Annotated in this window: 53 protein-coding genes and 2 pseudogenes (1 of these 55 only partly in view); 26 read left to right on the top strand and 29 right to left on the bottom strand. The window is 71.4% G+C overall.

Features of this window, described 5'->3' with window-relative positions; genetic code table 11:
• The first annotated feature begins 187 nt into the window (after positions 1-187).
• Entirely contained in the window at positions 188-658 is a 471-nt protein-coding gene (locus G569_RS0126395) for a hypothetical protein (RefSeq protein ID WP_157592324.1), read from the top strand.
• 386 nt (positions 659-1,044) lie between these two features.
• On the opposite strand, the gene G569_RS66465 is transcribed toward G569_RS0126395, so the two are convergent.
• From G569_RS66465 to G569_RS0126420, 5 genes and pseudogenes are all read right to left on the bottom strand, one after another.
• Positions 1,045-1,305, bottom strand: a complete 261-nt coding sequence (locus G569_RS66465) for a transposase (protein ID WP_084285593.1) — start codon at positions 1,303-1,305, stop codon at positions 1,045-1,047.
• A 22-nt stretch (positions 1,306-1,327) separates the two neighbouring features.
• Positions 1,328-1,711: pseudogene (locus G569_RS61505) on the bottom strand (transposase); the annotation flags it as partial.
• Positions 1,712-1,725: 14 nt separating this feature from the next.
• Positions 1,726-2,013, bottom strand: coding sequence for an IS110 family transposase (locus G569_RS61510; protein ID WP_084285596.1), 288 nt, complete (start codon positions 2,011-2,013; stop codon positions 1,726-1,728).
• Positions 2,014-2,306: 293 nt separating this feature from the next.
• Positions 2,307-3,488: an IS256 family transposase gene (locus G569_RS0126415; protein ID WP_028065668.1), complete on the bottom strand. Its 1,182-nt coding sequence runs from the start codon at positions 3,486-3,488 to the stop codon at positions 2,307-2,309.
• Positions 3,489-3,786: 298 nt separating this feature from the next.
• Positions 3,787-4,245: a hypothetical protein gene (locus tag G569_RS0126420; RefSeq protein ID WP_157592325.1), complete on the bottom strand. Its 459-nt coding sequence runs from the start codon at positions 4,243-4,245 to the stop codon at positions 3,787-3,789.
• Positions 4,246-4,409: 164 nt separating this feature from the next.
• Here G569_RS0126420 and G569_RS58945 point away from each other — a divergent pair, with 164 nt between their 5' ends.
• Positions 4,410-5,204 carry a hypothetical protein gene (locus G569_RS58945; protein WP_169542246.1) on the top strand — a complete coding sequence of 265 codons (795 nt, stop codon included), beginning with the start codon at positions 4,410-4,412 and terminating at the stop codon, positions 5,202-5,204.
• 69 nt (positions 5,205-5,273) lie between these two features.
• Here G569_RS58945 and G569_RS51700 read toward each other — a convergent pair whose 3' ends face one another.
• Entirely contained in the window at positions 5,274-5,648 is a 375-nt protein-coding gene (locus G569_RS51700) for an Hsp20/alpha crystallin family protein (RefSeq protein WP_211233085.1), read from the bottom strand.
• Between the two features lie 135 nt (positions 5,649-5,783).
• On the opposite strand from G569_RS51700, the gene G569_RS0126435 reads away from it, so the two are divergent.
• Entirely contained in the window at positions 5,784-6,746 is a 963-nt protein-coding gene (locus tag G569_RS0126435; RefSeq protein ID WP_028065670.1) for a sigma-70 family RNA polymerase sigma factor, read from the top strand.
• Positions 6,747-7,050: 304 nt separating this feature from the next.
• Here G569_RS0126435 and G569_RS0126440 read toward each other — a convergent pair whose 3' ends face one another.
• Positions 7,051-7,557 carry a hypothetical protein gene (locus G569_RS0126440; protein WP_157592327.1) on the bottom strand — a complete coding sequence of 169 codons (507 nt, stop codon included), beginning with the start codon at positions 7,555-7,557 and terminating at the stop codon, positions 7,051-7,053.
• Between the two features lie 144 nt (positions 7,558-7,701).
• Here G569_RS0126440 and G569_RS61515 point away from each other — a divergent pair, with 144 nt between their 5' ends.
• Positions 7,702-9,900 carry a diguanylate cyclase domain-containing protein gene (locus G569_RS61515; protein WP_084285597.1) on the top strand — a complete coding sequence of 733 codons (2,199 nt, stop codon included), beginning with the start codon at positions 7,702-7,704 and terminating at the stop codon, positions 9,898-9,900.
• A gap of 1,071 nt (positions 9,901-10,971) precedes the next feature.
• Entirely contained in the window at positions 10,972-13,140 is a 2,169-nt protein-coding gene (locus G569_RS0126460) for an LVIVD repeat-containing protein (RefSeq protein WP_157592328.1), read from the top strand.
• Between the two features lie 45 nt (positions 13,141-13,185).
• On the opposite strand, the gene G569_RS0126465 is transcribed toward G569_RS0126460, so the two are convergent.
• Positions 13,186-13,977 carry an ABC transporter permease gene (locus G569_RS0126465; protein ID WP_028065674.1) on the bottom strand — a complete coding sequence of 264 codons (792 nt, stop codon included), beginning with the start codon at positions 13,975-13,977 and terminating at the stop codon, positions 13,186-13,188.
• A complete protein-coding gene (locus tag G569_RS0126470; RefSeq protein ID WP_028065675.1) occupies positions 13,974-14,822 on the bottom strand; it encodes an ATP-binding cassette domain-containing protein in 849 nt (282 codons plus the stop codon). Before G569_RS0126470 ends, G569_RS0126465 begins: the two co-directional genes overlap by 4 nt.
• Before the next feature lie 85 nt (positions 14,823-14,907).
• Here G569_RS0126470 and G569_RS0126475 point away from each other — a divergent pair, with 85 nt between their 5' ends.
• Positions 14,908-15,831: a putative sugar O-methyltransferase gene (locus tag G569_RS0126475; protein WP_028065676.1), complete on the top strand. Its 924-nt coding sequence runs from the start codon at positions 14,908-14,910 to the stop codon at positions 15,829-15,831.
• A 3-nt stretch (positions 15,832-15,834) separates the two neighbouring features.
• Here the strand turns inward: G569_RS0126475 and G569_RS0126480 are convergent, their stop codons facing one another.
• From G569_RS0126480 to G569_RS0126515, 8 genes are all read right to left on the bottom strand, one after another.
• Entirely contained in the window at positions 15,835-17,223 is a 1,389-nt protein-coding gene (locus G569_RS0126480; RefSeq protein ID WP_028065677.1) for an HYR domain-containing protein, read from the bottom strand.
• A 158-nt stretch (positions 17,224-17,381) separates the two neighbouring features.
• A complete protein-coding gene (locus G569_RS0126485) occupies positions 17,382-18,767 on the bottom strand; it encodes an HYR domain-containing protein (RefSeq protein ID WP_028065678.1) in 1,386 nt (461 codons plus the stop codon).
• A gap of 55 nt (positions 18,768-18,822) precedes the next feature.
• On the bottom strand, positions 18,823-19,491 hold the full coding sequence (locus G569_RS0126490; RefSeq protein ID WP_211233086.1) for a Crp/Fnr family transcriptional regulator: 669 nt from the start codon (positions 19,489-19,491) through the stop codon (positions 18,823-18,825).
• Entirely contained in the window at positions 19,488-20,987 is a 1,500-nt protein-coding gene (locus G569_RS51715; RefSeq protein ID WP_053227008.1) for an FAD-binding oxidoreductase, read from the bottom strand. The genes G569_RS0126490 and G569_RS51715 overlap by 4 nt, the downstream gene beginning before the upstream one ends.
• A complete protein-coding gene (locus G569_RS0126500; RefSeq protein ID WP_028065680.1) occupies positions 20,968-21,783 on the bottom strand; it encodes a hypothetical protein in 816 nt (271 codons plus the stop codon). The genes G569_RS51715 and G569_RS0126500 overlap by 20 nt, the downstream gene beginning before the upstream one ends.
• Entirely contained in the window at positions 21,780-23,018 is a 1,239-nt protein-coding gene (locus tag G569_RS0126505) for a ferritin-like domain-containing protein (protein WP_028065681.1), read from the bottom strand. Before G569_RS0126505 ends, G569_RS0126500 begins: the two co-directional genes overlap by 4 nt.
• Complete coding sequence (locus G569_RS0126510) at positions 23,015-26,260, bottom strand: adenylate/guanylate cyclase domain-containing protein (protein WP_028065682.1); 3,246 nt, start codon at positions 26,258-26,260, stop codon at positions 23,015-23,017. The genes G569_RS0126505 and G569_RS0126510 overlap by 4 nt, the downstream gene beginning before the upstream one ends.
• Positions 26,261-26,313: 53 nt before the next feature.
• Positions 26,314-26,571: a hypothetical protein gene (locus G569_RS0126515; RefSeq protein WP_028065683.1), complete on the bottom strand. Its 258-nt coding sequence runs from the start codon at positions 26,569-26,571 to the stop codon at positions 26,314-26,316.
• 121 nt (positions 26,572-26,692) lie between these two features.
• On the opposite strand from G569_RS0126515, the gene G569_RS0126520 reads away from it, so the two are divergent.
• Positions 26,693-27,148 (top strand): hypothetical protein, encoded by a 456-nt coding sequence (locus G569_RS0126520; protein ID WP_028065684.1) that lies wholly within the window; start codon positions 26,693-26,695, stop codon positions 27,146-27,148.
• On the opposite strand, the gene G569_RS0126525 is transcribed toward G569_RS0126520, so the two are convergent.
• The 7 genes from G569_RS0126525 to G569_RS0126560 all read right to left on the bottom strand — a co-directional run bounded on the left by G569_RS0126525 (position 27,143) and on the right by G569_RS0126560 (position 33,723).
• Positions 27,143-27,601 (bottom strand): hypothetical protein, encoded by a 459-nt coding sequence (locus tag G569_RS0126525; protein ID WP_028065685.1) that lies wholly within the window; start codon positions 27,599-27,601, stop codon positions 27,143-27,145. The genes G569_RS0126520 and G569_RS0126525 overlap by 6 nt on opposite strands.
• Positions 27,602-27,838: 237 nt before the next feature.
• Entirely contained in the window at positions 27,839-28,486 is a 648-nt protein-coding gene (locus tag G569_RS0126535) for a response regulator transcription factor (protein WP_028065686.1), read from the bottom strand.
• Positions 28,474-29,508, bottom strand: a complete 1,035-nt coding sequence (locus G569_RS58950; protein WP_053227009.1) for a sensor histidine kinase — start codon at positions 29,506-29,508, stop codon at positions 28,474-28,476. Before G569_RS58950 ends, G569_RS0126535 begins: the two co-directional genes overlap by 13 nt.
• 48 nt (positions 29,509-29,556) lie before the next feature.
• A complete protein-coding gene (locus G569_RS0126545) occupies positions 29,557-29,901 on the bottom strand; it encodes a response regulator (protein ID WP_028065687.1) in 345 nt (114 codons plus the stop codon).
• Positions 29,902-29,983: 82 nt separating this feature from the next.
• Positions 29,984-31,909 carry a CARDB domain-containing protein gene (locus tag G569_RS66085; protein ID WP_169542248.1) on the bottom strand — a complete coding sequence of 642 codons (1,926 nt, stop codon included), beginning with the start codon at positions 31,907-31,909 and terminating at the stop codon, positions 29,984-29,986.
• 123 nt (positions 31,910-32,032) lie between these two features.
• Complete coding sequence (locus G569_RS0126555; RefSeq protein ID WP_028065688.1) at positions 32,033-32,695, bottom strand: response regulator; 663 nt, start codon at positions 32,693-32,695, stop codon at positions 32,033-32,035.
• The gene (locus G569_RS0126560) at positions 32,695-33,723 is read right to left on the bottom strand and encodes a sensor histidine kinase (RefSeq protein ID WP_169542249.1); all 1,029 of its coding nucleotides are present in this window, start codon (positions 33,721-33,723) and stop codon (positions 32,695-32,697) included. The genes G569_RS0126555 and G569_RS0126560 overlap by 1 nt, the downstream gene beginning before the upstream one ends.
• 244 nt (positions 33,724-33,967) lie before the next feature.
• Between G569_RS0126560 and G569_RS0126565 the strand changes: the two genes are divergently transcribed.
• The 4 genes from G569_RS0126565 to G569_RS58955 all read left to right on the top strand — a co-directional run bounded on the left by G569_RS0126565 (position 33,968) and on the right by G569_RS58955 (position 36,508).
• On the top strand, positions 33,968-34,657 hold the full coding sequence (locus G569_RS0126565; protein WP_028065690.1) for a sensor histidine kinase: 690 nt from the start codon (positions 33,968-33,970) through the stop codon (positions 34,655-34,657).
• Between the two features lie 66 nt (positions 34,658-34,723).
• A complete protein-coding gene (locus tag G569_RS63015; protein WP_157592330.1) occupies positions 34,724-34,861 on the top strand; it encodes a hypothetical protein in 138 nt (45 codons plus the stop codon).
• Positions 34,862-34,892: 31 nt separating this feature from the next.
• On the top strand, positions 34,893-35,474 hold the full coding sequence (locus G569_RS0126575; RefSeq protein ID WP_053227011.1) for an RNA polymerase sigma factor: 582 nt from the start codon (positions 34,893-34,895) through the stop codon (positions 35,472-35,474).
• Between the two features lie 92 nt (positions 35,475-35,566).
• Positions 35,567-36,508 (top strand): calcium-binding protein, encoded by a 942-nt coding sequence (locus G569_RS58955; protein WP_028065692.1) that lies wholly within the window; start codon positions 35,567-35,569, stop codon positions 36,506-36,508.
• 5 nt (positions 36,509-36,513) lie between these two features.
• Here the strand turns inward: G569_RS58955 and G569_RS0126585 are convergent, their stop codons facing one another.
• Positions 36,514-37,032 (bottom strand): TetR/AcrR family transcriptional regulator, encoded by a 519-nt coding sequence (locus G569_RS0126585; protein WP_028065693.1) that lies wholly within the window; start codon positions 37,030-37,032, stop codon positions 36,514-36,516.
• 69 nt (positions 37,033-37,101) lie between these two features.
• Here G569_RS0126585 and G569_RS66470 point away from each other — a divergent pair.
• The 6 genes and pseudogenes from G569_RS66470 to G569_RS58960 all read left to right on the top strand — a co-directional run bounded on the left by G569_RS66470 (position 37,102) and on the right by G569_RS58960 (position 45,076).
• Positions 37,102-38,536 (top strand): annotated as a pseudogene (locus tag G569_RS66470) (purine-cytosine permease family protein).
• 56 nt (positions 38,537-38,592) lie between these two features.
• On the top strand, positions 38,593-39,504 hold the full coding sequence (gene speB, locus G569_RS66475) for an agmatinase (protein ID WP_371683490.1): 912 nt from the start codon (positions 38,593-38,595) through the stop codon (positions 39,502-39,504).
• Between the two features lie 36 nt (positions 39,505-39,540).
• Positions 39,541-40,437 (top strand): DNA glycosylase AlkZ-like family protein, encoded by an 897-nt coding sequence (locus tag G569_RS0126600; protein WP_245602562.1) that lies wholly within the window; start codon positions 39,541-39,543, stop codon positions 40,435-40,437.
• Positions 40,438-40,567: 130 nt separating this feature from the next.
• Complete coding sequence (locus G569_RS0126605) at positions 40,568-41,020, top strand: glycoside hydrolase family 18 protein (protein ID WP_028065696.1); 453 nt, start codon at positions 40,568-40,570, stop codon at positions 41,018-41,020.
• Between the two features lie 17 nt (positions 41,021-41,037).
• A complete protein-coding gene (locus G569_RS0126610; RefSeq protein ID WP_028065697.1) occupies positions 41,038-41,550 on the top strand; it encodes a P-loop NTPase family protein in 513 nt (170 codons plus the stop codon).
• Positions 41,543-45,076 carry a serine/threonine-protein kinase gene (locus tag G569_RS58960; protein ID WP_084285603.1) on the top strand — a complete coding sequence of 1,178 codons (3,534 nt, stop codon included), beginning with the start codon at positions 41,543-41,545 and terminating at the stop codon, positions 45,074-45,076. The genes G569_RS0126610 and G569_RS58960 overlap by 8 nt, the downstream gene beginning before the upstream one ends.
• Here the strand turns inward: G569_RS58960 and G569_RS51745 are convergent.
• A complete protein-coding gene (locus tag G569_RS51745; protein ID WP_053227013.1) occupies positions 45,030-46,562 on the bottom strand; it encodes an amidohydrolase in 1,533 nt (510 codons plus the stop codon). The genes G569_RS58960 and G569_RS51745 overlap by 47 nt on opposite strands.
• A complete protein-coding gene (locus tag G569_RS51750) occupies positions 46,552-47,997 on the bottom strand; it encodes an APC family permease (protein ID WP_211233088.1) in 1,446 nt (481 codons plus the stop codon). The genes G569_RS51745 and G569_RS51750 overlap by 11 nt, the downstream gene beginning before the upstream one ends.
• A gap of 70 nt (positions 47,998-48,067) precedes the next feature.
• On the opposite strand from G569_RS51750, the gene G569_RS51755 reads away from it, so the two are divergent.
• Entirely contained in the window at positions 48,068-48,691 is a 624-nt protein-coding gene (locus G569_RS51755; protein ID WP_037499321.1) for a TetR family transcriptional regulator, read from the top strand.
• Here the strand turns inward: G569_RS51755 and G569_RS0126635 are convergent.
• Positions 48,663-50,234 carry a hypothetical protein gene (locus tag G569_RS0126635; RefSeq protein WP_028065698.1) on the bottom strand — a complete coding sequence of 524 codons (1,572 nt, stop codon included), beginning with the start codon at positions 50,232-50,234 and terminating at the stop codon, positions 48,663-48,665. The two genes, G569_RS51755 and G569_RS0126635, sit on opposite strands and share 29 nt — an antisense overlap.
• Entirely contained in the window at positions 50,231-51,793 is a 1,563-nt protein-coding gene (locus G569_RS0126640) for a hypothetical protein (protein ID WP_157592332.1), read from the bottom strand. The genes G569_RS0126635 and G569_RS0126640 overlap by 4 nt, the downstream gene beginning before the upstream one ends.
• Before the next feature lie 83 nt (positions 51,794-51,876).
• On the opposite strand from G569_RS0126640, the gene G569_RS0126645 reads away from it, so the two are divergent.
• From G569_RS0126645 to G569_RS0126680, 8 genes are all read left to right on the top strand, one after another.
• Positions 51,877-52,503: a hypothetical protein gene (locus tag G569_RS0126645; RefSeq protein ID WP_028065700.1), complete on the top strand. Its 627-nt coding sequence runs from the start codon at positions 51,877-51,879 to the stop codon at positions 52,501-52,503.
• 13 nt (positions 52,504-52,516) lie between these two features.
• The gene (locus G569_RS0126650) at positions 52,517-53,587 is read left to right on the top strand and encodes a hypothetical protein (protein WP_028065701.1); all 1,071 of its coding nucleotides are present in this window, start codon (positions 52,517-52,519) and stop codon (positions 53,585-53,587) included.
• A gap of 12 nt (positions 53,588-53,599) precedes the next feature.
• On the top strand, positions 53,600-54,616 hold the full coding sequence (locus G569_RS0126655) for an alpha/beta hydrolase (RefSeq protein ID WP_028065702.1): 1,017 nt from the start codon (positions 53,600-53,602) through the stop codon (positions 54,614-54,616).
• On the top strand, positions 54,613-55,350 hold the full coding sequence (locus G569_RS0126660; RefSeq protein WP_028065703.1) for an esterase family protein: 738 nt from the start codon (positions 54,613-54,615) through the stop codon (positions 55,348-55,350). Before G569_RS0126655 ends, G569_RS0126660 begins: the two co-directional genes overlap by 4 nt.
• On the top strand, positions 55,347-56,600 hold the full coding sequence (locus G569_RS51760; protein ID WP_157592334.1) for an ATP-grasp domain-containing protein: 1,254 nt from the start codon (positions 55,347-55,349) through the stop codon (positions 56,598-56,600). Before G569_RS0126660 ends, G569_RS51760 begins: the two co-directional genes overlap by 4 nt.
• A gap of 71 nt (positions 56,601-56,671) precedes the next feature.
• Positions 56,672-56,974, top strand: a complete 303-nt coding sequence (locus G569_RS0126670) for an urease subunit gamma (RefSeq protein ID WP_028065704.1) — start codon at positions 56,672-56,674, stop codon at positions 56,972-56,974.
• Positions 56,974-57,231, top strand: coding sequence for an urease subunit beta (ureB, locus tag G569_RS51765; protein WP_084285604.1), 258 nt, complete (start codon positions 56,974-56,976; stop codon positions 57,229-57,231). The genes G569_RS0126670 and ureB overlap by 1 nt, the downstream gene beginning before the upstream one ends.
• Positions 57,228-57,384, top strand: partial view of an urease subunit alpha gene (locus G569_RS0126680; protein WP_028065705.1) — the start only. 1,517 nt of this gene lie beyond the right edge of the window; only the first 157 of its 1,674 coding nucleotides appear in the window; its start codon is at positions 57,228-57,230; the stop codon falls past the right edge of the window. The genes ureB and G569_RS0126680 overlap by 4 nt, the downstream gene beginning before the upstream one ends.

Genomic DNA, 57,384 nt, shown 5'->3' on the forward strand with positions numbered 1-57,384 from the left:
GCCTCCCGGACAGAGCTTCGCCGGCTACGCCGGCTCAGAGCCCTCCCCAACAGAGATCAAAGAACTGTCAACACCCCGACGGGGTCCTCGCCACTTCCCGGCCGGTGGCCCGCGGAAAGGCGTCGTCTACGTCGCCCACCCGCGGCGAGCTGGCATTTACTACCCCTTCGCTCGATTTCATGGGCGCGTGTTCGAGGACCGCGCCAATGAACTTCTTCAGGTGCTTCTCGATGTCGGGGCCAAAAAGATCGAGATACGGATGAGCGGACGTAACCAGGGTGACTTCAGCCTCAAGGGCGCGGTGCCGTACGGCGACGTTTCGGTCACCGCAGACGGTGGCGCGCGAAGCAATCGCTCCGGAACCCTCACCGCCAAGATCGAAGCACCGGGACGAAGCGTCTCGATCTTCGATGAGGCTGCGACGCCGCTGCACTGGTACCCACACGAAGCAAGCTGGCAAGCGCTCGTAGAGCGGCGACTCAGGAGCGGGGTCACACACGACAAGTTCGAGCTCACCGACTCCGATGTGTACGGCGTGGACGCCAAACTGGCGATTGCGGTCAAGAAGAACAAGCTCTCGCTCGGCGGAAGCTTCAACGCGTCTCAATCCACGTCGTGGATGTGGACGGTCGACTACCCGCCAGCATCGACCGCGTGACTTTGCTCGTCGCCTCCTACACCATGTCGACGCCAGATGGACTGGGCTTAGTTTCAGCGCCTGCGAACTGGCCTTAAGGCGCTTCGCCGCCGAGTGCTGCAGACCTCGGCGTCTACTCGTCGGGCGCGCCGCCGGCGAGCTCCCATTCCTCAATCGCGTCGAGCCGGTGGCGGTAGTAGCGCCCGAGCCGCACAACGGGCACGGCGCCAGTCAAGTCCCAGGACGTGGTGTAGGAGATCGTCGGTGAACTGATCGGCTGCTCAGGCCGCTTGGAGCTCTGGCATCTCCTCCTCATGGGTGGGTGAGGCGTCTGATCCAGCGATGACGAGAGAGATCGACTCAGCCGAGAGGTAGCCGCGGCCGACCAACCATTCGACTCTCCTATGTCAAGAGGTCGGGTCGGGGAGCGCGGTTTCGGCCCAGGCGTGGAGGCGGCGGTAGACGGTGTTGGCGAGGTGTCGCTTGAGGGCTCGGCGGGCTTCTCGCGTCGTCTTGCCTTCAGCGCGTTTGCGGTTGAGGTAGGCGCGGGCGTCGGGGTGGACTCGGGCTTGGACGACGGCGATCCGGTGCAGCGCGGCGTTCATCTGGCGGTTGCCGCCGCGATGCAGGCGGTGGCGTTCGGCGGTCTGGCCGGAGCCGCATGGGATCGGCGCGGCGCCCGCAGAAGCGCGCGAAGGCGGCGGGGCTCTTGTAGCGGCGAACGTCGCCGGCGTGCGCGATCACCGCGGCCGCGACAGCCGGTCCCGCGCCAGGGAGATCGGCGACCGGGTTGCCGTGTTCGTTGAGCAGCCGGCCGAGATCGTTCTCGAGTGCTGTGATGCGGATGTTGAGTTGATCGATCTCGCGTGCGAGCTCGCGGATGCAATGGGCGGCGGCTTCGTTGGCCAGCCCGTCGCCGAACGAGATCCGCTTCAGGCGCCGCAATGCCTTCTGGCGATGGATGTGAGCGACCTTGGCTTCGGCTTCGGGATCGAGCTGCGTCCAGATCGCGCGCAGGCGCTGGATGGCCTGGGTGCGATCAGCGACCGACTGGCGGCGAAACGTCTCCAGCAAAGCGATCGCGCGGATCAGCTCGGGCTCCAGCGCGGCCCCGAGCTGGTCGCGTTTGCGCAGGCGACGTGGGCGATCGCCAGGGCGTCGCCGGGGTCGCTCTTGCCGGGTCCGGAGGTGTGGCGATCGCGGTGCGTCCGCCAGGCGGGGACGTTGAGCACCTCGTGCCCGGCGGCCGACAAGGCCGCGCACAGCGGCCGCCCGTAGCCAGCAGCGTTCTCGACGCCGATCACCGCTTCAGCCGCCTCGTGTTCGGCCAGCCAGCCGCGCAGGCGCTGGATCCCGTCGCGGCTGTTCGGGAGCACAGCGTGCCGATCTCGCCCCCGCGCGCGTCGAGCAACGCTGCGGTGTGGGTGTGTTGTGAATGTCGATGCCGACGATCAACGCGGTGACCTCCTGGCCGGGATATAGCCTGCGAGGCCGGGCCGGCGCGGGACGCCTCTGTGTCGGTGCAGCCGCAGCGGCGCGAGCACTCCTATCAAGTCACCGTCGCCGGCCCGCCCACGCTCCCAGCCGCCGACAAGTCGAAGTGCAGGCCATCCGCTCCACGGAGCAGGCCACGCCCACCCCCTAGAACTCGGGCAATCATCTCTGCGAGTCAGGCGACCAGGAACACGGGGAGCCTCATCGCCCTATCGGACGACACCGCGAATCCTGAGACACAGTCGTTCTGCTCGATGCAGACCATCCCCGCGAGCCGGATCAGCGATCGGTCGTCGGGGAAGATGCCGACGACGTCGGTGCGCCGGCCGATTTCCTTGTTGAAGCGCTCGAGCGGATTCGTGGAGCGCAGCTTGCGCCAGTGCGCCGCGGGGAAGGCGTAGAAGGCCAAGATCTCGGTCTCGGCGTCTTCGAGCATCGAGGCGATCCGGCCGAGGCGCCCATCGAGGTGGGCGACCGCTTCAGAGAGCCGGTCGCGCGCTTCGGCCAAGGACTCGGCGGCGAAGATCGGGCGGATCAACGCGCAAAGCAGGCCGTGTTGGTCCTTGCGGGCGTGCCCGAAGCAGTCCCTGAGGAAATGGACCGTGCAGCGCTGCCAGGCGCAGCCGAGGACCTTCGCGATCGCGGCCTTCAGGCCGGCGTGTGCGTCGGAGACGGCGGGCTGGACGCCGACCAGCCCGCGCTTGACCAGTCCGCGCAGGAAGGCCGTCCAGAACGCGTCGGTCTCGGCCTCGCCGACGTCGATGGACAGGATCTCGCGCCGCCCGGTCTCGTGTACGCCGTGCGCGATGATCAGGGCCTTGTTGACCACGCGGCCGCCGTCGCGGACCTTCTCGATCTTGGCATCGAGAAACAGGTACGGGTAGCGGCCTTCCAGGGGCCGGGTGCGGAACGCGTCGACGTGCTCGTCCAGCGCGCAGCAGACGCGGCTGACCTCGCTCCTTGAGATCCGCAGCCCGAGGCTCTCCACCAGCTGGTCGACCCGGCGCGTCGAGACGCCGCAGACATAGGCCTGTTGCACCACGGCCAGCAACGCCTGCTCAGAACGCTTGCGCGGCTCCAAGAAGCTCGGGAAGTAGCTGCCCTGCCGGATCTTGGGGATCTGCAACTCGATCTCACCCGCGCGCGTGTCCCAACGCCGCGGGCGATACCCGTTGCGATGCGTCGCACGGTCATCCGGCCGGCGCTCGCCGAGCTCGGCACCAACCAGCTCTGAGACCTCGACTTCCATCATCTCCCGCGCCACCGCCTTGACGGCCTCGCGGATCACGTCAGCGTGCTCATCCAGCAACACCTGCTTGACGACCTCCTCGATCGTCATCCTGTCGGCACCGGCCACGCGGCACCCCCTTGCTTGTCGAACCCTGAAGAAGTCCGACGATCATCGGCGCCGCGTCGGCCGGAACCACTCCGTTCCGTCCGACGTCGACCTACACCACGCTACGGGACGTGACCCGGCCGACCGGCACTGAGATGAACCCAGCGAGCGGCGCAACTTGAACCGCAACTGACGCTCTACCGACGAGGGCGTTCCTTTCGACTTCGTCTCAACCCAGAAAACGAACCGCGAAATGCGGGGCGACTCCGCGCGAGCAGCTCGCGGTTCGCGCCGAGCCCGATCCATGTATTCGCGACGGTCAGCCAGCGCCGTACGGCAGGACCCCACCAATCGTCTTCAGCGCCGGGTGGTCCTGGCCTTCGCAGGCCTTCCGGATAAGTGAGATGATGCCGGTTTCCGTGAGTTGTTCGAGGTAACCTTGGTCCTGGAGTTCGTTGGCCGTCGCCATCTGGACGTCCGGCGAGGCGTCGAGGAACGCCTGGCAATTCGCCTGGGTGCCGAGCGGCTTCGCCGCGCCCTTCGCGCCCTCGGGAAGAGAGCGCCCGGAGACCGCGAGTCTGAGGTTCCCCCTCGGGTTGACGCTGCACTTGGAGTCGACGTCCGCCTGGCTCACCGGCGAGTAGGAAACGCTCATCTCCTGCGCGACCTTTTGAGCGGCGGCCATCTGCTGATCACGGGAGGCGTTCACATAGTCGACGCATGACGAGTCGCCGGTCAGGCCGCCCCCGCACGCGGCCAGTGCGATCGCGGCGCCCATCACGAGCATGACGCTAATCCATCTCATTGAGGAGTCCCTTCCACAGGAGGCGCGGCAGATTAACCGAGTGCGGCGACGCCAGTCAAGCATCGTGAGCAACAAGCCTGGCCGACGATGCGGCACGGGACTTGATCGGAGACGCTGACGGCCAGATCACCGATTCCGTGGCCACCGTCGCGGCCGGGAAGGTGACGTTCACCGTGACCAACGACGGGGCAGTTACACACGAGTACATCGTGCTCAAGACCTCGCAACCGGCCGCGCAGCTGCCGGTCAGCGGCGGCCGCGCGAGCGAGGCTGGACACGTCAGCGAGATCGGCGATCTGCCCGTCGGCAAGACGAAGACGGTGACGCTCGATCTCAAGCCGGGGCACTACTCGATCATCTGCAACCCGCCGGGGCACTACCTCGGCGGCATGCACGCCGACCTGACGGTCAGTGACGTCCGCACGGAGCGTCACCGCTCGCTCTGGGTTCTAGCGGGTGAGAACGACGGATTCCATCGAACATCGCGACACCACGGAACGATCCGCCGGCGGACGCCGACCACGCGACCGTCCTTGCGCACGACGAACATGCCGAATCCGAGCTTGCGGCTCGCACTGGCGGTATCCGACGGCCGGCGTTCAAGGCACGCGCTGCGTCTCGACGCTTCCGGCTCTCAGCAGCCCGGCGTCCGGCTGATCAGGCCGCTGCTGCCGTCATCACAATCCCGCAGCGCGCACGTGCCGCCCAGCGGCGGCTCCGACCTCGGAGAATCGACGTCGCCGGTCAAATTTGCTGGTTTCCGGATGTACTGCTTCTCGACGAACTGGTACCTCGAGCAGCCGCTGCCGAAGGAGACATCAGCCGGCGAGGCGAGGAGCAAGACGTCGCATGAACGCTCGCTGCTCCTGCATAGCCAGCCGGGTTCGCCGCTCCATTCCATGGCGGCGGTTGTAGTTCCTTGTTGCTTGTGACGCTTGTTCCGCCCAACGATGCACATCGGCACTGCGTCGAAGCTCGATGTCGAGGCGCGCGCTGTTCGGCTACGCCGCGGTCGTCTCGAGGGTCGCTCGCTCGTTGCCCGACGCGATGCTGATCGTCTTGCGCTTCGCGCGCTCGGACTTCGGGACGATCAGGGACAGCACGCCGTTGTCCAGGCTCGCCGCTACGCCGTCCACGTCGACGCTGTCGGGCATCTTGATGCGGCGCGCGAAGCTGCCGTAGGGGCGCTCGCCGTGCACGATCCCCGAGCCCTCGGGCAGCGACGGGCGCTGGCGTTCGCCGCCGAGCACGAGGTACCCGTCGACCACCTCGATGGTGAGGTCTTCGGCCGTCAGCCCGGGGACGTCGAAGGTCAACAGCACGTCGCTCTCGCCAACGGCCACGTCGACTTTCGGCGCGTACGCAGCCTCAGTCAACGGGCTCGCCAAAGGAGCGAACTGATCGCGGATCAAGAACATCGAAAACACCTCCGTCGAACGCGAGTTTGCTGCCAACGGCACGTTAGATATGCCGCGCCCAGGCCGCTGTCAACCCCTTCGTATGCTCATCGCGTGACCGATCTCCAAGCACGTGACGAGGCCGTGCAGCTTGGCTCCGAGGTCGAGGCCGGCCGACGCCTGGATACCCATCTCGCCCGCCGTCTCGGCCGCCGCGAGCCCGATCAGCGCCCCGATGCCACCGCCTCGCTGCAGGCGCTTGCCGCGACACCCGAGCCCTCCGTCGACGTGGTACGGCAGCTGGTCGAGCGAGCCCAGACTGGTGACTCGGCCGCTCGCGCCGCGGTGATTCAGGCGTACCTGCCGGCGCTATCGGCGATGGCCTCCATGTACCGGACGAGCCAGATCGGGCGTCAGGAACTGCTCCAGGAAGGCGTCGTCGGACTCCTGCGCGCGCTCGAGCGCTTCGATCCCGACCGGGGCGCGGCCTTCTGGAGCTACGCGAGCTTCTGGGTACGTCAGGCGATGCAACACCTCGTCGCCGAGCTCACCCGACCGGTCGTGCTCTCCGATCGGGCACTCCGCAACCTCTCGCGTCTCAAGCAACTGCACCACGAGACGCTTCAGTCCAGCGGCCGCGCACCGACGCGTTTGGAACTGGCGGAGCGCAGCGGCCTCGAACCCGCCCACATCGACGACCTCGTCGCCGCTGAGGCCGGCCGCTCGCTCGACGAGCCGGTCCTGGGTGTCGACGGAGAGCTCGGTTCCTTCGGCGATCTCGTCGTCGACCCGCTGGCCGAAGACGACTACGAACGGGTGCTCGGCGCGGTCGAGATCGAGGCTCTCCACAGCCTCCTGTCCGGTCTGTCCGAGCGCGAGCGCAGCGTGCTCGCCCTGCGCTATGGGCTCGACGGCGACGAGCTCTCGCTCCGCCAGGTGGGCGAACGGCTCGGGCTCAGCGGCGAGCGCGTGCGCCAGCTCGAGCGCCGCGCCCTCGCCAAACTCGGCGCGGCCCTAGGCGCAGACCCCACTCCCACTGACCTCCACCGCAGCGAAGATGCCACCGGCGCGGCTTAGACGCCTGTGCGCAATGTCGATCGCGTCCCGCACCGCCGGGAGCTCACGCGACATCCGCCACAGTCCCCCGACCATCAAAGCGTGTGGAGCCGGGACCGTTGACCCTCTTCGAAGGCGGTGGGTAGCGCGACGGCACACCCCGATCATCGGCCCCGGCTCCACCGAAAGTGAGCCGCATTCTTGATATTTCGATCGTCCGTTCACCTGAGTAGATAGGACGCTGATCGCGATCGTCAACCCCTACGAAAATGAATTTCGTCCTTCAGTTCGATCGACATCTCCACTCGCCGAGCCAGCCGAGCCGTCAGTCGATGGCCTCTCGGCCGAGGTCAATGCGAAACGCTTCGTAGTACGCCTCGTAGATGAGATCGGACTCGCGCGACCGCTGATGCCGGAGCGCCGTCAGCACCCAGGCGAGACGCTGCCGGATATCCGCGAAGTCCACCACGGCGCTCTCTGACCCTTCGAACTCACGCCGCAACGCGTCGATGCTCTGCTGTATCTGGCGGTATTGCGTGCGCAGACCCCGAACGCGATTGCGGAGCCGAGGCTGGTTGAACGCGATATCAGAGAGCAACCCGTCGGGCTGGTCAGCATTCTTGGCCTCCGCCTCAGTGACCTCGCCGAGGACAGCCAAGGCGGCAAGCACGGTCTCATGCCATCGCGCCTCACGTGAGGGTGCCGCGGCCCCGAGAGCATCTTCCAGCGCATGCATCGCGAGCAGCGTCCGATCCTGATCGACACGACGACGATCGATCTGCTCACGCTGAGCCGGCGTGAAGCCCTCGGACCCGTGATCGTCTGCAGCCATCGCTCGTCTCTCCTTTCCGCCAGAGTGAATGAGCAGCCGTTCGACGGTGAGTTATAAAGCGTCTCGACGGTGCCGGGACGCGGCGCTCGTTCTGCAAGTGACAGCCGTGCTCCAGGTTGTTGGAGCCCGGCCGATCATCGAGATATGCGTGTTGACAGTGGGGAGATCGCGGGTGTCGTCATCGCTGACGCGACGAAGGCGGGGTTCCCGCTGACGTACGTCAGTCCCGGGTTTGAGGAGATGACGGGTTACAGCGCGAACGACATGGTAGGTCGTAGTTGTTCGGTGCTTCAGGGGCCCGAGACCGATTCGCGCGCGATCGACGCGCTGCGCCAGGCGGTCCGGGCGGGCCGTGAGGCCTACGTCACGCTGCTGAACTACCGCGCCGACGGGACGCCGTTCTGGAACGAGGTCGCGCTCGCCCCGCAGCGCGACGCCGACGGCAAGCTCGTCCAGTACCTCGGCGTGCAGAAGGACGTCACAGCCCGGCGCGAGGCCGACGCCCTGATCCATCAACTCGCGTACTTCGACAGCCTCACCGGGGTCGCCAACCGCGCCGCGCTGCACACCGAGCTGCAATCCGCGCTGCGCCAGGCGCACGGCGAGGGCAGCGAGCTGGCGCTGTTGTTCGTCGACCTCGACGACTTCAAGCGCATCAACGACAGCCACGGTCACATGGTCGGCGACCAGCTCCTGAGGGCGGTCGCGGATCGTCTGCGAACGATCGTGCGTCCGCAGGATCTCGTCGCCCGCCCGGGCGGGGACGAGTTCACGCTGCTGATCCGCAACGTGGCCACCGACGTCGCGACCGTCGCGACCGAGCTGGCCGGTCGCGTGATCACGGCGCTGCACGAGCCGTTGGACGTCGACGGCGTCCCGCTCGAGGTCCGGGCAAGCGTTGGGGTCAGCGCCTACCCGCGCGACGCGATGACCGCCGAGGATCTGCTACGTCACGCCGACGCGGCGATGTACGTCGCCAAGGGCGGCGGCAAGGACAACTTCCACATCTACCGCTCCCGCGCCAAGGGGACCGGCGTGCGTCCCGACGACGGATTCGACCCGCACAGCGCGGTGGACGAGCTCGACCGCATTCTCGCCGAGCGCGACCTGACCGCGGCCTTCCAACCGATCGTCGAGATCGTCAGCGGCGACCTCGTCGCCTACGAAGCGCTCGCTCGCGGCCCGGAAGGCTCGGTCCTCCAACGTCCCGACCGCCTGTTCGCGACCGCCGCGGCCGCCGGCCGTGTAGGGGAGCTCGACTGGCTCTGCCGCGCCGTCGCGGTCCGTGCAGCCTTCGAAGCCCGCCTGGGCCGCACGGCAACCCTGTTCCTCAACTGCGAGCCCAGCGCGATCGGCGCGCCCTGCCCCGAAGAACATCGAGCGGTGTGGGAGCGCGCCGAGCGCGAGCTCGACCTCATGCTGGAGATCACCGAGCGCGCCGTCACCGACCGCCCGGCCGAGCTGGTCCGCGTGGTCGAGGAGCATCGTGCCGCGGGCCGCGGGATCGCGCTTGACGACCTCGGCGCCGATGTACGCTCGCTGGCGCTGTTGCCGCTCGTCGCCCCTGACGTCATCAAGCTCGACCTCAGCCTCGTCCAGGACCGCCCCTCGACCGACCAGGCCGCGATCGTCAGCGCAGTCGCCGCCGAGCACGAGCGCACCGGCGCCAGGGTGCTCGCCGAGGGCATCGAGAACGAGCAGCACCTCGCCGTCGCCCGCACCCTCGGGGCCACGCTCGGACAGGGCTGGCACTGGGGCCGCCCCGGCCCGCTACACCCGCAGCTCGGCGGCATGCGGCTGCGTCGCCGGCCGCACAGCGCGCGCCGGCCCGGTCGCACGCCGTTCGAGATCGTCACGGCCGATCGCTCGACCGCCCACGCGACCAAGCGCCTGCTGCTCCCGATGAGCCATCATCTCGAGCACCGCGCACTGCGGATCGGCGAGGGCGCGGTGATCCTCTCGGCGTTCCAGGACGCCAAGCACTTCACCCCCAAGACGGTCCGGCGCTACGAGACGCTGGTGCGCGGCGCGAGCCTCGTCGGCGCCCTCGGCGTCGGCCTCGGCGAGGAGCCGATTCCCGGCGTCCGCGGCGCGCAGATCGAGGCCGACGACCCGCTGGCCGGCGAGTGGAGCGTCGTCGTCCTCGGCCCGCACTTCGCCGGCGCGCTCGTCGCCATGGATCTCGGCGACACCGGCCCGGACCGCGAACGCCGCTTCGAGTTCGCCATCGTCTACGACCGCGGACTCGTCATCGCCGCCGCCCAGACGCTCCTCCGCCGCCTCGCGCCCGCTTCCTCGTCACCCAAACCACGCGAGGCGAGCACGACCGCTGTCGCAGTTTGATCGCCAGGACGCCTCGGGCGACGCTCGGCTCAGCCGTTGCGGGTGTACCGGCGAAGCGGCGAGTCCACCCAGGTCAGGTCTAGAGACACTCGGCACTCGCCGAGAGCACGTATTGGGGCGTGCCATTCCGCGGTGTCCCTGGAATGCGCCTGGGACTTGACCGTGGCGCTGAGTGGCCGGAAGGCCGCGAACGGAGACCGGGCGGCCACCCGGTCTTTCGCGTTCAGCAGCAAGCGCGCGGGCGGACCGCGGCACCGCGGAAATTCAGGGCCGCAGGCGCGACTAAGCTAGCCCCGCTCGAGCCGGGCCAGGCCGCGCTCCGATCCGGGTTGCTTGTCCCTTGCTGTTTGCAGCCGGTTCGACGGATGGGCGGTCGCGGGCTCGAACCGGGGACCTCCTGCTCGTGAGTAGCGGGCCCGCGCTCGGCGTCCGTTGCGTCTACTGCGCCGTCGCCCGCGCAGCCTGCAGATTGCCCCAGGCCGGGTTTGACGGAGGTCCTTGCTCCGTCAGACCCGGTCCGGCGCAAAAGCGGTCGGACCGCGGGACGCCGCTTCACTGGTACGTGACCACTAAGCAACATCTTCGCCACTCTAGGCAGAGCGTGGTCTGCCTTCAGGCCCGCAACTGGCGTTATGGCCCGCTGATCGGGTACAGCTCGACGTACGTTCATATGTGGCCACACCGGTGACGGTGCGGCGGAGTGGTCGGAAGACCGCAATGGAAGACCGGGCTGTCACCCGGTCTTTCGTGTTCTGCGGGGTCCGATTGCCGGGCGGACCGCGGCATCGCAGGCGCTCGTCGACGGGCGCCGATCGGTTCCCCAAGAGTTCGGCCGAGGACGCCGAACGACGATCGGCGAAACGCCAGACGGCCCGCCGGGAGCGGGCCGATTTCCCCGAAAGTTTCCCCGCGGCCACTACCGAGGGGCCGTTCTCCCTCTGGTAGAGCCGTGTAGGCCGGATACGCGCTCCCACCCTGTGCAGAGACCTGCACGCCCGGCGCGCTATCGCTGCACATGAGAACTTGATTAGGTGATCCTCAAGGGATGAGTTCTACATGAGAGGGATGTAGATGAGGCAGCGGTTCAAGGGTGCGGTGGCTTCGGCCGGCGCGGTGGCGGCGTTGGCGCTGATGGCGCCCGCGTCGGCGGTGGCGCATCCGTGCGCGAGCGCGAACGCGAAGGCGACGGCGGCGAGCAGCTTCCTGTCGGTCAACAGCGCGATGTGGGTCGGCATGCGGCCGGTGCACGTGGAACACGAGTGCGATGGCGAGGGCGGCCCGTTCACGTCGACGGCGGCGAAGGCGGCGGCCGCGGGGGTGGCGATCGCCGCCGACCCGACGTTCGAGCAGGTCGTGAGCGAGTACGAGTACTCGCCGAACATGACGCCGCTCGGCTACTCGCCGAACGTGATCCCGTACCTGCCGGCTCCGTACAACTCGGATCTGGCGTTCCAGGGCGACTACGCGTACATGGGCACCAACGACGGCTTCGTCGTGATCGACATCGAGGACCCGGCGAAGCCGAAGCAGGTCCATCTCAACAAGAGCTGCACCACCTCGCAGGGCGACATGGTCGTGTACGGAAAGATCCTCGTGCGCTCGTGGGACTCGCCGGTCAGCGCCAATGGCGCGGCGACGCAGTCCTGCGGCGGCCAGCTGGTCGGCCAGGGCTTCGAGGGCATCCACATCTTCGACATCACCGACCCGGCCAACCCGGTGTTCGTCCGCGGGCTGCGGTTCTCCACCCAGGACGTGCCGCGCCAGGGCTGCGGCTCGCACACCGCGACGGCGGTGCCCGCACCTGACCGCGACGCGCTGTACATCTACAACGGCGGCTCGTCCGGCACGTGCACGTGGATGGACGTCCTGAAGATCAAGATCTCCGATCCGACCCAGGCCTCGTACGTCAAGCAGGCGCCGGCCGGCCGCCAGTGCCATGACAACACGGTGTTCCTCAACGGCGCCGAGAGCTATGCGTCGTGCGCCGGCGGCAACGGCATCACGATGTTCAAATTCGACGCCACCATCGACCCGACGCTGCCGGGCGGGATCGAGAACCCGGTGCAGCTGTGGTCGCGCTCGCTCGGCGTCGGGACGGGCCATTCGGCCGCGTTCGGCTATGACGGCAAGACGGTCGCGTTCGGTCACGAGCCGGGCGGCGGCGTCGCGCCGAACTGCCAGACCACGAGCTCGACGCTGAACAAGTCGCTGTTCTTCCTCAACGTCGCGACCGGCGAGACGATCTCGACGGTCGTGATGCCGCGGGCGCAGAACAACACCGAGAACTGCACCTGGCACAACTTCAACACCGTGCCGACCAAGGGCGGCAACTACATCGTCTCCGGCAACTACCAGGCCGGCATCAACGTGATCGACTTCACGCAGCCCGCTGCGCCGAAGGTCATCGCGTACGCCGACCCGAAGCCGCTGCCGCACACGACGACCTACGGCGGGGACGGCTATCCGGACGGCGGCGACTGGTCCACCTACTGGTACAACGGCGAGATCTACGAGGCCGACATCTATCGCGGGCTCGTCGTGTGGGATCTCGACAACACGTTCACGGACCGCGCGAACACCGTCGCGTACTCGAACCCGCAGACGCAGATCGGCGCGATCGCCGCCGACAACGCCGCCCCGACGGTCACGTCGACGAACGCGGGCGCCGGCTACGTGCTGGGCTCCGCCGTCCCGGCCGCGTTCTCGTGCGCGGATGACGGCCTCGGCGTCGAGTCGTGCACCGCGAGCGTGACGAATCTCGACACGTCGAAGATCGGTCCAGCGTCCTACACGGTCACCGCGCTCGACAAGGCCGGGAACGAGACGGTCAAGACCGTCGAGTACGTGGTCAACGCCACGGCCGTCACCGGCAGCGCGGGCGGCACGGTCGCGGCGACGCTGGCGCTGACGATGGGCGCTCCGGCGCAGTTCGGCGCGTTCACGCCGGGGCTGGCGAAGACGTACACGGCGTCCACCTCGGCCACGGTCATCTCGACCGGCGGCGACGCGACGCTGAGCGTCGCCGACCCGAGCGCGACGAACACCGGCCGCCTGGTCAACGGCACGTTCGCGCTGCCGCAGCCGATCGGCGGCCTCGGCGTGGTCAAGACGTACACCGGCCCGGTCTCCAACGATCAGCCGACGATCACGTTCACGCAGGCGATCGGCGCGACCGACGCGCTGCGCACGGGCACGTACAGCAAGACGCTGACGTTCACCCTCTCCAGCACCACGCCGTAGAGCATCCAGCCGAGGCCCGGGGCGAGCGCTCCCGGGCCTCGGTCCTCACAGGCTGCGCGGCGCGCGGGCGTAGAGGCGCAGCGACCAGGCATAGCCGCCGACGGTGATCGCCGCGCACCACGCGAGGGCGGCGATCCAGTCGTTCCCGATCGGGGTGCCGAGCAGCAGGCCGCGGAGGGTCTCGTTGATCGGGGTGAAGGGCTGGTGCTCGGCGAACCAGGCGAGCCCCGCGGGCATCGAGTCGGTCGGGACGAAGCCGCTGCCGAGGAACGGGAGGAGCATCAGGATCATCGGCAGGTTGCTCGCGGTCTCGACGCTCTTGGCGACGAGGCCGAGCGCGACCGCCAGCCAGGTCAGCGCCAGGGTGAGGAACGTGATCAGGCCGGCCGCGGCGAGCCAGTCGAGGGCGGAAGCGTTCGGGCCGAAGCCGATCGCGAGCGAGACGACCAGCACCAGGACGACCGCGATCAGCGTCTGGATCATGTTCGCGATCACGTGGCCGGCGAGCACCGATCCACGCCAGACGGCCATCGTCTTGAAGCGGGCGATGATGCCCTCGGTCATGTCCATCGCGACGCCGATCGGGGTCAGCTGCGCGCCGCCGACGACGGTGAAGAGCAGGATGCCGGGCGTGAGGTAGTCGACGTAGGCGCCGCGGTCGTCGCCGGTGACGCCGGGCAGCCCAGCACCGAGCGTCCCGCCGAAGACGTAGACGAACAGCATCAGGATCACGATCGGGATGCCGGCGACGAACAGCGTCAGGCCGGGGTTGCGACGCATCCGCCGCAGGTTGCGGCGCAGCATCGTGGTGGAGTCGGAGAGGGCGTAGGCGGTCATCGATTCTCGCTCCCGGTGACGGCGAAGAAGACGTCGTCGAGGTTCGGCGTGTGGGTGGGGACCTGCAGCGTCAGCGCGCCCTCGTCGGCGTCCTGGACGTCGAGGAGGCCGCGCGCCGTGGCGAAGCTCGCCGCGTCGGCGAAGCGCAGGGTCACGTGGGTGCGGGGCAGGCGGCGCTTGAGCTCCTCCGGCGTGCCGGAGGCGACGATCTTGCCGTGGTCGAGGACCGCGATGCGGGTCGCGAGCTCGTCGGCCTCGTCGAGGTACTGGGTGGTGAGGAAGATCGTCACGCCGCTGGCGGCGAGCAGGCGGATGACGTCCCACATCGTCCGCCGGCTGCGCGGGTCCAGGCCCGTCGTCGGCTCGTCGAGGAAGATCACGCGCGGGCTGCCGACCAGCGTCATCGCCAGGTCGAGCCGGCGCTTCATGCCGCCCGAGTAGGTCACGGCGGGCTTGTCGGCCGCCTCGACGAGGTCGAACTGCTCGAGCAGCTCCTCCGCCCGCGCCACCCCCTCGGGCCGCCGAAGGTGGTGCAGGTCCGCCATCAGCATCAGGTTCTCGCGACCGGTGAGCAGCCCGTCGATGGCCGAGAACTGGCCGGTGACGCCGATCGCACCGCGCACGCCGTCGGGGTCGGTGCCCACGTCGTGCCCGTCGATACGCACCTCGCCCGCGTCGGCCGCGAGCAGCGTCGAGAGGATCTGCACCGTGGTCGTCTTGCCCGAGCCGTTGGGTCCGAGCAGCGCGAACACGCTGCCCTCCTCGACCGAGAAGCCGATGCCGTCCAGCACCGTCTGCTCGCCGAACGACTTCCGAAGTCCGTCTACAAAGATCATGCCAAGCATGGAGCCACTGTGGCACCACTTTGGCACCGCGTCAAGTGCACACGGCATCACCAGGGTGCCAAGGGGCCGTTCTAGACTCGCCCCCATGAGCACGGAGCCCTCACTTTTCTGGACTGAGCTTGCGGCCGAGCACCAGCGCGACCTCGAGCGCTTCGGGTTCGAGGGCATCAAGCGCCACCAGGCTCTGCGCTACTTCACGTTCCAGTGGGTGTGGACGCTGGCCCCGCGCGATCAGCAGATCCGCTTCCTGATGCGCAACACGAAGCCCGCGACGTGGCTCCGCAGCGCATCGGAGTCGATCGACCTGTCCGATGAAGCCTGGGAAGGGATCCCGTGGCCGAAGCGCAGTCGCTGGCTGTACGTGTGGGTCACGCGGCTCCTGGACGACTACGCCCGCCGCGCCGTGTCCTTCGACATCCGCGCGCTGCAGGAGCCGAAGGCCGGAAATCCGCTCCCGGCGTACCGCAACGGCCGGCTCATCTCGCAGGACGTCTCGAACTCGGCCCTCGAGGTCAACGCGATGATGGAGGCGCTGAACGGGCGCCAGCCGTCCTCGATCCTCGAGATCGGCGCCGGGTACGGGCGGCTCGCGTACGCGCTGCTGACGCTCTTCCCGAATGCGACGTACACGATCATCGACATCCAGCCGACCCGCTCGATCTCGCAGTGGTACCTGTCGCAGCTCTTCGATCCGGAGCGCCTGACGTTCCTGAGCCCGGAGGAGGCGAGCTCGCTCGACCCCGGCTCGTTCGACCTCGGCCTGTCCGTGTCGTCGCTGGGCGAGATGACCGAGGCGCAGATCGACGGCTATCTGCGGCTGCTGGACACCGTGGTCGCGGGCGGCGGGACGGTCTACCTCAAGCAGCTCGAGAGCTGGATCAACGCGGCGGACGGCGTCGACGCCGCGTTCGCGAAGTACGACTTCCCCGCCCGCTGGCAGCGCCGCTACTGGCGCCCGGCGCCGGTCCAGACGATGTTCCAAGAGGCCGCCTGGACCATCCCGGAGTAGTTGTCAGCGGCGTCCTGGGGTCAGACGGACGGCCGGCGTCCTGGCGACGGCCTTCCCCAGTTCGGTGGTCATGGTCAGCGCGATGGCGACGGTCACCCGCTGCCCACGCCGGAGCGACGCGAGCGCGCGCCGGGAGACCTTCAGAAAGAGCGCCGTCGGCCGGCCGGCCGCGAGCGTCGCGGTGGCGGACTTCACGTTGCGGCCGCTGAGCCGGACGCGGCCCGCTTGGTCGCAGGTCGCGGTGATCCGCACGCGGGCGCGCGCGACGCGCACCTTCCGCGACGCCAGCTTGACCGAGCATCTCGGCGCGGTGCCGACGACAACCGGGAACGAGGCGGTGCCGCGGTTCGCGAAGGAGTCGGTGGCCGCGCACGTCACCGTGGTCGTGCCGAGCGCGAACACGCTGCCCGAAGCGGGCGAGCAAGTAGGGGCGACCGGTCCGGCGACCGCGTCGACGGCGCTGGCGCTGTAGGTGACCGAGGCGCCGGCCGACGAGGTCGCCTTCGCCGTGATCTTGCCCGGGACCGTGACCGACGGCGGCGACGTGTCCTTGAGCGCGACGATGTAGTCGGGTCCGGCGGAGACCGCCGTGAACGCGCCGTTCGGCACGGAGACGTCCGTGTACGGCGTGGCCGCCCATCCCCACGACACCAGCGTCCCGTCCTGCCTGAGCGCCGCGACGGTGTTGGCGTTGGTGGCGATGGCCTTGAAGTCATTGCCGGGCGGCACCGGCGTCGAGGCCCAATCGTTATAGGTCCACGCGAGGAGGCCGCCGTCGCGCTTGAGCGCCAGGCCGCGAATCCAACCCGCGGCGACCGCGGTGTAGTCGTGGCCCGGGGCGACGATCGTGTAGTCGGGCGGGTCGGGGAGCCCGACCGTCTTCAGGCCCCAGCCCGCCAGGCTGCCGTCGCGCCTGAGCGCCACGCCGTGGCGAAGCTCGACGGAGACCGCGACGAAGTCGTTGCCGGCGGGCACCTCGGTCATGTTCCAGCCGTTCCAGCCCGTGGCGACGAGGCTGCCGTCGCGCTTGAGCGCCACGATGTTGGCGCCGTTGGTCGCGATCGCGGTGTAGTCGCTGCCCGCCGGGGCGACGGCCATCGGGTTCCCCCAGGTGACGACGCTGCCGTCGCGCTTGAGCGCCACGCTGGTGTCCTCGCCCGCAGCGACGGCGGTGAAGTCGTTGCCGGCCGGCACAGCCGTCGGCGTGAATCCCCAGGCCGCGAGGCTGCCGTCCCGCTTGAGAGCCACGGCGTGCATGCGCCCGGCGGCGACGGCAACGTAGTCGTCGCCCGCCGGCACGGCGCTCATCGCTGAGGGCGTGCCACCCCACGCGACCAGGGTCTCGGCCGACGCAGCCGAAGGAGCGCCGAGCACGCCCAGGGCTACGAGCACGGAAGCGCTGCGCGCACGAACTTGCTTGATCGTTACCAGCATCACCGCGTAAACGCGGAACTCGCCCGTGGTGTTGCGGATATCCGGCAGGATCGCCTGCGGGTGCGCGCCCGGGAGGTGTCGGCCTCCCGGACGCGCAGAGGCGAGCGGTCCTTCGCTCAGCAGGCGACGGGCTTCGTGCCCGAGGCGGTGCAGGTGTTGACGACCGGCGCCTTGCCCTTGCGGACGGCGAGGGACTTGATGGTCGTCAGCGCACCCGAGGCGGAGATCGCGATGTTGATCGTGGTGCCGCCCTTGAGGTTGGCGTGGACCAGCGTCGAGAGGCTCAGCGAGGAGCCCTTGCTGGTCAGCACGGAGCCCGAGCCGCGCAGCTTCTTCGGGCAGCTCCCGCCCTTGCAGGTGACGGTCACGGTCGCGCCCTTCGGGAGGTTCTTGACCTTGAGCTGCACGAGGCGGGTGGTCTTCTTGGAGATCGTGAAACGGAACGCGAGCACGGCGTTGATCGCCTTCGCCGCCGGCGCGGGCGTGGGCGTCCCCGAGGACGGGTTGACCGACGGCTGCGTGGACGGAGCGGTGCCGGGGAAGACGATCGCGTCGAAGGACTTGGTCGCGCTGTTGCCGGACGCGTCCGTGGCGGTGCAGGTCACAGTGGTCGTGCCGAGCGGCAGCGACGAGCCGGAGGCGGGCGCGCAGGACACGACCGGCGCCGGGTCGATCGCGTCGGTCGCGGTCGCGTCATAGGTGACCACGGCGCTGCCGGCGGCGCCGGCGGCCTGCTTGACCACCGCGGACGGGACGGTCAGCGAGGGGGCGTCATTGTCACGCGCGATCGTCACGGACTTGGTGGTGTCGCCGCCGCGCGAGGTCGCCTTGCAGGTGACGGTCTTCGCCTCGCCGGCCGCGACCGTGGTCGTCGGGCAGGGCGGGGAGAGGATCCGGGAGTCGGGGTCGGTGACGGTCCAGGAGACGTCGACAGGACCGACGTACACGCCGCCGGCGACCTGGGTCCCGGTCACGACCGGCGTGACCGTGGGCGGGGTCGAGTCGACCTCCTGCAGCTTGAGCGAGCCGCGGACCGTGGGATCGCTGTCGCCGTTGCTGCCGCTGATCCGGAAGCCGTAGACGTCGCCGGCCTTGACGTCGAACGAGGTCTGGCCCTTGTACGAGAAGCCGCCGGAGGGCGCGGTGCAGCAGTTCACCGGACCCGCGTCGACGATCGACTTGGTCCAGACGTCCGAGCCGCCGCGAGAGACGAACGCGACGAGCTTCACGCGCACGTTGAACCACGAGTGAAAGCCCGAGTAGTCATAGGCCATCGGGACCTGGCGCGCCGTCGCGGCGACGTTCGTGAAGGTCCAAGCGCCGGTGCTGACGACGCTGTAGTCGAACTGCGGGTCGGCGGCCACGCCGTTGGAGACGACCTTGGCCGAGCCCGACCCGGCGCCCGTCCACGGCGCATCCAGCTTCGCCGCATCGGCGGAGCCGGTGAACAACAGGAGGACGATGAGGAGGAGGGGGAGAGAGAGGAGGGTGCGGATCACCATGCGGCGATCCTCTGCCGATGTTCAGCCCATCACCATGTCGTTCGACATGTTCGTATCAAGCCGCACGACCGCGGAGCGCTTGGAGGTCATGCACCTCGAGCGCCCGGCGGCCGGTGGTGATCCAGCCCAGCGACCGCAGCTGACGGAGCGCCTTCGCGGTCGACTCCAGTGAGGAGCCGGTCCACCCCGCGAGGTCCTCCTGCGTGATCGGCAGCGTGATCCGCACGCCGCCGCCTTCGGCGGGATCGCCATGCGTGTCGCACAGTTCGACGAGCCGCGCGGCGACCCGCCCGAGCGTGTCGGCGGCCGCGAACTCCGCCAGGCGGCGGTCCGAGGCGCGGAGCCGGTTGGAGAGCATCGCCAGCATCGCCAGCGCGACGTCCGGGTGTGACGCGAGGTACGTCCGGAACGTCGACGCCGCGATCACCAGCAGCTCGACCGGCTCGATCGCGATCACGTCGGCCGACCGCGGCCGTCGGTCGACGAGCGCCTGCTCTCCCAGCAGCGCGCCGGGACCGCGGAACGTCAGCACCGCGTCGGTCCCGGACGCGGTCGGGACCGTCACCTTCACCCGCCCCGCCACCAGCACGAGCACGCGGTCGGCCTCGTCGCCCCGCGCCAGCAGCACGTCGGGGCGATCGGCCTCCTTGCGATGAGCGATCCGCTCGAGCTCGGCCCGATCCTCGGCGCCCAGCAGTCCGAGGAATTCGTCGGCCGAGCTCACGATCGCGGCAGCGCGGGTGTGATGCTCTGTTCGAAGCGGAAGAACCCGTCGGGGTCGTAGTGGCGCTTGATCCGCAGCAGCTCGTCGAACGCGTCGCCCCAATACTGCTCGCGGTAGTCAGGCAGGTCACGCACCGGGTAGTTCTGGTACATCTCGCCGTTCAGGAACGGCTCGACGACGCCGAAGAACCCGGCCAGCCAACTCAGCGCGGTCTCCTCGTCGCAGTCCGGCCAAGTGGGGTCCCAGAACGAGTCGACGCCGAAGTCGAAGTCGACCTCGCGGTGGATGAACGCAGAATCGCCCTGCGGATAGGACGTCGCGGCCCCGCCGTAGGGCTCCAGGTACATGATGTTGTACGGGTTCGGCGTGGTGGCGAAGTACGTCACGAGCGCCTTCCAGCCTTCCACGCCGACCGGCGTCGCGACGTACCCGCTGCGCTTGGCCTCCATCGTCGTCGGCAGCCCCGGGCCCGGAAGCACGGCCAGACAGGCGTCGTTCAACACGTTGTACGTACCCGACTGATTGCTGAACTGCGGCGACCCGACGTCCAGCAGCGGCCGTAGGGCGCGCAGCCCATCGGCGGGAGTTCCGCTGTAGAGCCCGATCATCAGCAGCCAGGGCTTGGCCACCTGTGTCACCGGATCGGTGAGCGTCGCCATCACGACCAGGTAGCCGACGTCCGCGTTGTCGGCGTTGCGCATGTAGTGGCGCTGGATCGCGTCCAGCGCCGCGGGCGCGTCCTCGAGCGTCCAGCGCAGCTCGAAGGACCACACGGACGCCAGTTCGACGAGCTTGAACGTGAACTCCAGCACGATCCCGAACTGGTTGCCGGTCCCGCCCCGCACCGCCCACCACAGATCGCGGTGGTCGTTGTCCTCGGCGGCCTCGACGATCGAGCCGTCGGCGAGCATGACCGTGACGCCGACGATGTTGTCGGAGCCGATCCCGAAACGCCGCGAAGTGAGCCCGTAGCCGCCGCCCTGCATGAAGCCGGCGACGCCGACGTCCGCGCACGTCCCCCCGGGCACGTGCAGCCCGTATGCGTCCAGCACCTCGTTGAGCAGGCCGAAGTTCGCGCCGGCCCCCACCCGCGCGGTCTTCGCCACCGGGTCGACCGCGATCCCGTTGAGCAGGCTGACGTCGATGATCATCCCGCTGCACGTCGAGAAGTTGGCGAGGCTGTGACGGCCGGAGCGCGGGACCGCCCACAGCGCCTTCTCCCGCGCCAGCTCGATGCACAGGCGAACGTCCTCGTAGACCTCGCAGAAGACGATGATCTGCGGGTACGCCGGCCAGCGCGGCGCGGCGTGCGGGGCGGCCGCGGCCGGGTAGTCGGGCATCCCGGGCAGGACGACCCAGCCGTGCAGCTTGCGGGCGAACGCCTCGACCTCGGCCTGCGTCATCCCCAGCTCGTCGAGCGCGACGGGGTCGAGCTTGGGCAGCGGGTCGGCCGGCCGCTTCGCGCGGTGCTGATGCTTACGAGCGAGCAGGGACATACGGGACGTTCAGCGCGCCTTTCATGTAGAGGCACAGCAGGTCGGGATCCCACCCGCCGAGCCAGAAGTCGATCCGCCAGGGCGCCGTCGTGTCGAGCCCGTCCACGCCCTCGACCGTCGCGTCCCCGACCATGTTGAAGCCGAACCGCTCGACGAAGTTGCGGACGAGCACCCGCCGGTCGCCCGGGTTGGCGGCGGCGAACTCGAGCTCGGCGATCCGCCCTTGGAGGTTGGTCCGCGCCACCGGGTCCTGCTCGTGCGAGAGGTCGCTCTGCAGCGTCGCCAGACGCGCCTTGACGATGCCCAGCGGGTCCCACTCGCCGGTCGCGTCGCCGACCGTCGCCGGCTCGTACTCCATGCCCTGCGCGCCTTGGGCCTCGAGCAGGGTCTGCGAGACCTGCCACAGCGGCTGCGACGGATCCGCGGGGTTCAGCGGCGCGGTCCGCTCCAACGACGCGGCGTCGCTCGCCACCCGCAGGTGGAACGGAACGATCGGCTCGAAGCCCGGCAGCGTCAGCGTCCAGTTGCGGTTCTCGATGATCGGCCCGCCGAGCAGGTCCACCGCCGCGCCGTTCAACGCGGGCACGGACGAACGGACCACCTTCACGCCCAGCTCCGGGCTGTGCGAGCGGATCGACATCCCCTCCCGCTGCTGCAGGTTCAGCACCCGGTCGAAGTCCGGCTCGCCGGCGAACGCGAACGTGTAGCCGCTGACGCCGCGCGGCTCGTCCGAGGGGTCGGGATCGGTGGGCAGGCGCAGCGAGCACCAGCCCTGGAACTCCAGGATGAGACTCACGGCGCGACCTCCGTGCCCATCGCGAGGCCGAAGTCGATCGCGATCCGCGCGAGGTTCTCGTGCATCAGGCTCAATCGCGCCCGCACCTCCTCCGGGTAGCCGTTGTCCTCGGAGAGGTCCTCCGCGGTCTCGGCCAGCGCGTCGAGCTCGCCCTGGATGACGGTCCACGCGGCCTCGCGGTGCGGGAGCAGCGTGATGTTGCGGGTGAAGCGGAACGCCGGGCCGGCGGTGTGGCCGTCGGGCCCGGTCGGCAGCAGGGTCAGCACCTCGCCGAGCGGCCGGATGACCGTGGTCATCATCGGGAAGAACGCCGCCCGCTGCAGCCCAGTCAGCTCGGCCGAGCGCTCGTCGCTGTGCGCGAAGAAGCGCATCAGCAACAGCAGCAGCGCCGCGTAGGCGTCGTCGAAGAACACGCTGACGCGACGCGTCCGCACGTTGGCGATCTGGTGCGGGTCCGGGTGGGCGGTGACGGCGCGGGCGGGATCGAAGCCCGGGTCGCGTTCGCGCTCGGCGCGGAACTCCTCGAGGATCGTCAGCACGCGCGTGAAGTGGCTCTCCATCGTGCTCCCGGGCGAGCCCTCGCCCTCGGTGACGATCTGCTCGACGACCTGCAGCGCCGTCGTGAGCCCGTCGACGGGGACGAGCTCGACGTCGTAGATCCGTGCCGTGTTCGGCAGCGAGATCCCCCGCAGCGGCACGGGGATCACGTCCGTCGTCGCCAGCTCGGCGCCCGGCGGGCCGATGAACAGTTCCTCGCCCAGCTGCGAGAACAGCGCGGCGATCTCGTCGTAGAGGCGGCCGATCGTCTGGTAGCGGCCGACATCCACGTTGGCCCCGAGCGCCGCCTGCTCGGCCGGCGTCAGCTTGTCCGGGATCTCGAAGAGCGCGAAGCGCAGCAAGGTCTCCTCGGTCAGCCGCTCGAGCTTGGACTCGACCTCGAGGTCGTAGTGGCGCGGCGAGAGCGGCATGTTCGGGCGCGTGAGCCAGGGCGCCTCGCCGATCGAGGTGAGCAGGTTGCTGACCAGCCCGAGGTGCTCCATCTCCTGGCGGGCGATCAGCATGATGCTCGCCTCCCAGCGGCGCATCAGCTCGAGCTGCTGCCAGCTCACCCCCTCGGAGACGTGGCGCTTCATCGAGAACGCCGCATACAGGTACTGGCACATCAGCGCGTGCTCGAGCTCTGCCGCCTCGGTCAACAACGCGACGAGGCGGCGCCTGTGGGTGACGTCGATCAACGTGTCGTCCTCTCGTGCAATAGGGCGTTCGCCGCCGCGACGTCGGCGGTGTCGACACCTTCCCCTATCGCACGAGTAACGCGCCGAAGCCGGCCGTCATCCTCACCCAGCTCCGCGAGCGCGATCGCGGCCCGCAGCTCGAACCCGAGATGCCCTCGCGCGGCGGCGAGCTCGGCGGCCTCGCGGACGCGCTCCATGGCGTCCTCGCGCGCTCCACCGGCCGCCAGCTCGGCCAGGCCGAGCACCCGCAACAGCTCCGGCTCGCACCAACGCTCACCGTTCTCCTCGGCCAATCGACGACCTTCGTTGACTGCTTCGATCGCGGTCTCCGGCAGGTCCGAACGCAGACACGCTTCGGCGTATTGGAAGAGCAGCCATGGGAGCAGGAGCTGGGCACCGCCCATGCGCCAGATCTCCAGGCCCCCGCGGATCTCCTCCAGGCCCGCCTCGTGCGCGCCCTGGGCGACCCGCGCCCAGCCGATGTAGACGCGCCCCTGCGCCACCCACTGCGGGAACCCTTCGATCGTCGCCTGCGCCACGCCCGCCTCGGCGAACTCGCGCGAGAGCGCGATCTCCCCCCGCTGCCCGTGGATGATCGCCGCGCCGAGCCGGACCCAGCCCTCGCTGAACGGGTGCGGGAAGCGGTCCAGGTGCTCGAGCCCCTGCTGGATCGAGTCGAGCGCCGCGTCCGGGCGCCCGAGCGCGAACTGCGCGAGCGCCGCCTGCACACGGGTGGTGGCGAACGGGTCCTTGCCGAACGCGAACGCGTGGTGGCGGTGCTGCGCCGGGTCGTAGAGCTCGGCCACGCGGTCGAGGTGCTCCAGCGCCTCCTCGAGGCGCCCGACGTAGACCAGGATGTTGCCCAGCTCGACCTCCGCCTCGAGCTCGAGGCCCGGGTCGCCGGTCGCCCGCGCGAGCTCGAGGTTCGCGCGGCCCATCTCCTCCGCCGCGGCGAACTGCCCGCTGACGATCAGGTAGGAGAGCAGGCCGGAGAGGGCGGGGAACAGCTGCGGGACGTCGCCGACGCGCGAGCCGATCTCCCGCGCCCGCTGGAAGTGCTCCTCGACCTCCGGGTCCGTCCAGCCGCGGGTCGCGGTCAGCGTCACGCCGGCGAGCACGCGCGCGGACAGCTCGAGGCCGTCGCGCTCGGGCCCGTCGGGCAGCCGCCCCGCGAGCGAGATCGCGCGGCCGAGGTGCAGGTCGGCCTCCTGGTAGGAGGAGCCCTGCAGGGCGCGCAGAGCGGCCGCGAGCCGGAAGCCGATCGCTTCGCCGAAGCGCTCCGCCGCCTCCAGATGGCCGGCGAGCACCTCGGGCTGCTCCTCCGCGAGCCTCGGGCGCTGGACGAGCAGGTCGGCGATCTTGCCGTGGAGCTCCTGGTGGCGGGCGCGCAGCAGGCTGTTGCGCGCCGCCTCGCGGATCAGGGCGTGGCGGAAGACGTACGCGTTGTCGCCGCGCTGCTCGACCAGCAGGTCGCCCGCGACGAGCGTGTCCAGCCGCGCGCGCAGCTCGTCCGGGCCGAGCCCGGTGAGGGCGCCGAGGAGGTCGGTGTCGAAGCGGCGGCCGATCGCCGCCGCGGCCTGCGCGACCTCGCGCGCGTCCGGATCGCGGTCCAGCCGCGCCATCAGGCAGCCGTAGAGCGTGGCCGGGACGACGCCCTCGATCCCGCCCTCGCCCGTGGCCACGAGCGTCCGCGTCATCTCCTCGACGAACAGGGGCACGCCGTCGGCCTGCGCGGTGATCTGGTCGACGAGCGCCGGGTCGAGCTGTGCGTCGGTGGCGCTGCGGACGAGCTCGCGCGCGTCCTCCGGGCCGAGCCGCTCGAGTGCGAGCTCGTCCGCGTGCTCGGCGATCTCGCTCTCCGAGGAGCGCGACGTGATGACGAACAGCAGTGGGACGTCCCCGGGCGCGGCGAGCAGGCGGGCGATCAGCTCGCGCGTCGACGGGTCCGCCCAGTGCAGATCCTCGACCACCAGCAGCATCGGGATGCGCAGCGCCTCGGCGGCGATCCACCCGGCGAGCGCGTCGAGCGTCATCGCGCGCCGGCGCTGCGGGCTCAGCGCCTCCGCCTCGCCACCCGGCGTCGCGATGCCGAGCAGGCCGCCGAACAGCTCGACCCGCAGCGGCCCGAGGCCGTCGTGACCGGCCAGGGCCTGCTCGACCGAGCGCCGGCGCTCGGCGGCGTCCCCGGTCAGCGCCCAGTGCTCGTGGAGCGCGTCGACGAGCGGGTGCAGCGGGGTCGCTCCCCCGTACTGGCGGCACTGCAGGTGCAGCGGCTGCAGGTCGGCGGCGAAGCGGTGGACCAGGTGGTGGATCAGCCGCGACTTGCCGATCCCCGCCTCACCGGTGAGCAGGATCGCCGCCCGTTCGCCGGAGCGGGCGCGGTCGGCGGCGGCGCCGAGCACCACGCGCTCGGGGTCGCGGTCGATCAGCGGGACCAGCCGCGCGGCGCGCTCGGCCTCGAAGCGGGCGACGTTGGCGCGGGGCGCGACGACGCGGAAGAGCTCCATCGGCTCCTCGACGCCCTTGAGCTCGTGCGGACCCCGCGACTCGAGGTCGAAGTGCCCGCCGACGAAGTCCTTGATCGCGGCCGTGACCGTGACGTCGTCCGGGGCGGAAACGCTCTCGACGCGGGCGGCGACGTTCGGGGTCTCGCCGAAGGCCTGCCAGCCCGCGATGCCGTCGTCGCCGACGACGACCGTGCCGCAGTGCACGCCGACGCGGGCCTGGATCGTCACGCCGTACTCCGCGGCGATCCGCTGGCGCACCTCGGCGAGGTCGCGCATGATCTCCCAGCCGCAGCGGACGGCGCGCAGCGCGTCGTCCTCCTCCGCGCGCGGGTAGCCGAAGTAGACCATCACGCCGTCGCCCTGCCAGCGGGCGGCGTGGCCGCCGTGGCGCTTGATCGCCGCCTCGACGCTGGCTTGGTAGGAGCGGATGACCTCGCGCAGCTGCTCGGGGTCCAGACGCCGGCTGAGCGGCGTCGAGGCCACGAGATCGCACGCCATGACCGAGACCAGGCGTCGCTCAGGCGCGCCTTCGCGTGGCGCGGCCTGCTCGACGGCGACCAGCATGCGGCCGCCTTCGTCGCGCGCGGCGCCGAGAATCTCGATCAGCTCGTCCTTGAGTGCGTCGAGATCGTCCGTCGACAGGCCGTACTGCCGCGTTATCGCGGCGTACGAGACCCTTCCCCGCCGACTGAGGACCTCGAGCGTGCCGGTGATGGCTTCCTCGAACCGGGACATCGCGAGTAGTGATACACGCTTGTCCCTCCGGGCAACACCGCGGTCACACCCGATCAGCTGCTGGTGGACAGGTACCGGCGGTCGTCAGCCGCCGCCACCCCGAGTGCCCCGACCACCAGCAGCGCAACGGCTCCGCCCGCCAGCGTGGCCGTTCCCCAGTGCGTGCTCTGCTCCTGTGCGGCGGTGTCCCGAGCGCCGCGCTCAGGACGCGCGTCCGCGGTGGCGGGAGCGAGCGAGAACGCCACGCCGCCGATCGCGATGGCGCGGGCCAGCCTGCGGAACAGCCTTTCCTGAGAGCGGTGAATGGTCACGTTCTGGAGTGTCGTTCGATTCCTGTGGTCGGACCATGTCGTTTGACATGTTCGGACCAACGCACCCGCAACCCGTAAAAGGACATGGTGGTTTGCTCGGCCGCGCCGAACCATTGGGGACATGAGCCTCTGTGTCTCCCACTGGCATCAACCGCTGATCGTCCCGCTGGCGACCGGCGTCCTGCAGCTCGGGTCCGCGACGCAGGCCGACGCCCCCTGGTCGGGTGGCGGGACGGGGTCCATCAACATCGCCTCCGACGGGGGTGTCGCGCGTCCGCGCTTCGAGTACCACGTCAATGGCGACGGCGGCATCTGGACCTTCAGCGCGGTCGCGCGCTCGGCGCGCAGGATCGACGTCGAGTGGTGCTACAGCGGCTTCCACGCGTGGTTCAACGTGCGCGTGGAGCTCGAGCGGTTCGTCCGCCGGGGCGACACGGAGATCTTCGCGGAGACGCTGACCGAGCCCGGGCGTCCGGGCTCCTCGGGCGGCTTCGCCTACACCGGTTCATCCACGTTCGACGTCTGGCCGGGGGACACCTACGGCTTCCGGATGTCGGGAAGCGATTTCGGGTCATGAAGCGCTACTGAGCGCCTGGTTGACGTCCACGGCCAGCGTGGACAGCCGTTCTCCCGCCTCGACGTAGGCCGTCTCGGCGCGCTGGGCGCCCTTGGTGTCCTCAACCTCGACCGCGTTCGCCAGCTCGCGCGCGAGCTCGGCGGTCGTCTCGAGCTGGCTCATGTAGGCGGTCATCTCGTCGCGGGCCTCGGCGGGGAGCGTGAGCCGCTGCAGCGTCCCGCGCAGGGTGTCGAACTCGACGGCGGCGCTGCGCATGTCGTTCACGTAGAGGTCGAAGTCGTCGTCGGTCTGGAGCCGGTTGGCGGCGATCCGCTGGTCGAGCACGTTCAGCCGCTGCTGGGTGGTGCCGATCGCGTCGAGCGTGACCTTGTCGTAGTCGGACGTTTCGCTGGTCGCGCAGCCGGCGGCACCGATCGCCGCGGCGATGATCAGGATCGAGATGAGAGCTCGCATGGTGAGGGTCAGGACGACCCCCGAGGACCCCCTATTCCGAGCTGACCCTTAGGTACGACCCCGGTAAAGATTGGGGTCGATACCGGGGTGGTCCCTGATGTCAAAGCACCCGTGCGGGGTGCAGTATGCGGGTCATGCTCTCGATCTCGCGAACCACGTGGATGCGAGGCCCGGTCGTGGCCAGCTGGATGGCCTCCGCCGAGCTCTCGCTCACCCACGACCCGGAGGCGGCACCCGTCATGCGGCTCGCAGGTAGGCGACCACGGCGAGCACCCGGCGGTGGTCCTGATCGGTCGTCGGCAGGTCCAGCTTGGAGAAGATCGCCGTGACGTGGCGCTCGACGGCACGTTCGGACATGAACAGCAGTTGCGAGATGGCCCGGTTGGTCCGGCCCTCGGCCATCATCTGAAGCACCTCGCGCTCGCGGTCGTTGAGCGCGTCGATCGGTCCGCCGTTCCCCGTCGGGCCGAGCATGTGCGAGACCACCTCGGGGTCGAACACCGAGCCTCCGTCGGCGATCTGCCGCACCGCCTCGGTGAACCGCTCGACCTCCGCCACCCGGTCCTTGAGCAGATAGCCGACGCCCCGCGCGCCCTGCTCGAGCAGCGTCGACACGTAGCGCTCCTCGACGTACTGGGAGAGCATCAGGACGCCGATGTCCGGGAACTCGGCACGGATCACCCGCGCCGCCTGCAGGCCCTCGTCGACGTGGGTCGGCGGCATCCGGATGTCCGCGATCACGACGTCCGGCTGCAGCTCGCGCACCTGGCGCAGCAGCTCGTCGGCGTCGGCCGACTCGCCGACGACCTCGATCCCCGCGTCCTCGAGCAGCCGCACCGCCCCGCGGCGCAGCAACACCGAGTCCTCCGCGATCACGACGCGCATGGCAGCTCCGCTCGCAATGTCGTTCCTCCGCCCACCGGGCTGTCGACGCTCAACCGTCCCCCGAGCGCGCTGACGCGGTCGTCGAGCCCGCGCAATCCGCTCCCCTGGCTCGCGTCCGCGCCGCCTTTGCCGTCGTCGCGCACCTCGACGATCACGACGTCACCCAGCTGGGACACGGAGACCGTCGCGCTCTCCGCCTCCGCGTAGCGGGCGACGTTGGTCAGCGCCTCGGCGACCACGAAGTACGCCGTGATCTCGATCTGCGCCGACAGCCGCCGTTCGGGCGCCTGCTCGATCGTGACCGGCAGCGTCGCCCGCTTGGCGAGCCCCCGCAGCGCCGGCTCGAGCCCGCCCTCGGTGAGCACCGCGGGATGCAGGCCGCGCGCGAGCTCTCGCAGCTCGCCCGTCGCCGCGGACAGGTCCTCGATCGCCTCGTCGAGCAGCTCCGCCGCCTCCTCGTCGTCGCCGACCTTGCGGCGAGCGAGCCGCAGCGTCAGCGCGAGGCCCACCAGGTGCTGCTGCGCGCCGTCGTGCAGGTCGCGCTCCAGCCTGCGCCGCGCGGCGTCGGCGGCGGCCACGATCCGCGCCCGCGACGCGCGCAGCTCCGCGTCGGCGCGGTGGCGGTCGGTGATGTCGCGCAGGTATCCCACGAACACCGGGTCGCCGGGCAGGTCGATACGGGTGATCGTCAGCTCGCACGGGAACTCCTCCCCGTCGCGCCGGACCGCGGTGATCTCGATCCGCCGGTCGAGCACCGCGGGATCGCCGCCGGCGAGATACCGCGCGAGCCCGTCGCGATGGCGGTCGCGCAGCGAGGGCGGGACGATCAGCTCCGCCATCTCGACCCCCACCACCTCCTCGGCCGTCCAGCCGAACGTGCGCTCGGCCGCCGGACTCCACTCGAGCACGCACCCGCGATGGTCCATCGCGACCACGCAGTCCAGCGCGGCGAGCAGCAGCGCGCGATAGCGCTCACGGCTGGCGCGGAGTGCGTCGGCGAGGTCGACTTCGGGGAGCGTCATGGGCAGCGGAAGCGCGGCAGCCTAACGGCGCGCCCGCCGCTGCGCCAGTTACGGCAACAACTGTTCGATCGCGGCGCCGGAGAGATCCGACTTGCTCACGAACCCGCGGGCGCCGCTGCGGAGGGCCATCGCGCCGAAGTCGTCGTCCTCGTGGGTGGAGGTGATGACGACGGCGGTGTCGCTCGAGATCTCCTGGGCGACGGCGAAGCCCGTGGTGTCCGGGAGTTGCAGGTCGAGCAGGACGACGTCGGGCTCCAGGCGGCGGGCGGCGTCGACGCCGGAGGCGCCGTCAGCGGCCTCGCCGACGACCTCGAAGCCGTCCGCTTCGAGCATCCGGCGCGCGCGTGAGCGGAACGCCGTGTGATCGTCGACGATCAGGACCGTGGTGGCCATCGATTCCCATTATGTCCCCCCGCCGCCGCGCGCAAGGGAGGGTGGCCCGACCCTCCCCTGTCGGTTTTCCGCCAACTTGCGGTCAGACTCCTGAACGGTTCGCGGCGTGGCCGTTGGCGGCGGCGTTTCCGCCGGCTCCGCCCGCCGCGTGGTCGAGCGTCGAGCTCGTGACCGAGAGCGTCCCGCCGGTGCCGAAGAGCGCGACGCTGGGCCCGCCGGCGCCGCCACCACCGTTGCCGCCCTGGCCGCCCGCGCCCCCCTTGCCGCCGGTGCCGCCGGCGCCGATCTCCGACAGGCACGCCTTCGCGCCCGTGCCGCCCGCACCGCCCGCGCCACCGGGGAAGCCGCCCCAGCCGCCGTCGCCGCCCGCGCCGCCCGCCGACGAAGCCACGGTCGAGTCGACGACCGCCAGACCGAACGAGGAGACGGCGAACACGCCGAACGAGCCGCCGCCCGCGCGGCCGCCGGTGCCGCCGGTCGCGCCGCGACCGCCCTCGCCGCCACCGCCACCGCCGTTCCCGCCGCCGTAGTAGAACGCGTACACGACCTGGCCGCCACCGCCGCCACCGCCGCTACCGCCCTGGCCGTGCGCGCCCGTCTCGCCGTCGCCGCCGTCGCGACCGCGCCACAGGTTCGAGACGATCGCGCCGCCGTTGCCCGGCATGCCCGGCACACCGCTCATCCCGGCCGCGCCGGCCGCGCCGTCCTTTCCGGCTTTGCCCGGATCGTCCGACGCGCCGCCCGCACCGCCGGGCAGACCGCTCCAGCCCGGACTCCCGGCCTTGCCGGGAACGTCGACCATCCCGATGCCGCCACCGCCGCCCGCGCCGCCGAACGCGGGGCCGCCGGCGCCGCCGCCCGGGCCGCCCGCGCCGGCGATGTTCGCGTCGCAGGTACCGCCGGCGCCGTTGCCACCCGGCTGGCCGTTGGCGCCCGCGCTGCCGTTCATGCCGTTCGCGCCCTTGCCGCCCTTGCCGGCGGTGATCGAGACGCGCTCGAGACGCAGCCGCGGCGCCTCGATCGCGATCAGCCCGTAGGACGTCCCGCTCGGCGCGTCGGGCGCCACGATCTTGAGCCGCTGCAGCGTCGTCGGCGTGCCGATCCCCTGCGCGCCCGCACCCGCGGTCCCGCCCGGGATGGTGCCGCCGGTGACCGTGGTGACGGCGGCATCGGTCCGCTGCCAGGTCGAGCCGTCGTAGCCGCCGTAGACGCTGACGCCGTCGCTGATCACGAGCCGCCCGGGGTACTGCCCGCCGGCCACGAGCACGGCGCTCCGCCCGGCCGCGAGCGCGGCGGCGACGCCGGCGTTGATCGAGCGCTTCGGCGCGGTCCGCGTGCCCGCGGCGTCGTCGTCGCCGGCCGGGGAGACGAAGACCGACGTCGCCGCGTCGCCGTCGATGCCGTCGCAGTTGGTGTCGGCCGACGCGAGGTCCGGGAGGTCGATGCCGGCCGCGCAGGCGGTCGGACCGGCGGGCGCCGGCTGCGGGCTCGCGGGGCCGCCGCCCGTGGGCGCGCCGGTCCCGGCCGGGCCGGAGCCGGCCGCCGCGCCGCCGCCGCTTCCCGCCGGGGTCGTCCCCCACGCCACGCCGCCGGCCGACACCACCAGCGAGGCCTTCGCGGCGCGGCAGTTGTTCGTCTCGCGCGCCTCGCGCACCGCGCGGCCGTCGTCGGCGCAGGTCAGCACGCGATACGCGCCGGAGGCGCCAGAGGGCAGCTTCGCCTTCACCGAGACCGTGGCCTTCTTGCCCTTCGCGAGCGCCCGGACGTTGGCGCGGGCGACCGGGACGTCGCCCTTGTCGCGCTTGGCGTCGCGGGAGAGGAACACGCGCGCGACCGACCGGCGAGCACCCGAGCGGCCGCCGTTGGCGACGGTCGCCTTCAGCGCCACGGTCTTGCCCTGCAACGCGCCGGCCGTGACCGCGGAGACGCGCAGATCCGGCCGCGCGGCGGCGTGGGCGGGCGATGCGACGACAAGGGCGAGCGAGGCGACGGTGACGACGCCGGACATGCGGTTCATGAGGCTCCTGCGAGGGTCCGTGGGGCGGTGCCGGGCACTCTCCCAACCGCCGAACGCCCCCTCCAGGCGCTCACCCCGCCGGTCGCTGGCGGAGATCCGCCGATCCCGCTGGAGTTACCTCGTCCCGGACGTCCGGCCGAGCCCGGCCTCGCGCGCCCGCACGATCGCCTCGGAGCGATCGCGGACCTGCAGCTTGGCGAGGATGTTCGAGACGTGGTTGCGCACGGTCTTCGGGCTGAGCACGAGGCGGCGCATGATCTCGGGGTTCGGCAGCCCTTCGGCGATCAGGTCGAGCACCTCGCGCTCGCGGTCGGTCAGCTCGGGGAACGCCTGCGGCGGCTGGTCGGCGCGCGAGCGGGAGAAGAAGTCGATCACGCGGGTGGCGATCGCGGGGCTGAAGATCGCCTCGCCGGAGGCGATCGCCTGGATGGCGCGCGCGAGCTCCTCCTGGCCGGCGCCCTTGAGCACGTAGCCGCGCGCCCCGGCGCGCAGCGCCGCGAACACCGAGTCCTCGTCCTCGAACATCGTCAGCACGAGCACGTGCACGTTCGGCGCCTGGGCCACGATGGCGCGCGTCGCCTCGATCCCGCCGCCCCCGGGCATCTGGAGATCCATCACCGCGACGTCGGGCACGTGCTCGATCGCGAGCGCGACGGCCTCGGCGCCGGTCGCGGCCTCGCCGACGACCTCGACGCCGTCGAGCGACTCCAGCAGCAGCCGGAGCCCGGCGCGGAACGCGGGATGGTCGTCGGCGATGAGCAGGCGCAGACCCGCCATCATCCTCCAAGCGCGAGCGGCAGGCGCGCCGAGATGCGAACGCCGCCGGGCAGCGGCTCGAGCACGCACGTGCCGCCGACCTCGCGGGCGCACGTCCCGATCCCGCCGAGCGCGAGTCCGTCGCCCTCGACGGCGACCTCGAGCGCGTCCTCGACCGACAGCCGGACGGCGCCCTGACGCCGCAGACCACCGATCGCCTCCTGCACGATCCGCAGGGCCGCGACCTCGACCGCCGCGGGCAGGGCGGGAAGCGCATCCGGCGCTTCGACGCTCACCTGCAGATCGCTGCGGCTCACGCGCTGCTCGACGCAGTCGCGGATCGCGCCGAGCAGCCCGAGCTGGTCGAGCGTCGGCGGGCGCAGGCCGGCCGCGAGGCGGCGGATGTCGGCGATCGCGTGCTGGGACTGCTCACGCATCCCCGCGAGCAGCCCGTCGACCGCCGGCGGGTCGCGGTCGAGCAGGTTGCGCGCCGCGTCGAGCGTCAGCGTCATCGCGGCCAGTGAAGGGCCGAGGCAGTCGTGCAGGTCGTGCCGCAGGTGGCGGCGCTCCTCCTCGCGCTCGGCCACGATGCGCTCGCGTGAGCGCAGCGCGTGCTTGGACAGGCCGACCGAGTGGGCGATCAGCGCCACCTGCCGCGCCTGCACCTCAAGACCCCGGCGTTCGCGCCCGGTCAGCGCGCACCCGCCGCGTCCGGCCGCTCGCAGCCGGCCGAGCGGGCGATCGCCGTAGGTGAGCCGGACCGCCGTCGTCGCGTCGGTCGTGCGTCCCCACTCGTAGTGGCTGTCCGCGAGGTCGATGCCGACGTAGGCGAGGCCGAGGCTGCGGCCGACCGCCTCGGCGGCGTCGAACAGGACGCGGTCCGGCTCGCCGGGGATCTCGGAGACCGGCGCCGCGTCACCCACCGCGTCGTCGTCTGGATCGTGCCCGCGCAGGATCAGGGCCACGCAGGCGGCCGCGGCGACGATCAGCGGGGTCACGGCGGGCGACGGGACCGCCGCGAGCGCGAGCACGGCCGCCGCTGGAACCACAACACCGGCATACCGTCCAAGACGGGGTGCTGGACCGGCGATCTGCAGCGTGTGCGACATCGAAGTGCTCCTCTCCGGCCGGGGCTCCCGGGCGCCCGGCGATGACGGTCGCCCCTCGGCCTCGGCTTCGGGGATGCGGACAGAGCGTCTTGTGGGGGGTGTCCCGACGTCAAGGGGCACGTGTCCCGAGTGGTCCAGGCGCCAATCGATGTATCACCGGCGCTCACGTCCCGTTCAGTCGGACGTGTACTCGACCGGCATCCGACTCCTCGCTGCGGTGGTCGCCGCGCTGCGGCGGGCGTTCGACCCCGAGTCGCTCGTCATCCGGGCGCGCGACGAGGAGCGCCGGCTCCTGCGCCGCGACCTCCATGACGGGCTCGGGCCGACGCTCGCGGCGATGGCGCTGCGGATCGACGTCGCGCTGCGGCAACTCGAGCGCGAGCCGGAGGCGGCCGAGCGCCAGCTCGTCGCCCTGCGCGAGGATTCCCGGCGCGCGATCGCCGACGTCCGCCAGATCGCCTACGGGCTGCGGCCGCCGGCGCTCGACGAGCTCGGGCTGATCGGCGCGATCGAGGAGTGCACCGAGCAGTTCGGCGTCGCCGACCGGCTCGAGCTGGACCTCGACCTGCCGGACGCGGTCCCGGCCCTGCCGGAGGCGATCGAGGTCGCCGTGCTGCGGATCGTCCAGGAGGCGCTGGCGAACGTCGCCCACCACTCCGGCGCGCGCGCGTGCGGCGTCCGGCTCGAGGTCCACACGCTGGTCGCGATCGAGGTCTCCGACGACGGCGACGGCCTGCCCGAGGACTACCGGCCCGGGCTCGGTCTGCACTCGATGCGCGAGCGCGCGGCCGAGCTCGGTGGGACCTGCGCGATCGAGCCGCGCCGCCCGTGCGGCACGCGGGTGCGCGCCCAGCTCCCGCTCGCCGTGCACTGAAAGCCCGCGCAAGTCGGGACCTCTGCCTCATGACGGGGGGTCGCCGGGCGGTGTTCAGTCATCGATATGAGCCCCCTCGAACGCGAATTCGTGCAAGCGCTGCTGGACGAGCGCCTGCGCGCGGCACGCGAGCAACGCGCCGGCCGTCCCGCCGGCCCGCGCCCGCGCGTCACCCGCCCCTGGCGCAAGCCGCCACGCGACTGAGCCGCCCCTTCTAGCCCACGGAGAGCAGCCTGTGCTCCATCAGCTCCATCAGACCCGCAGCTACCTCGCCGCCGTCGACGCGGAACGGATCGAGCGGATGGTCGCCGCCGCGGGCCGCGGCGACCAGTCGGCGTGGTCGGCGCTCGTCGCCCGCTTCCGCGGACGCGTCCTGCGTGTCGCCCGCTTCCACGGCCTGAACGCGCACCAGGCCGACGACGTCGCCCAGGAGACGTGGCTGCGCCTGTTCCGCAACCTCGAGCGGGTGCGTGACCCGCTCGCGCTCGGCGCGTGGGTGGACACGACGGCGCGGCGCGAGTGCCTGCGGGCGCTGCGCGGGACGCGGCACGAGGACCTGACCGACGAGGAGGTGGGCGTCGACCGGGTCGCCGTCGAGGACGACACCGAGCTCGAGGAGCAGCGCGTCGCGCTCGCCCGTGCGGTGGCGAACCTGCCGACGCGCCAGCGGGAGCTGATGGAGTGCCTGCTCGCCGAGTCCGAGCCGAGCTACGCGGAGGTCGCGCAGCAGCTCGGGATCCCGATCGGGAGCATCGGCCCGACCCGCGGGCGGTGCGTCGAGAAGCTGCGCGTCGAGCTGCTCGCGGCGCGGTCCTGAGCCTCCCAGGTCCGCGCCGGGACACACCGGATTCCGGTTCTGTTCGTTCGTTCAGTGGGTGGATCCTCACCGGGCCATAGCGTCGGAGAACCATGAAGCGACCCCTTCTCCTCGCCGCTTTCGCCACCGCGCTGTTCGCCGTCCCCGCGTCCGCTCAAGCCGCCGTCGTCGGCGACGAGGACGGCGCCACCGTCTTCCGGGCGGGCGCGGGAGAGTCCAACGCCGTGTACTCCGCCGGCGGCTTCCCGACCGCGTTCCGCGACCTCGGCGCGCCGGTGCACGTCAACGCTCCGTGCACCGACGACGGGGCCACGTTCAGCTGCCCGACCGCGCCGGTCTTCTATCTCAACGATCGCGCGGACATCGGCTGGATCATCACCAATTTCGGACCCGGTGAGGTGCACGGCGGCGGCGGCGCCGACGACCTCTTCGTGAGCGCGTCCCAGGACGCCCGCGCCGAGGGCGACTCGGGCGACGACATCGTCGACGTCAGCGCGAGCCTGACCGGCTACGGCCTCGGCGGCAGCGGCGACGACCGGATCGCCGGCGGCGGGCCGACCGACGGCGCGAGCGTGCTCGACGGCGGTGGCGACGATGACCTCGTCGCCCACGCGGGCTCGCAGTTCGCGACCCTGGGCGGCGGCTCCGGCGACGATCGCGTCGTCGGCGGCAACGCGTTGTCGGGGACGCTGACGGGCGGCGGCGGGAACGATGTCCTGACCTTCGCCAACGGCGCCGCTGCGCAGGGCGTGTGGACGATCGACGGCGGCAGCGGCAACGACACGATCACCGGCCATCCCGCGCATGACGTGGTGCACGGCGGGAGCGGCAACGACCGCATCGACGTCGCCGACGGCAACGCCGACGACGTCGACTGCGACGGCGGGCTGGACATCGTCTACGCCGATGTCATCGACACCGTGGCGAGCGACTGCGAGCTGCGGCTCAACTTCCGCGGCCCCCGCAACTCGGCCGTCGAGTCCGCCCGTTCCGCGGCGGCCGCGCTGATCGCGCGCCCGCATCCGTTCCCGTAGGTCTTCTAGTTCAGTTCGGAGGCGATCGCCGCCTCCAGCAGCCCTCGGGCGCGCTCACGGTCGAGCGCGCCTGAGAGCCAGCGGTTGGAGAGGCCGTCGACGAGCGCGGTGAGGCGCTCGGCGGCGGCGCGTGCGTCCACGTGCGGCGCCTCGGCCGCGATCGCGTCGGCGACCAGCGCCACCCACGTGTCGGTCGCCTCCTTGACCTGCTCGCGCAGGTCGGGCTCGAAGACCGCGCTCGCCTGGATCTCGCCCCAGACCGTGCTCGTCTCGCGCGCCGCCTCGTCGAGCTCGGCCAGCAGCGTCGCCCTGACGCCGGCCGGCGCCGCACCCGCGGCCCGTTCGTTGGCGTGGTCGAGCGTCGCCCGGACCAGGCCCTTGCGCGAGCCGAAGTAGTAGTAGATCAGCGACACCGCGACGCCCGCCTCCGCCGCCACCACCTCGACCCGAAGGCCGCGTACGCCCGTGCGCGCGATCACCGCGATCGCGGAGTCGAGGATCAGATTGCGGCGGTCGGGAGCCATCTCGCGCCGCCACCTTACTTACTGGCTGTGGCTTGACTGAATTTTCAATCTAACGTAGTGTGCGCCGTCATGGCGACGATCACGTATGGAGAGACGGCGGTCGTGGACCGCGCGGGGCGGGTCGAGGAGGCCGGGGTGGCGTACATCCCGGAGGCGGAGCGGGACTCGCGGCCGGCGAACCTCGCGACGGTGTTCTTCGGCGGGAACCTCGCGTTCTCGGTGATCGTCTTCGGCTGGCTGCCGGTGACGTTCGGGCTCGGGTGGTGGGCGACGGTGACGTCGGCGGCGCTCGGGCTGGCGATCGGCACGCTGATCACGGCGCCGCTGGCGCTGCTCGGGCCGCGGACGGGGACGAACAACACGGTGTCCAGCGGCGCGCACTTCGGCGTCACCGGGCGGCTCGTGGGCTCGGCGCTGACGCTGGCGTTCGCGCTCGCGTACGCGGCGATCGCGGTCTGGACGTCGGGCGATGCGCTGGTCGCCGGGGCGCATCGGCTGTTCGGCACGCCCGCGGGCGACGGCGCGCTGGCGGTCGGGTACGCGCTGATCGCCGCCGAGATCGCCCTTGTCGCCCTGTACGGCCACGCGACCGTGGTCGCGCTGCAGCGGATCGTCGTGCCGGTCGTGGGCGTGCTGTTGCTGCTGGGCGTGTTCGCCTTCGCGGGCGACTTCCACGCGAGCGGCTCGGGCGAGTTCCTGCTCGGCGGGTTCTGGCCGACGTGGGCGCTGGCGGTCACCGTCGCCGCGGCGGGGCCGCTCTCCTACGCGCCGTCGCTGGGCGACTACACGCGCCGGATCTCGAGCGCGCACGGTGACCGGCGGGTGTTGGCCGCCGCCGGCCTCGGCGTCTACGGCGGCCTGCTGGCCACCACGCTGTTCGGCGCCTTCACCGCGCTCTGCCTGACGCACCTCGGCGACTCCTACGTCGGCGACCTGGTCGCCGCCGCGCCCGCCTGGTACGTCCTGCCGATCCTCGTCATCGGCCTCGCCGGCGGGGTCGGCCAGGGCGTGCTGAACATGTACGCGTCCGGCCTCGACCTCGCCGCGATCGTCCCGAACGCCCGCCGCGTGCACGCGACGCTGATCACCAGCGTGCTCGCGATCGCGCTCGTCTTCCTCGGCACGTTCGCGCTGAACGCCGTCGACTCGATCACCGCGATGACGCTGGTCCTGAACGGCGTCGCCGCCCCGTGGGTGGTCGTGAACCTGCTCGGGTTCCTGGTCGCCCGACGGCGCACGTACGACCCGCACGATCTGCAGGCGTTCAACGAGGGCCGCCGCGGCGGGCGCTACTGGTTCACCGGCGGCTGGAACCTGCGGGCGATCGGCGCCTGGGGCGGCCGGCTCCGCCTTCGGCCTGCTGGCCGTCACCACCGACCTCTACACCGGCCCGCTGGCGAACCTCGCCGGCGGCGTCGACCTGTCCCTCGCCGGCTCGGCGCTCGTCGCCGCGGCCGTCTACCTCATCGCGCTGGCCGTCTGGCCGGAAGGAGATTCCAAGTGATCGATCCGCTGACCCGTTGGGCCGCCTATGGCGAGAAGCCCGACTACTGCGGCCTGATGACCTACGCCGGGCTCCCGTACACGGAGGACCCGGCCGAGTTGGAGGGCGTCGACGTGGCGATCGTCGGCGCGCCGATGGACGAGCTGACGTCGGACTCGCCCGGGACGCGTTTTGGCCCGCGGGCGATCCGGGCGGCGTCCTGTGCCGCCGGCCCGCACCTCGAGGCCGGCGTGGACGCGCTGCGCGACGTGCTGCGGGTCGTGGACTTCGGCGATGCCCCGATCCTCCCCGCCGACCCGGTGCGCTCGCACACGGCGATCCAGGCGACGGTCGCGCAGGTGCTGGCGGCGGGCGCGATGCCGGTGATCCTCGGCGGCGACCACTCGATCGCCGAGCCCGACATCCGCGCGGTGGCGGAGAAGCACGGCCCGGTCGGCCTGATCCACTTCGACACGCACACGGACACCGGCCGCGAGGTCTTCGGCGCGACGCTCTCGCACGGCTCCTGCATGTACCGACTCGTCGAGTCCGGCCACATCGACCCCGAGCGCTACGTCCAGATCGGTCTGCGCGGCTACTGGCCGGGTGCCGAGGAGTTCGGCTGGCAGGCCGAGCGCGGGATCGTCTCGCACTTCATGCACGACGTCCGCGACCGCGGCATCCGCGCGGTCGTCGCCGACACGATCGAGCACGTCGGCGCCGGCCCGGTCTTCCTCAGCGTCGACATCGACGTCCTCGACCCGGCCTTCGCCCCCGGCACCGGCACGCCCGAGCCGGGCGGGATGACCTCCGGCGAGCTGCTCTGGGCCTGCCGCGAGCTCGCGACCGCGGTCGACCTCGTCGGCCACGAGATCGTCGAGGTCCTCCCGGACCGCATCGGCTCCCGCGACATCACGGCCCTCGTCGCCGAGCGCGTCGTCCGCGAGACCCTGACGGGCGTCGCCGCCCGCCGCCTCGTCCGAACCTAAAGGGGTCAGGCCCTTTATCTTTGGCGGGTGGAGGCGATGGAGGTGTTGCGGTCGTGGGCGGTGCAGGACTCGCCGCCCGGGGCCGCGGTCGCGGCGCTGGTTGCGCGGGGCGACGTGCCGGTCGGGTGGCTCGACAAGGCGCTGTACGAGGACCGGACCGTGGTCGCGATGTACAACCCGCGGACGGCGACGGCGATCGTGCCCGCGGACGAGGCGGCGGCGTTCGGGAGCGCGTTCCTGCCGCCTGACACCGGCGCGGAGGACACGCTCGCCGTCGAGGCGGTCAGCGACGCGCTCGACGGCAAGACGCTCAGCCGCGACGACCTCCACGAGGCCCTGCGGCAGCGGTTGCCGGCGAGCATGCTTCCGTGGTGCGAGGGGTGCCAGAGCCATCACGCGCGGCGCGGGGTGTTGGTGATGGCGGGCCTGCACGGGAAGCTGTGCCTGGCCGGGCGGGCCGGGCGCCAGCCCGCGTTCGCGCGGACCGACCAGCTCGTCGGCTGGGACCCGCCGGAATCCAACGAGCTGGTCAGCCGCTACAAGCGCCAGTACGGGACGTCCAACGCCACCCACTTCGCCGAGTGGGCCGGGATCGGCAAAGCGCACGCGAACGCGCTCTGGAACGACGACGAAGCCCAGGGCGAGCGGCTCGACGGCGTCAGGGTGATCGCCCCTGGCGACCCGCTCCTGCTCACCCGCGACCGGGAGGCGCTGATCCCCGATCCCACGTGGCGAAAGCGGGTCTGGTCGGCCATCCCGACCACCGGCGTGATCCTCCAAGACCACGAGCCCGTCGCCCTGTGGAAGGCGCGCAAGCGCGGCAAGACGCTCGAGGTGACGCTCACCAAGGGCGCGCCGGACGTCCACGACGTCCTTGTGAGACTTGCGTCACACCGCGGCTGCTCAGGGGTGGAGATTCACTCCGAAGGGTGACGATTGGTGAGGGTTCACGGTGTTTGATCGCGCAGGGCACGGTCGCGATCGTCGCGAAGCAGAGGCGGGTCGTGCTCGTCACGACGGCCAAGCCGCGCAGCTTCACGCGCTCGGGGCCTCGGCGGGCGGCGTGCCGTCGCCGGTCGGGTTGGGGGCGGCCTACCCGGCCGCCGGCGCGATGCCGTACCAGCTCGACCAGGTCAAGGCGTTCAAGGCCGGCGGCGGCGACGTCGTGATCTCCTTCGGCGGCGCGGCCGGGAAGGAGCTGGCGACGGTCTGCACCGAGGACCAGCTCGCGACGGGCAGGATGGGCGACTACGCGCTCCAGGCCGCGACCGCTCTGCACGACCAGCTCCAAGCGCTCCACCCGGGCCTGACCGACGCGCCGCGCTGGCGGATGGTCGGCGTCACGCCGATGGCCGGGGTCAATGACAACCCCCTCGAGGTCTCCACGCTCGCCGACGCGCAGAAGGTGACCGCCTTCGCCGGCGACAAGCACATCGGGATGCTCGGGCTGTGGTCGCTCGGCCGCGACACGCCCGGTCACGAGTTCACGAAGACCCTGGGAGCCTTCACCGGCTGACAGGTACGCTCGCGAACGTGCGTCGCGTCGCGATCATCGCCTCGGCCAGCGGCAACGGCAAGACGACCCTCGGGCGGGCCGTGGCGGCCCGCCTCGGCGTCCGCTTCGTCGAGCTCGACGCGCTCGTCCACGGCCCGGGCTGGGCCGAGACGCCCGACGACGAGCTCAAGGCGACGCTGACCCCGATCCTGGCCGAGGACGGCTGGGTGATCGACGGCAACTACACGGGCAAGATCGGCAACCTGGTGCTCGACGCCGCCGACACGGTCGTGTGGCTCGACCTCCCGACTCACGTCTGGCTTCCCCGCCTGGCCCGGCGTACCTGGCGCCGGGTGGTGCGCAAGGAGCCGATGTTCAACGGCAACCGGGAGACCTGGCGGGACGCGGTGTGGGGCCGCGAGTCCCTGTTCGGGTGGGCACTGACGCAGCAGCCGCGCCGCCGGCGCGAGTACCCGGGGCGCCTGGCCGGCAGGCCGGTGACGCGTCTGCGGAGCCCGCGCGAGGTCGACCGCTGGCTGGCGAATGTCTGAGATGCGGCCCGGCACCGAGTTCGCGGACCACGTGATCCGCGGGGTCGCCGGCCGGGGCGGGATGGGGATCGTCTACCGGGCGACCGACATGACGCTCGAGCGCGAGGTCGCGCTGAAGGTGATCGCCTCCGACCTCTCCAAGGACGAGGAGTTCCGCAGCCGCTTCCAGCGCGAGTTCCGCGCGGCGGCGTCCATCCAGCACCCGAACGTGATCCCCGTCTACCACGCCGGGGAGTACGACGGGCTGCTGTACGTGACGATGCGCTACGTCGACGGCACCGACCTCGCCCGCCTGCTGCAGGCCGAGGGCCGGCTCGACCCGCGCACGGCCGCGTACGTGGTCGCGCAGATCGCCGAGGCGCTCGACGCCGCCCACAAGGCCGGCATCGTCCATCGCGACGTCAAGCCCGCCAACGTCCTGATCGAGAGCGCCGGCGACGGCTACCACGCGACGCTGACCGACTTCGGCCTCATGAAGAACCTGCGGGCGACGACGCAGATCACCCAGGCCGGCAGCGTCATCGGCACCTTCGACTACGCCGCGCCCGAGCAGCTCAAGGAAGGCCCGATCGACGCCCGCACCGACGTCTACGCGCTCGGCGGCGTCCTCTACCAGGCGCTCACCGGCAAGGTCCCGTTCCCGCGCGAGACCGCCGCGGCGACGATGCTCGCCCACCTCGACGCCCCGCCGCCGAGCGTGCTCACCGTGCTCCCCGACGCCTCGGAACTGCTGGGCGAAGTCGTGCGCCGCGCGATGGCCAAGGACCCGCGCGACCGCTATCCGTCGGCGGGCGACCTCGGCCGCAGCGCGCTGAGCGCCGCCGAGGACCGGCGCACCACCACCGCGGAGCGCAGCGTCGCGGCCGGCGACGCCGCGCCGGACTCGGTCCTGCACACCGCGCCGTCGCTCCCGCTCCCGCCCGCGCTCGCGGTCGAGACCGGTGGAGGCAGGTTCGTCGGCCGCGCGGCCCAGCTCGAGACGCTCGCCACCGCGTACGCCGAGGCGGAGCGCGGCAAGCGCCGGTTCGTCCTGCTCGTGGGCGAGCCCGGCATCGGCAAGACGCGGCTGGCGACGGAGATCGCCCGCCGCGCGCACCACGAGGGCGCGACCGTCCTCTACGGCCGCAACGACCCCGAGTCGCTGCTCCCCTACCAGCCGTTCATCGCCGCGCTCGAGCACTGGGTCACCCACCGCGAGCGCCTCGACCTGCCGTCCGAGCTCGCGCTCGAGTTGACCGAGGTCGCGCGCTTCGTCCCCGGCCTGCGCAAGCACGTCCCACCCGTCCGCGAGCCGTTGGCGGACGAGCCGGAGATGCGCCGCTACCGGCTCTTCGAGGGCGTCACCCGCCTGCTCGCCTACGCCGCCCGCGAGCGCCCGGTCGTCCTGCTGCTCGACGACCTCCACTGGGCCGACCCGAGCACGACCCTGCTGCTCGGCCACCTGCTCCAGGACGCCGCCCCCATGCGGCTGTTCGTGCTCGGCACCGCGCGGACGTTCGAGGGCGAACTGGTCGCCCGCCTGCGCCGCCAGGGCAACTTCGAGCGGATCGAGCTCGGCGGGCTCACCACCGACGAGACCCGCGCGCTGGTCGCCCGCGACGACGTCACGAGCCAGTTCGTGCAGCGGCTCACCGAGGAGACGGAGGGCAACCCGTTCTTCATCGAGGAGACACTGCGCAGCCTGCCCGAGCTCGAAGAGCGTGCGCTGAGCCAGATCGCGGTCCCGGAAGGGGTCAAGGAGCTGATCGGCCGCCGCCTCGAGCAGCTCTCCGAGCCCACCAACCGGGTGCTCAGCGTCGCGTCGGTCGTCGGGCGCCGCTTCGACCTCATCCTGCTCGAGACCCTTCTGAGCGACGACGACGTGCTGGAAGCGCTCGAGGAGGCGACCGACCGCGGGCTGGTGAGAGAAGCGGGCGTCGACCGCTTCGCGTTCGCCCACGCGCTCGTGCGCGATGCGCTCTACGAGAGCCAGAGCACGAGTCGCCGCGTGCGCCTGCACCGGCGGATCGGCGAGGCGATCGAGGCCACCCCCGACCCCAATCCGGCCGAGCTCGCCTACCACTTCCACGAGGGCCGGGCACCCCAGGCGATCCCCTACGCGCTGGCCGCCGCCGAGCAGGCCTCCGCCGCGCTGGCCTGGGCGGAGGCGGTCGAGCACTACCGGCGCGCCGACTCCGGCCTCCCCACCCGCCTCGCCCTCGGCGCCGCCGAGCTGCGCGCCGGCGACCCCGCCGCCCGCGCGACGTTCGCCCGCGCCGCCGAGCTCGCCCGCGAGCAGGAGGACCACGACGCGCTGGCCGAGGCCGCGCTCGGCTTCTCCGGCCGCCACGCCGAGGCGGGCGTGATCGACGACGAGGCGCTGGAGCTGCTCGAGGAGGCGCTCGCCCAGCAGCCGCCCAACAGCCTGCTCGCCGTGCGCCTGCGCGCGCGGCTGGTCGACGCGCTCCAGTTCGCCCGCCAGGGCACCCGCCGCGAGACGCTCAGCGCCGAGGCGCTCGAGATCGCGCACCGCCTCGATGACCCGCGGGCGCAGCTGGTCGCGCTCGAGGCCCGCCACGCCGCGCTGCTGCACGTCGACCACCTCGAGGAGCGGCTGCGGCTCAGCGAGGAACTGCTCGCGTTGGCGACCGAGGACCGCGAGCTGCAGGCGCTCGGGCATCACTGGCGCATCTATGACCTGCTCGAGGCCGGGCGGGTGGAGGACGCGCGGACCGCGCATCGCAAGCTCAACACGCTCGCCGCCGCACTGCGCCAGCCGCTCTACAACCACTTCGCCGTCGGCTGGGAGGTCGTGTGGGCGCAGATGGCGGGCCGCGTCGAGGACGCGCAGCGGCTCGCCCGCGAGGCGTTCGAGTACGGCGTTCGCGCCCAGGCGCGTGACGCCGAGACGATCTTCACCGCCCAGAACCTGATCCTCGCGCGGCGGGAGGAGGGGCTCTCCGACCACGTCGCGACGATCGCCGGCTACGTCGAGCGCAACCCGGCGCTGAGCGCGTGGGCGGCGATCCTGCCGATGGCGCACCTGATGGCGGGCGACGTGCCCGCGGGCGTGGCGCAGTTCCGCGCGCTGGCGCAGGACGACTTCGCCGCGATCCCGCGCGACATGTTCTGGTTCACCGCGATCGCGCTGCTCGGCGAGACCGCGGCGCTGCTGCGCGACGCCGAGCACGCGCGGGTGCTCCACGGCCTGCTCCTGCCCCACGCCGGCAAGCTCGTGCAGATCAGCCAGGCCGCGAGCCTCGGCTCGACGCACCGGTTCCTCGCGCTCACCGCCGCCGCGTTCGGGGACCTGGAGTCCGCGGAGGCGCACTTCGCCGCGGGACTGGAGCGCAACGCGGAGTGCGGGCTCCGCCCCGTGGTCGCGTTGATGCGGCGCGAGTTCGCCGAGTTGCTGCTCGCCCGCGGCGACACCGAACGGGCGCGCGGCGTGCTCGAGGAGACCCTCCGCGAAGCTCAGGCCGGCGGCATGTCCCAGCTCATCACGCGTGTGCGAACGCGACTGGCCGAGCTGCCTCCGGCGTCGTGAGGTGAACGGGCCGCCCGTCGACCACGGCGAGCCAGACAGGCGCCGCGGGGTCGACGGGGAGGCCGGTGAGGTCGGCGCGCATCCCCACGCGGACGCGCCCGGCCACGGCCTCCTCACCGATCGCGAACGCGGCGTTGGTGGTGTAGCCCGCCAGCGCCTCGTCGTCGGTCAACCCGCGCGCCCGCGCGGTGGCCATGCCGAGACGCGGGTCGGCGTCGCCGACCGGCCAGTCGCTGCCGAGGGCGAGCACGGCGCCCGCGTCGATCAGGTCGCGCATGCGGAAGCCGCGCGCGGCGCGCTCGGGGCCGAGCCGGTCGCTCCAGTTGCCCTCGGGCCTCGCGGCCAGCGTGTGCACCGGCTGCATCGACGCGGTCACACCGGACGCGCCGATCTTCGCCACCAGGTCGTCCGGCAGCGTCTCCAGGTGCTCCAGGCGGTGGCGCGTCCCGTTCTGATTGCGCAGGTAGGTGTCGAGCGTGAAGCGCACGGCGGCGTCGCCGATGGTGTGCGTCGCGAGCTGGAAGCCCGCGGCCGCGAAGCGCGTCATCACGTCCGCCATCCGCTGCGGATCCGGCCAGAAGGGCGTCACGCCCTCGCCCTGTGAGTCCGGCGCCTCCAACCAGGCCGTGCCGGCGTCGATCACGCCGTCGGCGAAGAACTTCGCGGTGCCGCCGCTCCACAGCGCGCCGCGCTCGTCGCGCAGCGCCAGGCGCGTCTCGAGCTCGGCGTCGATCATGTCCGGCGTCAGCCACTGCGGGACGCGCAGGCGCATCGTCAGCTCGCCGGTCTCCTCGAGGTCGCGCAGCAGGTCGTGGGTGGCGGGCTCGCCGTCCATCACGTGCGCGCCCGTCAACCCGAGCGCGTTCAGGCGCCGCAGCTGCTCGACGTGGCGCTCGCGCAGCTCCGGCCAGCGCAGCCGCGGCGCCGCGCGCAGCACGAGATCCTGCGCCGCGGGCTCGCGCAGCTCGCCGGTCGGCACGCCCTCGACGCAGACGACCTCCGACCCGTCGGCGAACGCGTGCGGGCCGGTGACGTGGGCGAGCTCCAACGCACGGGGCGACGCCAGCGCGGTGTGCAGGTCCGAGAGCCGCACGAACGCCGCCGCACCGCGGACCGCCTTGCCGATCTCGCGCGGCGTCGGCGCCGCGTCGTAGTCCAGGCCCCACGCGAACAGCCAGCCTCGCTGCGGCTTCGCATCGGCCAGCGCGGCCAGCACGTCCGCCTTGCTCCGCAGCCCGCCGAGGTCGACCCCGCGGGCCAGCTCGGCGCCCCAGAACGGGTGCAGGTGCGAGTCGACGAGGCCGGGGACCAGCTCGTTCCCCCTCGCGTCGATCACCACCGTGCGCGCGTCGCAGTGCTCGCGGACCGTGGCGTTCTCGCCGACGGCGATGATCGTGCCGCCGCTGACCGCCACCGCCTCGGCGACCGGCTGCCCTGGGTGCAGCGTGCGCACACGGGCGTTGAGGATCGCGAGATCAGCGGCCATTGGTCGGCCTCGCGGTGAAGAGGTACAGCAGACCGAAGACGACGATCGCGCCGACGACCATCGGGGCGGCCCAGACCTGGTACCAGGGCGCACCCACGGGGGCGAGCGACTCGCGCGGCCAGGCGACGTTGACCGTCTCGAAGCCCAGCCACAGCACAGCGCCCACGTTGAGCACGATACGCGCCTTGGACCGCGACAGGACGCCCTGCGAGCGGGCGTACAGCGCGGCGATCGCGACGAGCAGGAACGCGCAGTAGATCGCCGCGGTGCCGAACGTGATCAGGCTGCCGATCGCGGTCGCCTCGAGGCCGAGCAGCAGGCCGAGCCACGCGACGACGGTCGTGGCCACGATCCCGCCGATCGGCACCTGGCGGGAGTCGACCTTGCGCAGGAACCGGGAGGCGGGCAGCACGCCGTCGCGGGCGACGGAGTAGATCCCGCGCGAGGTCCCGCCCTGCGCGGCCATCCCGCAGGCGATGAAGGCGAGCAGCACGACGGCGGCGAACGGCTTGCTCGACCAGTCGCCGAAGTTCGAGACCACGGCCGTCGACACCGGGTCGATGTCCTTGCCGGCGACGACGTCGGCTGGGTTCGGGTGCGCGAGCGTGGTCGCGAAGGCGTTGAGGATCACGAGCGCGCCGACGCTCAGCAGCGCCATCCAGACCGCGCGCGGGACGTGCTTGGCCGCGCCCTTGGTCTCCTCGGCGGCGGCGACGGTCGAGTCGAAGCCGATGAAGGCCCAGCCGGCGACGGCGAGCGCGGCCAGCATCGCGGCGAGCGTCGAGCCGCCGCTCAGCGCCTCGGCGCCGAAGCTGTCGAAGAGCACCGACGGGGACTGCTCGCGGAAGACCAGGAGCAGCGCGAGGCCGATGCCGACCGAGGCGACGGCCTCGGCCGCCACGCCGAGCCGCAGCGCGGCCTTCAGGGCGTCGACGCCGATGGCGTTGACGAGGCTGCAGGTCAACACGAGAACCGCGCCGGTGATCACGATCGCGTGGGCGGTCGGCGTGATCCCGAGCAGCGTCAGCGCCCACGGGGCGCCGAGGTAGGCGATCGTGGTGTTCGCCACGGCGTACGCGCACAGCGCCACCCACCCGGTCATCCAGCCATAACGCGGGCCGATCAGCCGCCTCGTCCACTGGTAGGCGCCGTTGGAGAGCGGCCACTTCGCCGCGAGCTCGGAGTAGACCGCGAGCAGCAGGCACTGGCCGGCGAGCGCGACCGGAAGCACCCACACCCACGCCCCGCCCGCCACGACCATGCCGACGAGCACGACGGCGTAGAGCCCGACGACCGGGGAGATCGTCGCGAAGCCCATCGCGACCGAGTCGAAGATCCCCATCCCGCGCTTGAGCTCCTGCTCGTAGCCGAGCTCCTGTACGCGCTGCGCGTCGCCGTCGGCGGCGGGCGGGGTCAGGGGCTCGGTTGCTGTCACGGTCGCCATCGTCTCTCCTTTGGGAAAACTAGCGGCGCTAGTCTGAACTAACGGTGCTAGTTTTGTCAAGGTGCCGCGCCCGTCAAAGCCGCTGTTGTCCCGTCGCGGGATCGCCGAAGAGGCGTTGAAGCTCGTCGACGAGGAGGGCATCGAGGCGCTGACCACGCGCAAGCTGGCCAAGCGGCTCGGCGTCGAAGGCCCGTCGCTCTACAACCACGTCCGCGGCCGCGACGACCTGCTGGACGAGATGACCGCGGTGATCGACGAGCACGTCGACACGTCCGTGCTCGACCACCCGGACTGGCGCGTCGGGCTCTCGGAGTTCGCCCGCTCCTACCGGCGCGCGTTCGCCGCGCACCCGCACATCGTCGCCACCGTCAGCGCGCGCCCGGTCAACACCCACACCGCCCTCCAGGCCTACGACGAGGCCTTCGCCGCCTTCGAGCGGTTCGGCTGGGACCCGCACACGGCGGCCGTGGTCATGGCGGCGGTCGACTTCCTCGTGCTCGGCTCGGCGATCGAGACCTTCAAGGCCGGGTTCCACCGCGGGGCCGACGAGTACGACCCGGACTACCCGCACCTCGCCACGGCGTTGCGTGCCGCGGGCGACGACGACATCGACGACCTCGGGTTCGAGCTCGGGCTCTCCGCGGTCGTCGCGTGGCTCAGCGCACGCGAACGCGAACGCGCTTAGACGTGCCGAGCGCGAACGGGTACGACGCGTCCGCGCGGACCCGCGCGCGCACCGGGAACGTCGTCCCGGCGGCGCGGAACGAGAAGCGATAGCGGTAGCTGAACGCGCCCTTCGCGTTCGTCCGCACGGTCCGGAACGTCCGCCACGTGCCGCGCTCGAAGGCCTGCAACTCGACGACCTTGCCGTTGAGCGGGACGTAGCCGTGCAGCAGCCGGCCGCTGAACCGCACGCGTGAGCCCGAGCGGATCGTGCGCCGGTCGGCGCCGAAGCGCAGCGTGGCGCGCACAGCGACGTTGAGCGGCTTCGAGCACGCGTAGCTGAGCTGGCCGGGCACGCGCGCGGCGAAACGCAAGGTGCGCGACGGGCCGGCGGGCACGCGGTAGCTGAACCGGCCCGCGGCGTCCGTCGCCAGCGGCTTGGCGAGGAAGCGCGGCGCGGCCCCGGCGCGGCGCACCAGGCTGTAGACGGACACTTGGGTTCCGGCGGGCACGCCGCCGAGCGACCCGCGGACGGTCAGCTTCCCGCCGTAGCCGATCGTGCCGCGCTTGCGGTCGAACGCGACCGCGAACGCCGGCGACTCCACGGCGGCGCAGCTCGACGGCGTGTTGACCGTCGTGATGATGAACGGCGCCGAGGCCGTGACGTTCACCCCGGTCGCGTCGTTGATCAGCACCCGCACCGTGTGCGCCCCGTCCGCGAGCGTCGCGGTGTCGATGTCCAGCGTGCCGCTCGCCTGGAGCTTGCACGGGACGATCGCGGTGTACGGCGGCGCGCATCCCAGCTCCTTCGTCACCGCGGGCTGTCCATCCACCTCGAGCACGGCCTTCTGCACGCCCGAGCCCGTGTCCGCGGCCGAGAACGCGATGCTCTGCGCACCGGTCAGCGGGACCGGCGTCGTCAGCGACCCGGAGGGCGGCGTGACGAACTGCGGCAGGCTCGTGTCGTTGAGGCTGATCGCGGCGCGAAAGATGCGGAACGCGGCGGTCTCGGGCGTCTGGACGGCCGGGCAGGGATCGTTGCCGCCGGTGCAGGAGACCTCGAGCGACAAGGTCTTGAAGCCCTTCAGGTCGGGCCTGGCGATCAGGGTCCCGTCGCCGAGCGGCGACCCCGTGCCGAGCTCCGAGCAGGGGACGTCGAGGTCGGCGTTGCAGAACTCGACCTGCAGGCCGCCGGCCGGGGACGACGGATCGTCGAAGTACATGACGTACGCCGTGATCGACTGTCCCGTTCGCGGGCCGACCCGCGCCCCGCGCCACATCCGCATGCTCGCGATCGTGGTGTCGCTCGGCGCCTCGAAGACCCAGCGCGCCGTCGCGTCCTGCGGCTGGGCGACGCGCCCGTCGAGGTATCCGTGGAGCCCGTTCCCGCTCGCGCACTCGTTGACGGCCTGGGTCTGACCGCCGCCCCGGGCGGGGGCCCAGCCGTCGGCGGGCGCGGGCGCCCCGTCGGGCCCGGCGCACGACCACACCTCGTAGGTCGCGGCGTGCGCGACGGCCGGCGTGAGCGCGAGCAGCGCGGCGATCAGGACCGCAAGCCGGGTCATCGCACGCGCACCCTGACACGCTTCGACGTGCCGAGGGCGAACGGGTAGGAGTCGTCGTGGCGGACGCGCACGCGGACGGGGAACGTCGTCCCCGCGGCGCGGAACGAGAACCGGTAGCGGTAGGAGAACGCGCCCTTCGCGTTCGTCCGCAGCGTCGTGATGCTGCGCCACCGCCCGCGCTCGTACGCCTGCAGCTCGACCAGCTTGCCGCCCTTGGGCACGTACCCGCCGCGCAGTTGGCCGCGGAAGCGCACGCGCTGACCGGAACGGATCGTGCGCGGCGAGGCCTTCAGCGTGCTGCGCGCCTTGACGGCGACGTTGAGCACCTTCGAGCAGCCGAAGGTCGCGCCCGCCTGGACGCCGAACCGCAGGCTGCGCGACGGGCCGGGCGGGACCTTGTAGGTGAACTTGCCCGCGGCGTCGGCGGTGATCGGCGTGCGCCCGAGCTTCTCGGCCGCCCCGTCGCGGGCGACGCGGCTGAAGACCCGGACCTGCGCGCCGGGTGACGCCTGGCCGACGACGTTGAGCTTGCCGCCGTAGGCGATGGTCGGGTGCTTGCGGTCCAACGCCACCGCCGGGCCGCTCGCGTCAGGTCCGCAGGTCGTCGGCGCGTTGACCGTGGTGATCGTGAACGGCCCGAACGCGGCGACATTGCTCTCGGTCGCGTCGAGGGCGAGCACGCGCACGCTGTGGGTGCCGTCGGCCACGGTCGCGGTGTCGAACGCCAGCGAGCCGCTGGACGCCGCCTTGCACGGGACGACCGTCGTGAACGGCGGCGTACAGATCTCCTGCTGGGCCAGCGTGTGCCCGTCGACCTCGAGCTCGAAGCGCCGGATGCCGCTGCCGACGTCGCTCGCCGAGAACGAGACCCCCTGCGACCCGGACAACACGCCCCCTGCGTTGAGCGACCCGGACGGCGGCGAGGTGAAGATCGGGTCCGCATCGTCCTGCAGCGTCACCACGCTGCGGTACATGCGGAAGGACACGGCATCGGGATCGGTCCCCGTCTCGGCGGCGCAGACGGTCCCGGCGGACCCGCCGCAGCCCGCGTTGAGGTACAGGTCGCGGACGTCGGCCAGGTTGGACTCGCCGACCAGATTCGCCGCCCCGAACCGATTGGCGGGGTCGCCGAGTCCCCGGCACTGCCAGCCGGGACAGTTCTCGGAACCCACGACGTACGCGCCGACATAGGCGTTGGTCTGACGCGCCATGTAGTACACCGGCGACGCGTTGCCGGTGTTCGGCTCCACCCGCGCCGCCCGCCACAGCCGGTAGGCGACGATCTTCAGCGACGCGGGCACCTGGAAGTGCCAGACGACGTTCTCCGCGTTCGCGGTGTGCGCGACCGCCCCGTTGAGGCCGGCGTACAACCCGTTGCCGCCCGGGCAGTCGTTCGAAGGACTGGAGAACTCGCCGTGCCCCTCGGACCGCCAGCCGTCGATCCCCGCCGGCTTGCCGTCGGGGTCCGCGCAGGACCAGACGTCGTACGTGCCGGCGTGCGCGGGCGTGCACAAGAGCAGCAACAGCCCGACGACCAGCATCCCTGCACGGCGCACCACGTTCGGGAAGATAGCGCGGGTGGAGTCGAGTCCACCCCATTGGTGGGAGGAACGCTCATCGGCCGCCCGTAGCGTCGGAGCTCATGATTCGCTCCCTCTTCGCCTTCGGCTCGCTGATCGCCGTCCTCGTCGTCGCCGCGCCCGCGCAGGCCGCCGCGCCGTCCTGTCAGCGCGCCGGCGCCAAGCTGTTGGCCGCGTCCGGGAACGCCCGCGTGGTGTCGGTCAAGGAGAAGGCCCAGAACTCCGAGACGCGGCGCGACCGTATCTACGGCTGCTGGACCACCACCGGGCGGCGCTTCACGCTGTTCCTGGCGCGCGACTTCGGCCTCGATCTGATCGAGCGCGACCACATCGAGATCGTCGACGGGCGCTACATCGGCGTGATCCGGTCGTTCGAGGGCGGCGTCAGCGAGTCGCAGACCGCTGCGACGTGGGATGCGTCCAAGCACGTCGCGCTGCGCAACTCCAAGCCGTGCGACGAGGTCTCCACCGGTGACTTCAGCGGCGTCGACGACGCCGTGTTCTATCGCGGCGGCGGCATGGCGTACTCGTGCAACGGCAGCCTGCGCCTGACCGACGGCAAGGGCGATCGCGAGGTCGAGCCGCCGGGCGCCAAGGTCGCCCACCTCGCCGTCTCGGCCAACTCGCACGACTTCATCCCGCAGCTCTTCTACGTCGCCGATACGACGCCGAAGACGATCGCGCTCTGAGACACTGCGCCGCATGTTGCGCTGGGGCCTGTCGATCCTGCTCATGACGATCGCGCTGGCCGCGCCGGCGCAGGCGCTGCCGCCGGACCCGCCGCCCGCGCCGCTCACGCCGGCGGACGGGGCGTCGGTGCCGGTCGACCCGAACGGCATCGGAGTGACCTTCGGCTGCCCGGTCTACACGAGCTATCAGGCGGGCGAGTTCCCGCTCTACGGCGGGCCGAAGGACTACGGGCTGTCGATGGCGACCACGCCGGCGATCGGCGCGGACGGGCGGCTGGCGAATCCGGTCGCGCTCGTCAGTGGCGGGTCGGCCACGCCGCCCGGCGGCGACCAGTGCAGCTGGGTGCTCGCCGCGGGCGGGTCACAGCGCCCGCAGGAGACGCCGGGGACCTACTACTGGCAGGTGTGGCGCATCTGCACCGGCTGCGCGAGCGGCTACGAGGTGGGGCCGGTGCGGACGCTCACGCTGACCGCCGACGCGCAGCTGACGGTGAAGCCGCCGAGAACGGTCTACGCCGGCTACCCGTTCATCCTCGCCGTCAGCACGACGGGCGTGCCGAACTTCACCGCGCTGACGGTGGTGCGCGGGAGCGCGACCGTCGGCTCGGGCACGGTCACGAGCGACAGCGCCTCGCCGACGGTCACCCTGTCGGGCTCGGGGAAGATCCACGCCGCGGTCACGATCGGCTCGCAGACGGTCGCCAGCCCCGAGGTCGACGTCAAGGTGACCAAGCCCCGCACCTGGAAGACGAAGGCGTCCGACGACGGCAGCTACAAGGGCACGCGCTCGGCGAAGCTCAAGGTGGCCAAGAAGGGCAAGGAGATCCGCAACCTGAGCGTGAGCGTCGCGATGCTGTGCCCGACGCCGGGCATGGTGGGCCAGTTCACCACGCAGATCGGGACGGCTGCGGTGGCCAAGGCCAAGGTCGCGCCTGACGGCTCGTTCGTGGGCGTCGCCACGGCCACGGACACGTCGGTGCGGGTCAGTGGGCGACTGCGGGCGAGGAAGCTGAGCGGCGGCGTGGCCGAGTTGTCGGTCGGCACCTGCTCGGGCACGGCGAAGTTCACCGCCAAGAGGGGGTAGGTTGCGGGCGCGATGACCGTCGCGCTGCGCCTTCCCGACCCGTCGGGGACCTACTCCGCCGTCCGCCTGTCCAGCGACGTCTCCGGCGACGCCTTCGCGCGCGACGGCGACGACTGGGTGCTCGAGCTCGAGTTGCCGGACGTGCTGCGGCTCGAGTACAAGCTCGAGGTCTCGCACGCCGACGGCGGGAACGAGTGGATCCTCGACCCCGGCAACCCGAAGCGCACACCGGGCGCGTTCGGCGACAAGTCGGTGCTCGAGCTGCCTGGCTACAAGACGCCGGCGTGGCTCTCGGCAGCGGGGGTGCCTGGGCATTTCGACGAGCTCGTCATCCGCGGACGCGGACTCGGCTCGCTGGTCGGCATCCGCGTGTGGAGTCCGGATGACGTCGAGCCCGGGACGCCGCTGCGGCTGCTGCTGGCCAACGACGGCCCCGAGTACGACGCGCTGTCCTCGCTCACCCACTTCAGCGCCGTGAAGATCGCCGCGGAGGAGCTCCCGCCCCACCGGGTCGCGCTGCTGGCACCGGGGGACCGCAACGAGTGGTACTCGGCGAGCGCCGCCTACTCGCGGGTGCTGGCGCACGACATCGTGCCGGCGCTCCGCGACGCGTTCGGGACGGTCGGCGCGCCGGTGGCGATGGGCGCGAGCCTGGGCGGGCTGGCGATGCTGCACGCGCACCGGCGCTTCCCGCGCGTGTTCAGCGGGCTCTTCCTGCAGTCCGGCTCGTTCTTCCTCCCGCGCTACGACTCGCAGGAGAGCGGGTTCGGCCGCTACGCGCGGATCATCCGGTTCGTCCGCGAGACCGTACGCGACGGGCAATACGCGGTGCCCGTGCCGACCACGCTGACCGTGGGCCGCGCGGAGGAGAACGCACACAACAATCGTGAAATGGCGCGTGCCCTGGCGGCTCAGGGGTACGACGTGTCCCTGGAGGAGGTCGCTGACATGCACAACTACGTCGGCTGGCGGGACGCTTTTGACCCGCACCTGACCGCGCTGCTCCAGCGCGCCTGGAAACCGCGATGAACGCCCACCATCACGAGCTCTACTCGCCCGCCATCGGCGCGTCCGGGTCGGTCGCGGCGTACGGCCACTACGGCCGGCCGGTGCTCGCGTTCCCGTCCGAGGGCGGCAAGGCCTACAACTGGCAGGACAACGGCATGATCGGCGCGCTCAGCGACCTGCTCAACGCGGGCCGGATCAAGCTCTACTGCGTCGACTCGTTCGACGCCATGTCGTGGTCGAACCAGTCGGTGCCGCTCGAGGAGCGCGCCCGCCAGCACCAGCGCTACGAATCCTGGATCCTCGACGACGTGGTGCCGTTCATCCACCACGACACCGGCGACGAGATCATCACCACCGGCTGCTCGCTCGGCGCCTTCCACGCCGCCAACTTCGCCCTCAAGCGCGCGGACCTGTTCCCGCTCGCCATCTGCATGTCGGGCAACTACGACCCCTCGACCTGGAACGGCTGGGGCGAGCGCGGCGACGCCGCGTACTTCAACAACCCGCTCGACTACGTCGGGCAGTTCGAAGGCGACCACCTCGACTGGCTCCGCTCGCGGCTCAGCCTGCTGCTGATCTGCGGTCAGGGCCAGTGGGAGGACACCACGGGGTCGCTGGAGTCCACCAAACGCCTCGCCGGCCTGCTCGCCGAGAAGGGGATCCGCCACGAGCTGGACCTGTGGGGCTACGACGTCCCGCACGACTGGCACTCGTGGCGCGCCCAGATCGCCCACCATCTCCCGAGGTTCTGCTGATGTCTTCAGATCACCTGATCGGCCTGCTGCTGGGCACCGAGGAGGACTGGCCGCGCGCGTTCGAGACCCTGCTGGGGCGGATCGGGCCGGTCAAATGGGACGGCGCGACCCACAATGTGACGTCCGAGCGGATCACGATCGAGCCGTTCGACCTGCGTGACAAGCCGCGCTACGACCTCGTCGTCGACCGGCTGGCCTGGTGGTACTTCGTCCCGCGCGAGTGGCTGAAGAAGGTCGCGCTGATGGACGACGTGTACCTCCTGAACTCGCCGTTCACGTTCCAGGCGATGGAGAAGCACGCGGCGTACTGCGCGATGATCCGGCTCGGGATCAAGGTGCCGCCGACGGTGCTCGTCCCGCACAAGAACCCGCCGGAGAACACGCGCTTCGAGTACACGGCGGCCAAGTACAACCAGCCGTTCGACCTCGCCGCGATCGCCGAGAACATCGGCTACCCGCTGTTCATGAAGCCCTATGACGGCGGCCAGTGGGTCGGCGTGACGCGGATCAAGGACCCGGCGCAGCTGGCCAAGACCTACGACGAGTCCGGCGAGCGGCTGATGCACCTGCAGGCGTCGGTCGAGGGCTTCGACGTGTTCGCGCGGTCGCTGAGCATCGGCGCCGAGACGATGATCATGGACTTCCGCCCGGACCAGCCGATGCACAACCGCTACGCGGTCTCGCACGACTTCCTGTCGCCGGAGACCGGCGACGAGGTCCTGACGATCTCGCGGCTGATCAACGCGTTCTTCCGCTGGGAGTTCAACTCGTGCGAGACGCTCGTGCGCGGGACCGAGGCGCACCCGATCGACTACGCCAACGCGTCCCCCGACGTCGCGTTGACCTCGCTGCACTACTACTGGCCGTGGGCGATCAGCGCGCTGCTGAAGTGGTCGGTCTTCTGCACCGTGACCGAGCGGCCCGGCCGCGCGGCGGACTTCGACCCGCACGCCTACTTCGAGATCGGCGACCGAGAGGACCTGACCTACGAGGAGAAGCTGGCCGAGTACCGGACACTCGCCGACATCTACTTCGAGGTCGACAAGTACACGGAGTTCTGCTCGACGGCGTTGAAGCACGTCGACGAGCTGATGCTCGACTGGATCTCGTCGACCGACTTCGACGGGCTGCTGGTCGAGACCGTCCGCGAGACCTACCCCGAGCACGAGCAGGAGGAGTTCCTCGCGCACTTCCGCGGCCTGCTCGGGATGTGGGCGCACGAGCGCGGTCGCTCGCTGCAGTCCGTATAAGCGCGGCGCCCGAATTTGCTCCCGCGGTCCAATGGTGGGCCGCGGGAGGCGGCAATACCGTGGCGCGGGCCGTGCAGCTGACGCCGTCGGACCAGTCGAAGCTCCTGCTCGCCGTCGCGGGGATGGTCGCCCGTGACCGGCTGGACCGGGGCGTGAAGCTCAACCAGCCGGAGGCGGTGGCGCTGCTGTCGTGCTGGGTGATCGAGCGGGCGCGCGAGGGGCGGTCGGTGGCGGAGCTGATGGCCTCAGGGCGATCGGTGCTCTCGCGTGAGGACGTGATGGAGGGGGTCGCGGAGCTCGTGGGCGAGGTGCAGGTGGAGGCGACGTTCCCGGACGGTCGCAAACTGGTGACGCTGCACGAGCCGATTTCATGATGGTGCCGGGCGAATTGGTCACCGCTCCCGGCGAGATCGAGCTCAACGCGGGGCGGGAGACGCGGGTGGTGCGGGTGATGAACACCGGCGACCGGCCGATCCAGGTCGGCTCGCACTTCCCGTTCGCTTCTGCCAACGCCGCGTTGGCGTTCGATCGCTCCGCCGCCGAGGGCTTCCGGCTGGACGTGCCCGCGGGGACGTCGGTGCGCTTCGAGCCGGGCGCGGAGAAGGACGTCACGCTGGTGGCACGCAAATGAGGATCTCGCGTGAGCGCTACGGCGCGCTGTACGGGCCGACCGTCGGCGATCGGGTGCGCCTGGCCGACACCGACCTCTGGCTCGAGGTCGAGGAGGACCGCTGCGTGGGCGGCGACGAGGCCGTGTTCGGCGGCGGCAAGACGATCCGCGAGT

It is taken from the genome of Solirubrobacter soli DSM 22325 (assembly GCF_000423665.1).
Taxonomy (GTDB): domain Bacteria; phylum Actinomycetota; class Thermoleophilia; order Solirubrobacterales; family Solirubrobacteraceae; genus Solirubrobacter; species Solirubrobacter soli.

Excerpts from the sequence above, each read along its gene's own strand:
- G569_RS0126420 (WP_157592325.1), bottom strand. The coding sequence starts at position 4,245 with ATGGGCGCCGCGATCGCACTGGCCGCGTGCGGGGGCGGCCTGACCGGC.
- G569_RS0126440 (WP_157592327.1), bottom strand. The coding sequence starts at position 7,557 with ATGGCTGCAGACGATCACGGGTCCGAGGGCTTCACGCCGGCTCAGCGT.
- G569_RS61515 (WP_084285597.1), top strand. The coding sequence starts at position 7,702 with ATGCGTGTTGACAGTGGGGAGATCGCGGGTGTCGTCATCGCTGACGCG.
- G569_RS0126460 (WP_157592328.1), top strand. The coding sequence starts at position 10,972 with ATGAGGCAGCGGTTCAAGGGTGCGGTGGCTTCGGCCGGCGCGGTGGCG.
- G569_RS0126465 (WP_028065674.1), bottom strand. The coding sequence starts at position 13,977 with ATGACCGCCTACGCCCTCTCCGACTCCACCACGATGCTGCGCCGCAAC.
- G569_RS0126470 (WP_028065675.1), bottom strand. The coding sequence starts at position 14,822 with ATGCTTGGCATGATCTTTGTAGACGGACTTCGGAAGTCGTTCGGCGAG.
- G569_RS0126475 (WP_028065676.1), top strand. The coding sequence starts at position 14,908 with ATGAGCACGGAGCCCTCACTTTTCTGGACTGAGCTTGCGGCCGAGCAC.
- G569_RS0126485 (WP_028065678.1), bottom strand. The coding sequence starts at position 18,767 with ATGGTGATCCGCACCCTCCTCTCTCTCCCCCTCCTCCTCATCGTCCTC.
- G569_RS51715 (WP_053227008.1), bottom strand. The coding sequence starts at position 20,987 with ATGTCCCTGCTCGCTCGTAAGCATCAGCACCGCGCGAAGCGGCCGGCC.
- G569_RS0126510 (WP_028065682.1), bottom strand. The coding sequence starts at position 26,260 with ATGTCCCGGTTCGAGGAAGCCATCACCGGCACGCTCGAGGTCCTCAGT.
- G569_RS0126520 (WP_028065684.1), top strand. The coding sequence starts at position 26,693 with ATGAGCCTCTGTGTCTCCCACTGGCATCAACCGCTGATCGTCCCGCTG.
- G569_RS0126525 (WP_028065685.1), bottom strand. The coding sequence starts at position 27,601 with ATGCGAGCTCTCATCTCGATCCTGATCATCGCCGCGGCGATCGGTGCC.
- G569_RS0126535 (WP_028065686.1), bottom strand. The coding sequence starts at position 28,486 with ATGCGCGTCGTGATCGCGGAGGACTCGGTGTTGCTGCGCCGCGGGGCG.
- G569_RS58950 (WP_053227009.1), bottom strand. The coding sequence starts at position 29,508 with ATGACGCTCCCCGAAGTCGACCTCGCCGACGCACTCCGCGCCAGCCGT.
- G569_RS0126545 (WP_028065687.1), bottom strand. The coding sequence starts at position 29,901 with ATGGCCACCACGGTCCTGATCGTCGACGATCACACGGCGTTCCGCTCA.
- G569_RS66085 (WP_169542248.1), bottom strand. The coding sequence starts at position 31,909 with ATGTCCGGCGTCGTCACCGTCGCCTCGCTCGCCCTTGTCGTCGCATCG.
- G569_RS0126555 (WP_028065688.1), bottom strand. The coding sequence starts at position 32,695 with ATGGCGGGTCTGCGCCTGCTCATCGCCGACGACCATCCCGCGTTCCGC.
- G569_RS63015 (WP_157592330.1), top strand. The coding sequence starts at position 34,724 with ATGAGCCCCCTCGAACGCGAATTCGTGCAAGCGCTGCTGGACGAGCGC.
- G569_RS58955 (WP_028065692.1), top strand. The coding sequence starts at position 35,567 with ATGAAGCGACCCCTTCTCCTCGCCGCTTTCGCCACCGCGCTGTTCGCC.
- G569_RS0126585 (WP_028065693.1), bottom strand. The coding sequence starts at position 37,032 with ATGGCTCCCGACCGCCGCAATCTGATCCTCGACTCCGCGATCGCGGTG.
- speB (WP_371683490.1), top strand. The coding sequence starts at position 38,593 with ATGACCTACGCCGGGCTCCCGTACACGGAGGACCCGGCCGAGTTGGAG.
- G569_RS0126600 (WP_245602562.1), top strand. The coding sequence starts at position 39,541 with ATGGAGGTGTTGCGGTCGTGGGCGGTGCAGGACTCGCCGCCCGGGGCC.
- G569_RS58960 (WP_084285603.1), top strand. The coding sequence starts at position 41,543 with ATGTCTGAGATGCGGCCCGGCACCGAGTTCGCGGACCACGTGATCCGC.
- G569_RS51745 (WP_053227013.1), bottom strand. The coding sequence starts at position 46,562 with ATGGCCGCTGATCTCGCGATCCTCAACGCCCGTGTGCGCACGCTGCAC.
- G569_RS0126635 (WP_028065698.1), bottom strand. The coding sequence starts at position 50,234 with ATGACCCGGCTTGCGGTCCTGATCGCCGCGCTGCTCGCGCTCACGCCG.
- G569_RS0126645 (WP_028065700.1), top strand. The coding sequence starts at position 51,877 with ATGATTCGCTCCCTCTTCGCCTTCGGCTCGCTGATCGCCGTCCTCGTC.
- G569_RS0126650 (WP_028065701.1), top strand. The coding sequence starts at position 52,517 with ATGTTGCGCTGGGGCCTGTCGATCCTGCTCATGACGATCGCGCTGGCC.
- G569_RS0126655 (WP_028065702.1), top strand. The coding sequence starts at position 53,600 with ATGACCGTCGCGCTGCGCCTTCCCGACCCGTCGGGGACCTACTCCGCC.
- G569_RS0126660 (WP_028065703.1), top strand. The coding sequence starts at position 54,613 with ATGAACGCCCACCATCACGAGCTCTACTCGCCCGCCATCGGCGCGTCC.
- ureB (WP_084285604.1), top strand. The coding sequence starts at position 56,974 with ATGGTGCCGGGCGAATTGGTCACCGCTCCCGGCGAGATCGAGCTCAAC.